Source organism: Lysinibacillus sp. EB271-A1-10B (assembly GCF_058791335.1).
The window spans coordinates 1-49,654 of record NZ_JBYTDL010000030.1 but is presented as its reverse complement, the minus strand read 5'-3'; the positions used below and the strand labels follow the sequence as shown (position 1 = coordinate 49,654).

General features: G+C 36.0%; 71 protein-coding genes. 56 read left to right on the top strand and 15 right to left on the bottom strand.

What is annotated here, in order from left to right; all coding sequences use genetic code 11:
• Positions 1-138: 138 nt before the first annotated feature.
• From AC3WSK_RS24020 to AC3WSK_RS24010, 3 genes are all read right to left on the bottom strand, one after another.
• Entirely contained in the window at positions 139-1,314 is a 1,176-nt protein-coding gene (locus tag AC3WSK_RS24020; RefSeq protein ID WP_492412955.1) for a tyrosine-type recombinase/integrase, read from the bottom strand.
• Positions 1,301-1,804, bottom strand: coding sequence for an ImmA/IrrE family metallo-endopeptidase (locus tag AC3WSK_RS24015; RefSeq protein ID WP_492412957.1), 504 nt, complete (start codon positions 1,802-1,804; stop codon positions 1,301-1,303). Before AC3WSK_RS24015 ends, AC3WSK_RS24020 begins: the two co-directional genes overlap by 14 nt.
• A 106-nt stretch (positions 1,805-1,910) precedes the next feature.
• Positions 1,911-2,312, bottom strand: coding sequence for a helix-turn-helix domain-containing protein (locus tag AC3WSK_RS24010; protein ID WP_492412959.1), 402 nt, complete (start codon positions 2,310-2,312; stop codon positions 1,911-1,913).
• Between the two features lie 160 nt (positions 2,313-2,472).
• Between AC3WSK_RS24010 and AC3WSK_RS24005 the strand changes: the two genes are divergently transcribed.
• Positions 2,473-2,697, top strand: a complete 225-nt coding sequence (locus AC3WSK_RS24005) for a helix-turn-helix transcriptional regulator (protein WP_492412961.1) — start codon at positions 2,473-2,475, stop codon at positions 2,695-2,697.
• Positions 2,698-2,871: 174 nt separating this feature from the next.
• Here the strand turns inward: AC3WSK_RS24005 and AC3WSK_RS24000 are convergent, their stop codons facing one another.
• The gene (locus AC3WSK_RS24000) at positions 2,872-3,222 is read right to left on the bottom strand and encodes a hypothetical protein (protein WP_492412963.1); all 351 of its coding nucleotides are present in this window, start codon (positions 3,220-3,222) and stop codon (positions 2,872-2,874) included.
• 66 nt (positions 3,223-3,288) lie between these two features.
• Between AC3WSK_RS24000 and AC3WSK_RS23995 the strand changes: the two genes are divergently transcribed.
• The 16 genes from AC3WSK_RS23995 to AC3WSK_RS23920 all read left to right on the top strand — a co-directional run bounded on the left by AC3WSK_RS23995 (position 3,289) and on the right by AC3WSK_RS23920 (position 11,533).
• Positions 3,289-4,101, top strand: coding sequence for a BRO-N domain-containing protein (locus tag AC3WSK_RS23995; protein WP_492412964.1), 813 nt, complete (start codon positions 3,289-3,291; stop codon positions 4,099-4,101).
• Positions 4,101-4,337, top strand: a complete 237-nt coding sequence (locus AC3WSK_RS23990; RefSeq protein WP_492412965.1) for a hypothetical protein — start codon at positions 4,101-4,103, stop codon at positions 4,335-4,337. Before AC3WSK_RS23995 ends, AC3WSK_RS23990 begins: the two co-directional genes overlap by 1 nt.
• Positions 4,338-4,354: 17 nt before the next feature.
• On the top strand, positions 4,355-4,705 hold the full coding sequence (locus AC3WSK_RS23985; RefSeq protein ID WP_492412966.1) for a hypothetical protein: 351 nt from the start codon (positions 4,355-4,357) through the stop codon (positions 4,703-4,705).
• A 154-nt stretch (positions 4,706-4,859) separates the two neighbouring features.
• Positions 4,860-5,153 (top strand): helix-turn-helix domain-containing protein, encoded by a 294-nt coding sequence (locus AC3WSK_RS23980; protein ID WP_492412968.1) that lies wholly within the window; start codon positions 4,860-4,862, stop codon positions 5,151-5,153.
• Complete coding sequence (locus AC3WSK_RS23975; protein WP_492412970.1) at positions 5,141-5,398, top strand: hypothetical protein; 258 nt, start codon at positions 5,141-5,143, stop codon at positions 5,396-5,398. Before AC3WSK_RS23980 ends, AC3WSK_RS23975 begins: the two co-directional genes overlap by 13 nt.
• Positions 5,379-5,513 (top strand): hypothetical protein, encoded by a 135-nt coding sequence (locus AC3WSK_RS23970; RefSeq protein WP_492412972.1) that lies wholly within the window; start codon positions 5,379-5,381, stop codon positions 5,511-5,513. The genes AC3WSK_RS23975 and AC3WSK_RS23970 overlap by 20 nt, the downstream gene beginning before the upstream one ends.
• A gap of 195 nt (positions 5,514-5,708) precedes the next feature.
• Positions 5,709-5,987 (top strand): hypothetical protein, encoded by a 279-nt coding sequence (locus AC3WSK_RS23965; RefSeq protein WP_492412974.1) that lies wholly within the window; start codon positions 5,709-5,711, stop codon positions 5,985-5,987.
• Complete coding sequence (locus tag AC3WSK_RS23960; protein WP_492412976.1) at positions 5,984-6,220, top strand: YqaI family protein; 237 nt, start codon at positions 5,984-5,986, stop codon at positions 6,218-6,220. The genes AC3WSK_RS23965 and AC3WSK_RS23960 overlap by 4 nt, the downstream gene beginning before the upstream one ends.
• A 69-nt stretch (positions 6,221-6,289) precedes the next feature.
• A complete protein-coding gene (locus AC3WSK_RS23955; RefSeq protein WP_492412978.1) occupies positions 6,290-7,120 on the top strand; it encodes a hypothetical protein in 831 nt (276 codons plus the stop codon).
• A 22-nt stretch (positions 7,121-7,142) separates the two neighbouring features.
• Positions 7,143-7,946 (top strand): PD-(D/E)XK nuclease-like domain-containing protein, encoded by an 804-nt coding sequence (locus AC3WSK_RS23950; RefSeq protein ID WP_492412980.1) that lies wholly within the window; start codon positions 7,143-7,145, stop codon positions 7,944-7,946.
• A gap of 196 nt (positions 7,947-8,142) precedes the next feature.
• Positions 8,143-8,346, top strand: coding sequence for a helix-turn-helix domain-containing protein (locus tag AC3WSK_RS23945; protein ID WP_492412982.1), 204 nt, complete (start codon positions 8,143-8,145; stop codon positions 8,344-8,346).
• A gap of 33 nt (positions 8,347-8,379) precedes the next feature.
• Entirely contained in the window at positions 8,380-8,727 is a 348-nt protein-coding gene (locus tag AC3WSK_RS23940; protein ID WP_492412984.1) for a hypothetical protein, read from the top strand.
• Positions 8,728-8,790: 63 nt separating this feature from the next.
• Positions 8,791-9,873 (top strand): DnaD domain-containing protein, encoded by a 1,083-nt coding sequence (locus AC3WSK_RS23935; RefSeq protein WP_492412986.1) that lies wholly within the window; start codon positions 8,791-8,793, stop codon positions 9,871-9,873.
• On the top strand, positions 9,866-10,087 hold the full coding sequence (locus AC3WSK_RS23930) for a DUF6877 family protein (RefSeq protein ID WP_492412988.1): 222 nt from the start codon (positions 9,866-9,868) through the stop codon (positions 10,085-10,087). Before AC3WSK_RS23935 ends, AC3WSK_RS23930 begins: the two co-directional genes overlap by 8 nt.
• A gap of 197 nt (positions 10,088-10,284) precedes the next feature.
• Positions 10,285-11,100: a DNA adenine methylase gene (locus AC3WSK_RS23925; protein WP_492412990.1), complete on the top strand. Its 816-nt coding sequence runs from the start codon at positions 10,285-10,287 to the stop codon at positions 11,098-11,100.
• A 10-nt stretch (positions 11,101-11,110) separates the two neighbouring features.
• Complete coding sequence (locus AC3WSK_RS23920; RefSeq protein ID WP_492412992.1) at positions 11,111-11,533, top strand: RusA family crossover junction endodeoxyribonuclease; 423 nt, start codon at positions 11,111-11,113, stop codon at positions 11,531-11,533.
• Between the two features lie 341 nt (positions 11,534-11,874).
• On the opposite strand, the gene AC3WSK_RS23915 is transcribed toward AC3WSK_RS23920, so the two are convergent.
• The 6 genes from AC3WSK_RS23915 to AC3WSK_RS23890 all read right to left on the bottom strand — a co-directional run bounded on the left by AC3WSK_RS23915 (position 11,875) and on the right by AC3WSK_RS23890 (position 15,351).
• Positions 11,875-12,420 (bottom strand): collagen-like protein, encoded by a 546-nt coding sequence (locus AC3WSK_RS23915; RefSeq protein ID WP_492412994.1) that lies wholly within the window; start codon positions 12,418-12,420, stop codon positions 11,875-11,877.
• Positions 12,421-12,647: 227 nt separating this feature from the next.
• Positions 12,648-13,157, bottom strand: a complete 510-nt coding sequence (locus tag AC3WSK_RS23910; RefSeq protein ID WP_492412996.1) for a DUF3231 family protein — start codon at positions 13,155-13,157, stop codon at positions 12,648-12,650.
• A 573-nt stretch (positions 13,158-13,730) separates the two neighbouring features.
• Positions 13,731-13,967, bottom strand: coding sequence for a hypothetical protein (locus AC3WSK_RS23905; protein ID WP_400910305.1), 237 nt, complete (start codon positions 13,965-13,967; stop codon positions 13,731-13,733).
• Between the two features lie 136 nt (positions 13,968-14,103).
• Positions 14,104-14,403 (bottom strand): hydrolase, encoded by a 300-nt coding sequence (locus tag AC3WSK_RS23900; RefSeq protein WP_400910303.1) that lies wholly within the window; start codon positions 14,401-14,403, stop codon positions 14,104-14,106.
• Between the two features lie 216 nt (positions 14,404-14,619).
• The gene (locus AC3WSK_RS23895; RefSeq protein ID WP_400910301.1) at positions 14,620-14,898 is read right to left on the bottom strand and encodes a hydrolase; all 279 of its coding nucleotides are present in this window, start codon (positions 14,896-14,898) and stop codon (positions 14,620-14,622) included.
• A gap of 333 nt (positions 14,899-15,231) precedes the next feature.
• Entirely contained in the window at positions 15,232-15,351 is a 120-nt protein-coding gene (locus AC3WSK_RS23890; RefSeq protein ID WP_492412999.1) for a YjcZ family sporulation protein, read from the bottom strand.
• 142 nt (positions 15,352-15,493) lie between these two features.
• On the opposite strand from AC3WSK_RS23890, the gene AC3WSK_RS23885 reads away from it, so the two are divergent.
• The gene (locus AC3WSK_RS23885; RefSeq protein ID WP_049664984.1) at positions 15,494-15,673 is read left to right on the top strand and encodes a hypothetical protein; all 180 of its coding nucleotides are present in this window, start codon (positions 15,494-15,496) and stop codon (positions 15,671-15,673) included.
• 73 nt (positions 15,674-15,746) lie between these two features.
• On the opposite strand, the gene AC3WSK_RS23880 is transcribed toward AC3WSK_RS23885, so the two are convergent.
• The gene (locus tag AC3WSK_RS23880; RefSeq protein WP_082172660.1) at positions 15,747-15,887 is read right to left on the bottom strand and encodes a YjcZ family sporulation protein; all 141 of its coding nucleotides are present in this window, start codon (positions 15,885-15,887) and stop codon (positions 15,747-15,749) included.
• A 355-nt stretch (positions 15,888-16,242) separates the two neighbouring features.
• On the opposite strand from AC3WSK_RS23880, the gene AC3WSK_RS23875 reads away from it, so the two are divergent.
• Both AC3WSK_RS23875 and AC3WSK_RS23870 read left to right on the top strand, forming a co-directional pair.
• On the top strand, positions 16,243-16,725 hold the full coding sequence (locus AC3WSK_RS23875; RefSeq protein ID WP_492413002.1) for a LuxR C-terminal-related transcriptional regulator: 483 nt from the start codon (positions 16,243-16,245) through the stop codon (positions 16,723-16,725).
• 450 nt (positions 16,726-17,175) lie between these two features.
• Positions 17,176-17,604 (top strand): Gp49 family protein, encoded by a 429-nt coding sequence (locus AC3WSK_RS23870; RefSeq protein WP_492413004.1) that lies wholly within the window; start codon positions 17,176-17,178, stop codon positions 17,602-17,604.
• 148 nt (positions 17,605-17,752) lie between these two features.
• Here AC3WSK_RS23870 and AC3WSK_RS23865 read toward each other — a convergent pair whose 3' ends face one another.
• Positions 17,753-17,935 carry an LSm family protein gene (locus tag AC3WSK_RS23865; protein ID WP_492413006.1) on the bottom strand — a complete coding sequence of 61 codons (183 nt, stop codon included), beginning with the start codon at positions 17,933-17,935 and terminating at the stop codon, positions 17,753-17,755.
• Positions 17,936-18,456: 521 nt separating this feature from the next.
• Here AC3WSK_RS23865 and AC3WSK_RS23860 point away from each other — a divergent pair.
• The 17 genes from AC3WSK_RS23860 (at position 18,457) to AC3WSK_RS23780 (ending at position 29,795) form a co-directional block, all read left to right on the top strand.
• Positions 18,457-19,353, top strand: coding sequence for a terminase small subunit (locus tag AC3WSK_RS23860; protein WP_492413008.1), 897 nt, complete (start codon positions 18,457-18,459; stop codon positions 19,351-19,353).
• Positions 19,340-20,620 carry a PBSX family phage terminase large subunit gene (locus AC3WSK_RS23855; protein WP_492413010.1) on the top strand — a complete coding sequence of 427 codons (1,281 nt, stop codon included), beginning with the start codon at positions 19,340-19,342 and terminating at the stop codon, positions 20,618-20,620. Before AC3WSK_RS23860 ends, AC3WSK_RS23855 begins: the two co-directional genes overlap by 14 nt.
• Before the next feature lie 92 nt (positions 20,621-20,712).
• Positions 20,713-20,946: a hypothetical protein gene (locus AC3WSK_RS23850; protein WP_492413012.1), complete on the top strand. Its 234-nt coding sequence runs from the start codon at positions 20,713-20,715 to the stop codon at positions 20,944-20,946.
• Between the two features lie 59 nt (positions 20,947-21,005).
• Positions 21,006-22,502 carry a phage portal protein gene (locus AC3WSK_RS23845; RefSeq protein ID WP_492413014.1) on the top strand — a complete coding sequence of 499 codons (1,497 nt, stop codon included), beginning with the start codon at positions 21,006-21,008 and terminating at the stop codon, positions 22,500-22,502.
• A gap of 4 nt (positions 22,503-22,506) precedes the next feature.
• Positions 22,507-23,634: a phage minor capsid protein gene (locus tag AC3WSK_RS23840; protein WP_492413016.1), complete on the top strand. Its 1,128-nt coding sequence runs from the start codon at positions 22,507-22,509 to the stop codon at positions 23,632-23,634.
• An 82-nt stretch (positions 23,635-23,716) separates the two neighbouring features.
• Positions 23,717-24,376: a hypothetical protein gene (locus tag AC3WSK_RS23835; protein WP_492413018.1), complete on the top strand. Its 660-nt coding sequence runs from the start codon at positions 23,717-23,719 to the stop codon at positions 24,374-24,376.
• Between the two features lie 98 nt (positions 24,377-24,474).
• Positions 24,475-25,368 carry a capsid protein gene (locus AC3WSK_RS23830; protein WP_492413170.1) on the top strand — a complete coding sequence of 298 codons (894 nt, stop codon included), beginning with the start codon at positions 24,475-24,477 and terminating at the stop codon, positions 25,366-25,368.
• A gap of 110 nt (positions 25,369-25,478) precedes the next feature.
• On the top strand, positions 25,479-26,102 hold the full coding sequence (locus tag AC3WSK_RS23825) for a hypothetical protein (RefSeq protein WP_492413020.1): 624 nt from the start codon (positions 25,479-25,481) through the stop codon (positions 26,100-26,102).
• A gap of 41 nt (positions 26,103-26,143) precedes the next feature.
• Positions 26,144-26,461, top strand: coding sequence for a hypothetical protein (locus AC3WSK_RS23820; protein ID WP_492413022.1), 318 nt, complete (start codon positions 26,144-26,146; stop codon positions 26,459-26,461).
• Positions 26,462-26,469: 8 nt separating this feature from the next.
• Positions 26,470-26,853, top strand: a complete 384-nt coding sequence (locus tag AC3WSK_RS23815; RefSeq protein WP_492413024.1) for a head-tail connector protein — start codon at positions 26,470-26,472, stop codon at positions 26,851-26,853.
• A complete protein-coding gene (locus tag AC3WSK_RS23810; protein WP_492413026.1) occupies positions 26,853-27,197 on the top strand; it encodes a putative minor capsid protein in 345 nt (114 codons plus the stop codon). The genes AC3WSK_RS23815 and AC3WSK_RS23810 overlap by 1 nt, the downstream gene beginning before the upstream one ends.
• Positions 27,197-27,523, top strand: a complete 327-nt coding sequence (locus tag AC3WSK_RS23805) for a minor capsid protein (RefSeq protein ID WP_492413028.1) — start codon at positions 27,197-27,199, stop codon at positions 27,521-27,523. The genes AC3WSK_RS23810 and AC3WSK_RS23805 overlap by 1 nt, the downstream gene beginning before the upstream one ends.
• Positions 27,523-27,948 carry a phage tail terminator protein gene (locus AC3WSK_RS23800; protein ID WP_492413030.1) on the top strand — a complete coding sequence of 142 codons (426 nt, stop codon included), beginning with the start codon at positions 27,523-27,525 and terminating at the stop codon, positions 27,946-27,948. Before AC3WSK_RS23805 ends, AC3WSK_RS23800 begins: the two co-directional genes overlap by 1 nt.
• 2 nt (positions 27,949-27,950) lie before the next feature.
• Entirely contained in the window at positions 27,951-28,385 is a 435-nt protein-coding gene (locus AC3WSK_RS23795) for a phage tail tube protein (RefSeq protein ID WP_492413032.1), read from the top strand.
• A gap of 115 nt (positions 28,386-28,500) precedes the next feature.
• Positions 28,501-28,890, top strand: a complete 390-nt coding sequence (locus AC3WSK_RS23790; protein ID WP_492413034.1) for a hypothetical protein — start codon at positions 28,501-28,503, stop codon at positions 28,888-28,890.
• Positions 28,891-28,899: 9 nt separating this feature from the next.
• Positions 28,900-29,484 (top strand): bacteriophage Gp15 family protein, encoded by a 585-nt coding sequence (locus AC3WSK_RS23785; protein ID WP_492413036.1) that lies wholly within the window; start codon positions 28,900-28,902, stop codon positions 29,482-29,484.
• Between the two features lie 38 nt (positions 29,485-29,522).
• Positions 29,523-29,795, top strand: coding sequence for a hypothetical protein (locus AC3WSK_RS23780; protein ID WP_492413038.1), 273 nt, complete (start codon positions 29,523-29,525; stop codon positions 29,793-29,795).
• Here AC3WSK_RS23780 and AC3WSK_RS23775 read toward each other — a convergent pair.
• Both AC3WSK_RS23775 and AC3WSK_RS23770 read right to left on the bottom strand, forming a co-directional pair.
• On the bottom strand, positions 29,792-29,980 hold the full coding sequence (locus tag AC3WSK_RS23775) for a hypothetical protein (protein ID WP_492413040.1): 189 nt from the start codon (positions 29,978-29,980) through the stop codon (positions 29,792-29,794). The genes AC3WSK_RS23780 and AC3WSK_RS23775 overlap by 4 nt on opposite strands.
• Positions 29,981-30,710: 730 nt before the next feature.
• Complete coding sequence (locus AC3WSK_RS23770) at positions 30,711-31,250, bottom strand: helix-turn-helix domain-containing protein (RefSeq protein ID WP_492413042.1); 540 nt, start codon at positions 31,248-31,250, stop codon at positions 30,711-30,713.
• 205 nt (positions 31,251-31,455) lie between these two features.
• Here AC3WSK_RS23770 and AC3WSK_RS23765 point away from each other — a divergent pair, with 205 nt between their 5' ends.
• The 17 genes from AC3WSK_RS23765 (at position 31,456) to AC3WSK_RS23685 (ending at position 45,148) form a co-directional block, all read left to right on the top strand.
• A complete protein-coding gene (locus AC3WSK_RS23765) occupies positions 31,456-31,662 on the top strand; it encodes a helix-turn-helix domain-containing protein (RefSeq protein WP_492413043.1) in 207 nt (68 codons plus the stop codon).
• On the top strand, positions 31,663-32,499 hold the full coding sequence (locus tag AC3WSK_RS23760) for a phage antirepressor N-terminal domain-containing protein (protein ID WP_492413044.1): 837 nt from the start codon (positions 31,663-31,665) through the stop codon (positions 32,497-32,499). It abuts the gene before it with no gap.
• Positions 32,499-32,741 carry a hypothetical protein gene (locus AC3WSK_RS23755; protein ID WP_492413045.1) on the top strand — a complete coding sequence of 81 codons (243 nt, stop codon included), beginning with the start codon at positions 32,499-32,501 and terminating at the stop codon, positions 32,739-32,741. The genes AC3WSK_RS23760 and AC3WSK_RS23755 overlap by 1 nt, the downstream gene beginning before the upstream one ends.
• 129 nt (positions 32,742-32,870) lie before the next feature.
• Positions 32,871-33,056, top strand: a complete 186-nt coding sequence (locus AC3WSK_RS23750) for a hypothetical protein (RefSeq protein ID WP_492413046.1) — start codon at positions 32,871-32,873, stop codon at positions 33,054-33,056.
• Positions 33,053-33,238, top strand: a complete 186-nt coding sequence (locus tag AC3WSK_RS23745) for a hypothetical protein (RefSeq protein ID WP_492413047.1) — start codon at positions 33,053-33,055, stop codon at positions 33,236-33,238. Before AC3WSK_RS23750 ends, AC3WSK_RS23745 begins: the two co-directional genes overlap by 4 nt.
• Positions 33,239-33,345: 107 nt before the next feature.
• A complete protein-coding gene (locus tag AC3WSK_RS23740; protein WP_492413048.1) occupies positions 33,346-33,690 on the top strand; it encodes a hypothetical protein in 345 nt (114 codons plus the stop codon).
• A 121-nt stretch (positions 33,691-33,811) separates the two neighbouring features.
• Complete coding sequence (locus AC3WSK_RS23735) at positions 33,812-33,928, top strand: zinc finger domain-containing protein (RefSeq protein ID WP_492535145.1); 117 nt, start codon at positions 33,812-33,814, stop codon at positions 33,926-33,928.
• A gap of 56 nt (positions 33,929-33,984) precedes the next feature.
• The gene (locus AC3WSK_RS23730; RefSeq protein ID WP_492413049.1) at positions 33,985-38,466 is read left to right on the top strand and encodes a tape measure protein; all 4,482 of its coding nucleotides are present in this window, start codon (positions 33,985-33,987) and stop codon (positions 38,464-38,466) included.
• Between the two features lie 13 nt (positions 38,467-38,479).
• Positions 38,480-39,364, top strand: coding sequence for a phage distal tail protein (locus AC3WSK_RS23725; protein ID WP_492413050.1), 885 nt, complete (start codon positions 38,480-38,482; stop codon positions 39,362-39,364).
• A gap of 3 nt (positions 39,365-39,367) precedes the next feature.
• Positions 39,368-40,480 (top strand): siphovirus ReqiPepy6 Gp37-like family protein, encoded by a 1,113-nt coding sequence (locus AC3WSK_RS23720; protein ID WP_492413052.1) that lies wholly within the window; start codon positions 39,368-39,370, stop codon positions 40,478-40,480.
• Positions 40,480-42,525 (top strand): NHL repeat-containing protein, encoded by a 2,046-nt coding sequence (locus tag AC3WSK_RS23715; RefSeq protein ID WP_492413053.1) that lies wholly within the window; start codon positions 40,480-40,482, stop codon positions 42,523-42,525. Before AC3WSK_RS23720 ends, AC3WSK_RS23715 begins: the two co-directional genes overlap by 1 nt.
• Positions 42,526-42,538: 13 nt before the next feature.
• Positions 42,539-42,889, top strand: a complete 351-nt coding sequence (locus tag AC3WSK_RS23710) for a hypothetical protein (protein WP_492413055.1) — start codon at positions 42,539-42,541, stop codon at positions 42,887-42,889.
• A gap of 1 nt (position 42,890) precedes the next feature.
• Positions 42,891-43,040: a hypothetical protein gene (locus AC3WSK_RS23705; protein WP_492413056.1), complete on the top strand. Its 150-nt coding sequence runs from the start codon at positions 42,891-42,893 to the stop codon at positions 43,038-43,040.
• Positions 43,041-43,135: 95 nt separating this feature from the next.
• On the top strand, positions 43,136-43,696 hold the full coding sequence (locus tag AC3WSK_RS23700) for a hypothetical protein (protein ID WP_492413057.1): 561 nt from the start codon (positions 43,136-43,138) through the stop codon (positions 43,694-43,696).
• Between the two features lie 130 nt (positions 43,697-43,826).
• Positions 43,827-44,072: a hemolysin XhlA family protein gene (locus tag AC3WSK_RS23695; protein WP_492413058.1), complete on the top strand. Its 246-nt coding sequence runs from the start codon at positions 43,827-43,829 to the stop codon at positions 44,070-44,072.
• A 12-nt stretch (positions 44,073-44,084) separates the two neighbouring features.
• Entirely contained in the window at positions 44,085-44,351 is a 267-nt protein-coding gene (locus tag AC3WSK_RS23690; protein ID WP_492413060.1) for a phage holin family protein, read from the top strand.
• Positions 44,348-45,148 carry a GH25 family lysozyme gene (locus AC3WSK_RS23685; RefSeq protein ID WP_492413062.1) on the top strand — a complete coding sequence of 267 codons (801 nt, stop codon included), beginning with the start codon at positions 44,348-44,350 and terminating at the stop codon, positions 45,146-45,148. The genes AC3WSK_RS23690 and AC3WSK_RS23685 overlap by 4 nt, the downstream gene beginning before the upstream one ends.
• A gap of 59 nt (positions 45,149-45,207) precedes the next feature.
• Here the strand turns inward: AC3WSK_RS23685 and AC3WSK_RS23680 are convergent, their stop codons facing one another.
• Positions 45,208-46,440 carry a S8 family peptidase gene (locus AC3WSK_RS23680; RefSeq protein WP_492413064.1) on the bottom strand — a complete coding sequence of 411 codons (1,233 nt, stop codon included), beginning with the start codon at positions 46,438-46,440 and terminating at the stop codon, positions 45,208-45,210.
• A 452-nt stretch (positions 46,441-46,892) separates the two neighbouring features.
• Here AC3WSK_RS23680 and AC3WSK_RS23675 point away from each other — a divergent pair, with 452 nt between their 5' ends.
• Together AC3WSK_RS23675 and AC3WSK_RS23670 are read left to right on the top strand one after the other, a co-directional pair.
• Positions 46,893-48,311 (top strand): calcium-binding protein, encoded by a 1,419-nt coding sequence (locus tag AC3WSK_RS23675; RefSeq protein WP_492535143.1) that lies wholly within the window; start codon positions 46,893-46,895, stop codon positions 48,309-48,311.
• Positions 48,312-48,514: 203 nt separating this feature from the next.
• On the top strand, positions 48,515-49,342 hold the full coding sequence (locus AC3WSK_RS23670) for a M23 family metallopeptidase (protein ID WP_492413068.1): 828 nt from the start codon (positions 48,515-48,517) through the stop codon (positions 49,340-49,342).
• Positions 49,343-49,654: the final 312 nt, after the last annotated feature.

Below are 49,654 nucleotides of genomic sequence, written 5' to 3'. Positions count from 1 at the left end.
GCCTTCTAAGCCGTCGGTCGGGGGTTCGAATCCCTCCTGGGACGTCATTGCAAGCCTTACAGCCACAACGGTTGTAAGGCTTTTTATTTTTATGCATTAATGTATATTCTGTTATTTGGTGCCCAGAAGGTGCCCAAATCACTCTTTATCATCAAAAAGTTTATCAAAATGAGAACTTGCTCGTTGATCAGTTTCTTGTAAAAGATGGCCATAAGTATTCATTGTTGTTGTAATATTTGAATGACCTAATCTTGATTGAATAACTTTTGGGTGTTCTCCAGCATGAATTAATAAAGTCGCTGAAGTGTGACGTAGATCATGGAAACGTATTCTTGGTAAATCAGGATTCCTTTTCATAAATCGGTCCCACCATTGACTTATTGAATCAGGGCGATAAGGTTTACCAAATTCATTTGAGAAAAGAAAAAAATGTTCTTTCCATTCTCGCTCATCTCCAGCCTCAGCTAATTGATATTTTTTAACTGCAGCAAGTGTAACTAAATCATTCATTATATTCGACGGAATAGTTACTACACGTTTCCTTTTCCCTTTTGTCTCTTTTACAATGATTCCTTCTCCAGTTAAACTAACTAAAGCTTGTTCTATTAAAAGTGTATTGTTTTCGGTGTTTAAGTGTTTTTCTTCTATTGCTACTAATTCACCTTGACGTGCAGCGCTTACTACAGCAAGTTCAACCAATAACCTTTTTTCAGCAGTTTCGCGATTGTTTAATCGTTCAAACAACAATTTAACTTGTTCAGCATTATATGCTGTACCTTCTTCGTATTTAAGTTTTGGTAGCTTTATATTTTTACACGGACTTTCTTCAATTAGGTTCCATTGAACAGCGACATTCATAATACTAGCAAATGCCTTATAAATGTTATGGACGGTCGAAGGTGCCAACTCACTTTCTTGCTCATCTAACCTACGTTTTTTCTTTTGCAAATCTCCAACAAAAAACACCACATCAACTTTTTTAATATCCTTCAATTTCATATCACCAAAAATAGGGAGGATTCTTTTTTCTAAATGTGTACAGTTATCATGAAATGATCTTGCACTATAATGTTGTTTTGCATAATTTTCTTTCCAACGTGGATATAGATTGTTTAATGTTATCGAATCAATATCGCTAAAATAAACATCTTTATTTTGTTTCATCTCTTCTTCAAATAAAACTAATAGCCGCATTGCTTCTTTTTCATTCTTAGCTTCTACATTTTTAGTTTTTCGAATGCGACGATTACCTCGATAACCCAAATCAGCTATAAGTTTGAATTTATTTTTTCCTATATTCTTAACGTAACCCAATGTAATTACTCCTTTCAGGTAGATTGTAACCGTCAAAAAAATGGTTATTAAGGTAATGGTTTAGTCTCTTTTTAGCAAAGTCGTAATCTACATTAAATAGTAGTTGAATTTTATCAATAGCTCTTTCTTCGTTTATAGGTAGTTGAATTTGATTAAGCATGAAAGTAGGTACACACGCTTGAAAGGCAAAGTTGTTTGCTTTCCATTCCTGGTATTCTCTAAACAAAATGTAAGTTTTCGTTTGATTGCCAGAATGCGAAATCACATGACCTAATTCATGACAAAATTCTTGCCATTGTTCCTCCTCTGGTAATCGTGAATCTATATAAATTATGTTGTCATAACTTACAGAGTCAAAAGGTAAATAAACTACTGTAAAGCCAAGTTTAGGAGCAATTATCCGTGGATCTAATTGTTCCGGTTTAGTTACACCAATACTAGTGTATAGGTCCCTTATGTAATCTTCTAAATGAGTATAAACGAAAGTCATAGCATCCCTCTTTTGCAAACGTATGTTCTATTTATGTTAACAAAAAAATTCACCACTGAAAAGGCGAATTTTTAAATGTCTGGAAAGTCTACATAAGAATGTAAAATTACTTCTTATTTTCTTGTTGCTTTTTCCATACCTCGTAATACACTTCGAATTGCTCCAAGGCATCAAGAATATTCTCTGGTTGATTTTTGAAAAATAAATTCTCTCTAGTTAAAAAGAAGTCGATAACCTCTTTTTGGTATGCGCTTAGATTGTTATAATCATCGTCCGAGATACCAGCTAGTTTATAATCTGATGGTTTTTGATTATCAGTAGCACCGAGTAAATAATCAGTTGTTACATTGAAATAATTTGCGATCTTTTGTAATAATTCCAGTCCGGGCTCTCTTTTTCCAGTCTCATACTTAGATAATGCAGAATATGTAATACCTAATGAGTTAGCTAGATGTTCACGAGATATATTTTCATTTTCTCTTAACTTTTTTAATCTTTCATGAAACATAAGAGCTCTCCTTTTTATTTGATATATATTGAATTTTACACTTATTGTCCAATAAATAATTATTTTTGGACAAAATGTGTAATTTGCAGTTGACTTTGGACATTTTGTCCATTATAGTTAACTCAAGAGACAAATAGTCCAAGTGAAACGAGGTGGAAACATGAGAACTAATTTAAAAGACCTTCGAAAGAAGAAAAAATTAAGTGTGAAAAAAATATCTCATATGTTAGGGATCTCTACTTCACACTATTACAAAATCGAAAGTGGTATTAGAAACCCAAACTTCATTCTTGCAGGAAAAATAGCTGCAATATTTAACTGTAGTGTTGATGACATTTTTTTTAAAGATAAATTGGACAAAACGTCTAAAATGAAGGTTTCTTGATAGACGTAATGTCTAAATAAAACTAAATAGGAGGTTTTATCATGAATCAAAAATCAAATGAAATGCCACCTGAGACAATGCAATGTGAATGCAACGTGTGCAGAAAATGGTTGCATATTGAAGAAGCAAGGTACTGCACACGTTGTGGAACAAAATTAAACCTAGAGCAAGTTATCAGTAAAAAGGATCATCATCATTTCCATTAGGTTTATATGAACTCTGATGCACTATTTCAACCTTAGGATATTTATTTTCAATTAATCCTTTTTCGGCAAATAAAGAGATTGAAGAACATTTTGGGCAAAACACTACATTAGGCTCTAGTACGTATTCTTCATCATCTATGTCATGTTCGACAGGATCATTGAAGTTCCCATTATGAAATTTAGATGTGCCAGTACATTCATTACGAATAGGAAATCCACATTGAGTGCAATAAACATGTTCTGGATTCAAATCTGAAACTTCATTATTGCAATTAAGGCAATGTTTTAAATACTTATTTTCATGTGTTGCAAAAGACATTATCTCACCACCAATCTACCAACATTTTAGCAGATTGGGAAATTTTAAAAAACAGGAGGTTTTATCATGAATCAGTTAAAAGTTTTCAAAAATGATTTATTCGAAATTGCAGCAAAAGTTGAAGGTGAAACAATTTTATTTGATGTTGAGCAAGTAGCAAGGTGTCTAGGAATTACTACGACTGTTCAAGGTAAAGAATACGTTAGATGGGGACGTGTAAATGAGTATCTTCCAAGTAATTTGCCAGATGTGGCAAAAGGTGATTTAATCCCTGAACCATTGGTGTACAAACTTGCCTTTAAAGCCTCTAATGAAGTTGCGGAACAGTTCCAAGATTGGTTAGCAATTGAGGTTATCCCATCTATTCGTAAAACAGGTAGTTACTCAATTGACACTGCTCAACTAAGTCCTGAACTCCAAATGTTCAATCATCTATATAAGGCGATTGCTTCAACAGAATTGAAACAGCGTGAACAGGATGAAAGACTTGAAAAAATTGAACATCAGCAAAATCAACTTGAACGAGAACAAGAAAATATTACTCAAATTGTTTCTCTTAATCCTAATGAATGGAAGGACAAGGTTAATGTCATTCTAAATAAAATTGCCTTAGCTCGTGGAGGCGGTGAACAATATCGCCTAGTGAGAAAAGAAAGCTATGAGTTGTTAGAAAGACGTGGCCATTGTCGTTTAAATATTCGCCTGGAAAATCGAAAGAAAGAAGCTCTATCAAACGGAATCATTTCTAAAGCAAAAATTGAAAAGTTTAATAAGATTGATGTAATTGCTGATGATCCTAAACTAGTTGAAATCTACTTAGCTATCGTGAAAGAAATGGCTATAACACACAAAATTAAAGTAGAAGGGTTGGGAGCCTAATGTTAGAACTAATCAGAAAAAACACTTTACTCACAGATCAATTTGCGATTGAAACTGATACAAATGTTGACAGTGCTTTATCTGTTGTTTCCATAAATACAGTAGATGGAAATGAAGCTGATGGCTTCACAGAAAACACAGGTATTACTTTAAGTCTTGATTATGAAGAATTAGATGAAATTATCTTCATTTTACAAGAAGCCAGTAACGCTCTTAAACGATCAGAAAATCGATAGAATAGGAAGTTTATAAAATGAATCTAACTATAGACGAATTAAAAGATGCATTACTCAATGCAGAATTAGTTGACTTTCTTCAAAAAGCTTACAAGCAAGGAGTTGAAGATTGTAGAGAGAGTATGAAATTTGAGTTATCTCTACCTTCAAACTTAAGAAAAGAGCATGTAGCTCAAATATTCCAATGTGAATTACCAACTGTAGAAAAGATAATTCGCATGGATGGTTTTCCTAAATGTCATGCATTAAGCGCTCGTTATCCGCGAGATAAAGTACTGGAATGGCGTGATAAAAACACCATGTATATGAACTCACGATTAGGCATTTATGTGAGCGAAAATGAAAGTCTCAGATTATTGAGAGCATAGGAGAGGCCAGGGCAAATGGCCTCAAATCAAACTACCAATCTAGTAAGAGGTTGGGGCAAATCAACCTCTTATCTTTATATTAAGTTAACTCGGTAGAAATAGCTAATCCATCATGGACTAAGTCCATTATCGACTATCGGAAGGAATGAGAGTTTTGGGAGTATTATCACTAGACTTTACAAAAGTATTAAAGAAGTTTCGTGAAGAAGCGAATATTTCGCAAGAAGAAATGGCAGAAGAGCTTAATATAACGCAATCACATGTTAGTAAGTACGAATGTGGACGCAAAGTTATAGATTTAGAAACATTTATGCGATGGGTGCAAATAACAAACTGTGAGGTACAAGCAGCAGCAATTTTATTTGGAACAGAGGTATGTGCTCAAGCAATTAATCTTTTACAAACAGTACCAATGTTTATTGGAGGTATGTTCAGATGGATACTTTAAAGAAAATTAACAACCAAATTACAAAAGAGAAAGCATGTATCGATGACTTGGTAAAAGAAGTGGCAATGCATACACAAGATGGTCGTTATCGACTAGCAGCTGAACGTGGTCGTGATATGCAAAATTCAATCATTAGAATACAACAACTGGAACGACAAAAAGAATTGTATTTAACAGCACTTAAGTTTGTAGGTAACGGAATTAATGTAGAGGTGGTGAAGAAGGTTGTGGAAATGGCTAGATAACTATTTTTACTTACCTGAGGATGATGTGCAGGAATCACACAGAAAATTTTGTATCGGTGCCGTGTTAACGATGTTAGTTATCGGATTACCAGTGATTATCACATGTTGGCAATAAAAAAGCTGCTTAATCAGTGGAGTGATTAAACAGCAGTACGGTTTAGTATGTACCTATTATATCACAAAATAAGACGTTTGCGAGTGTTATCTCGCTCTCGTCAAGCAGCTTACAGAACCGTCTCCCTACGGTATAGCTTTGCCACTGTGAGTTGCTTGATGGGATGCCATCAAAAAACCGAAAGGATTGATATGTATGAAATTAAATCAAGCAATATCTAGGATTGTCGATTTACCGAACATTCTAGATCAATACGGAATACCGTCAGAAAACGTAATTAGTGTACAGTACAGTGATAGTGCAATGATTAACGCTGATATTCTGGTGCATTTACATCGCAAAGAAACTATCGAAAAACTAGGTAACTGCAATGTCGAAAAGTTTATAGGTTACGATGACGCAAGCTGGACACAGTATAGATTTGATAAAGACGGCATTTCATTTGTTTGCTGTGAACGTGAGGCGATAGCGTGAGTGTTCTATTAGAAGTAGAAAATCCAATGGTCTTAGGAGCAATCGAGCATGTTAATAAGGTACCAACATTTCGATATGTAGAGTCTATTGTAGATTCTCGTGATATTTACGGCAGTTTAATCGTATTCAACGACGATTACATGGAGTTTTCAAACGGAGATATTGTCCACATGGATAACATCCACACTTATCTTGAGGATCATTACAATGCGGCATTTTGCACAAAAAAATAAACCACTTGGCAGAGTGGCTTACAAAACAAATATTTAGCGCAATTATAACGCACTACAGGAGGAATTTCAATGAGTAACTTAGCTGAACAATTTCATAGTCCTCAAATGGGACAACCTCAATTTCAAGGTGGAGGAGCATTAGCGCAAGCTAGTGCTTCCCGTGAAATGGAAGAAGTTAAAGGGCAAATTTTCATGGCCAAACAATTTCCGCGCAATGTATTCCAAGCTGAGCAACGTGTATTGGATACATGTAAACGTCCAGCGTTAGCACAAGTTGCTATGTATCAATATCCTCGTGGTGGTCAACGAGTAACAGGTCCATCGATTCGATTAGCTGAAGCAATCGCGCAAAACTGGGGTAATTTATCATACGGCATTCAGGAACTAGAGCAACGTGAAGGCGAATCAGTTGCTAAAGCATTCTGTTGGGACCTTGAAACAAATGTCCGTCAAGAAAAGGTATTTACCGTCAAGCACTCTATGAAAGCTAAAGGAACTATCAAAAAATTAGAAGATCCTCGTGATATTTATGAAAAAGTAGCAAATGACGGCGCTCGCCGTTTACGTTCATGCATCTTAGGTGTTATTCCAGGTGACATCATTGATAAAGCTATTTTTCAATGTCATGAAACACTAGCTGGTAATAGTCAAGGTCCATTAAAAGATCGTATCGCAAATGCATTACGGAGTTACAAAGAACAGCATCGTGTTACGCAAGAAATGGTAGAAGCAAAGTTTGGTTACAACGCTGATTCATTTACTGAGTATGACTATGTAGATTTAATCAACATATTTAACAGCTTAAAAGACGGCTTGAGTAAGGTTGAGGATTGGTTTAATAAAGAGGATGCTAAAAAGCAATACAGTGGATTAGGTGATGATTTCAAAGCTCAAGCATAACCAAAAGCAGAGGTGAAACCAGATGCACCAAACGACATTTCAGTTGAACAGCGAGAATTATCACTCGAATGAGGCCAACCAACACTATATGTCAGTGTCACAGTTTAAAAGCGCTATGGGGTGCGAGGCCAAAGCGTTTGCAGAGGTAAGAGGCGAGTTCACTCGTCCTCCCTCTACAGCTCTAATGGTTGGTTCATATTTACACGCTGCCTTTGAGAGTAACGAGGCATTTGCTGAATTTAAAGAACTAAATCACCACAGCATTTATAACAGTCGTGGCAATAAGTATAAGGACTATGAAAAAGCTGATGACATGATTGGGACCATTAAAAATGACGAGTTTTGTATGTTCGCTTTACAAGGTGAGAAAGAGGTCATTTATACAGGTGAGTTATTCGGAGTAGAGTGGAAAATCAAAGTCGATAACATCAATCATGAACGTGGATTCTTTAGCGATTTAAAGAGCACTCAGGAGCTTAGGAAACGTTACTGGAGCGAGAAATATAATACTTGGGTTTCGTTTGTACAAGCCTTTGATTATGTGCTGCAGATGTGGGTGTATCGAGAAATTATCTTTCAAAATACAGGTCGTTACTATGATCCATACATTGTGGCAGTTACAAAAGAATCGCCACCTGATAAAGCAGTTTTACACTTCGATTCAGGACGTTTCGACTTTGAGAATGAATATGTCCAAACAATGATACCAAGCATGATAGAGGCGAAGCTAGGACGTAGAAAACCTCATCGATGTGATAAGTGCGAATACTGTAGGGCTACAAAGAAGTTAGAAGGGACATTTGAGATTGAATATCTACTAGATTAGGTGGTGCAAATGGATGAATAACGTTCCCCACAAAGTCCTTCTGCCTGCTTGGATATTTGAGCAGGCAAAGGATAACGATGAAATCAGACGCTTGGTGCTGGATTATATGAGACGTTATCCAAACTATAGGGTACTCAAGGTTAGTGGTAGTTTCGCAGAATGTGAGAGACAGGACGGACTGTTATAGGAGGTAGTAATGATTAAAATTCGACTAGCTATTTTAATGGCTGAACGTAGCTTAAAGATACGTGACGTTCATAGTAGGACAGGCATACCGATGACAACACTTAGAACCCTGTATTATGGCCGTTCAAACAGTGTAAAAATAAAAGATTTAGAGGCAATTTGCAAGGTGCTGAATTGTAGTGTGGGAGATATTTTAGATTACCAGGCAAGATGATTTTTATACCTTAAATGAAAAGGAGACATTTTGATGGGTAAAATTTTGAGATTCAAGGAAGAACCAACATTAGTGGATTTACAAGGTTTGAGTGTTAACGGAGCTACTTTTGAACGCGGAAAAGGATTTTTCCAAAAGGCTGAAACGATAATCATGTATATACCAAACACATTTCGATTCACGACTAATTTAGAGGTTTACAAAGGCGACAAACATTACGATTTGATATTAACGCAATTTTTATCGCGTGGCCCTGAATATTGGGAAATGGAGGATTCATTCCGTCGAATCGGATTTAGAAATCCGGAGATTGAAACACAGTTTCGAGCGTTATGTGAAACGTTAATAAACAAAGATTTGGCTTATTGGGCAGAAGAATAAATGTTATGAATAAGTCCATTATTAAAAATTTGAATATTGCGACATAAAGAGAGGTCAGGGCAAATGGCTAAATTTAGATTAGTACACACATCATTTTGGAATGATCCGCGCGTTGTAGAAGAAATGACAGCGGAGGACAAATACTTCTTTCTATATTTGCTAACGAATGAAAGTACAACGCAAATCGGTATTTATCAAATTACAAAAAAACAAATAGCTTTTGATTTAGGTTACTCACCGGAGAGTGCAAATGCATTGTTACAACGCTTCATAGAACACCACAAACTTATTAGATACAATGCTGAAACACGTGAAATGGCTATTAAGAATTGGGGCAAATACAACCTAGTTAGAGGTGGTAAACCGATACTTGATTGTGTGAAATCAGAGTTAAAAAATGTGAAAGATGCAAAGTTGATTGAATGGGTTGGTGAAAGTATACCAAACGATTCGATACGTAACGTCTACGAGTCGTACTACGATACGTGTCACGATACGTCAACGATACGTGATGAAAACGAAGAATCCAGTAATACCAACGGTTCTTACGTAACGTCACACGATACGTCAACGATAAGTGGGCAAGAACAACAACAACAACAAGATAAACAACAAGAAAAAGAAGAAGAAAAAGAACAACAAGAACAACAAGAGAAAAAAGTTGGTCAGTCGGTTAGTAGTTCTTCTGATTTTGCTAGATTAGTTGAATTTACAAATCAAAACATTACACCAGTTCTTCCAACGATAGCAGAACACCTTGGTTACATCTTGGATGACTACAAAGATGTAGATTTAATCCTAGCAGCTTTACAAAACGCTGTATTAAACAATGCTCGTAACAAAATTAAATATGCAGAAGGTACTTTAATCAACTGGCGTAAGGAAATGATCACAACTTACCAGCAGTTACAGGCTAAAGAAGAAAGAGAGAAAAACAACAAGCGACAACAATCTCACCAATCCTATCAAAAATCTAAAGGTCGTACAGAGGTAGTTCCAGAGTGGTTCGCTGATCGTAATAACAAAGAAGAGCAGCCAACACCAGCTACTGAGCCTGATAACAACACAATTGATTTTGAGGCTGAGAGACAAAAGGCCTTAGAAAATATTGAAAGAATGAGAAAAAGGAGTGAAGCTAATGGCTGAGAATGTGGATGTTACTCGAGATAACATGATAGAGGAGGTAGCAGACCGTATAAACCAAATTATACAAGAGTATGAGTTTCCACTCCCCGTCCTTCAAGATGTCCAAAAGCGATTAAGTGATAGTCATTGCCCACAATATGCTTTGCAACAACTTAGATACTTAGAGAACAACGTACAAGCAGGAATTGCTAAAAGAAAAGAGGCTTTAAATTGAGGCTAGAACACAAAGAGAATTAGAACGATTGATTGCTGATGATACGGAGAGAGGTTGGAACGTTGCGAGTAGAATGAACTACATTTCTCACGATCCACGACCATATCAAATGCTATTGAAATTCAATACAGAAAACGAACGAGTGAGTTTATAACAAATACACACGGAAGGTAGAACGACATTAAGGGTGTGAAAGAATGAAAAGGATTTTAAACTACGTGGGTAGTAAGTGGAACTTGGCTGATTGGATTGTTAGTCAAATGCCCGAACACAATGTATATCTCGAAACACACTTTGGTAGTGGTGCAGTGTTTTTCAATAAACAACCATCCAAAATTGAGACAGTAAATGATATTGATGGCAACATCGTGAATTTATTTAAGGTAATTCGAGAGAAACCTGAACAGCTGGCCAAACATATACAACTAACACCATATTCAAGACAAGAGTACAACGAGTCCTTTGAGGCATTACAAGGCCAATTAAGTGATTTGGAGAGAGCTAGAGTTTTTCTTGTACGTTGTTGGATGGCTCGTGGAGGTAAAACAAGTGATCGTACAGGTTGGCGACATAATATAGACTCAACAACATTCAGCGCTTTACCTGATTGGCGCAAGCTACCAGCTGTCGTTTTAGAAGCTACGGAGCGATTACAGAATGTTCAAATTGAAAATCAAGATGCTACAACATTGATAGGCCGTTACAACAAAGAAGATTGTTTGATTTATAGTGATCCACCGTATCTTTTAAGCACTCGTACAAAAAGGCATTATGCACATGAAATGACAGACGGACAGCATGAAACATTATTAAATGCATTAGTGAATCACAAGGGTTATGCCATGATTAGTGGCTATAACAACGATATGTATAACGACATTTTGCAAGGATGGACAAGGATTTCGAAGATGGCCACTACTGAGGCAGCACAGGAAAAATGCGAAAGCCTTTGGTTAAACCCACAAATTATCGATATAGGATATATACAAGGTTCACTTTTTGAAATTGTTTAGGAGGGCAAACATGAACGTACTCACATTTGAAATACCAGGGGTCATACAACCGCAAGAGAGACCTCGATTTAGTAGACGCGGTAAGAATGTTGTTACACATGACGCGCCAAAGAGCAAGGACTTCAAAGACTTTGTAAAGCTCGTAGCATGGCAAAATAAGCCGTCAGAATTGATTACAGGACCGATTAAGCTACAAACTGATATTTATCTCATGCCACCAAAGAAGTACCATACAGGACCCAAAAGAGCACTGATAGCTAGCGGTGAATTACGACCCACTACGAAACCTGATGCGGATAACTTGATTAAGGGCATAAAGGATGGGTGTAACAAAATCATTTGGCATGATGACTCTCAAATTGTTGATATGACCGTGAGAAAGTTTTATTCAGATCAACCTAGAGCTGAGGTGACGATTGAATGGGGTGCTTAACGGTACGCAAGGAAGTTAAACAGCGCAGAGCAAGGTTAATCAATCAGCAGGACCACATAGCCTTTCGCCAGTGCAAAGGATGTCCGAAACGAAAAGCTTATGATCCAAGCAAGAAATGTAGAAGATGTAAGACTTATAGGCAACTACGGAGCATTGGGAAGGAGCTTGAGCAGATTAGTCGTTTGCGTAGGTGGAGTAAGTGATGATTGGAAAGATATCGTTCAGTAAAGGAAGAGTTCATAAATATGAAAAGAAAAAAGGAGTAATACCTGCACAAAAGGTTAATCACTCCTAACTATGAAATCTATTGAAGTTTTGAAATGAAGAGAGTTTTTATATCTCTAGACAATTGGACTTAACATTTTAAGGATAATAGAAGCATTTACGTTTGTTTGTGTGCCTCCTGCTAAAGTTTGAAGGATTACTGCTGCGGCAGAAGAATGATTCCTAAGTGTAAGAAACCCGCCAGACGGTATTGCAATTATTGCCTGACCGTTGTTTTGTTGAGTACCAGCTCCTGAACCATAGACTGTTTCTGGAATCGGTACACCATTTAAAAATAATGTGAATTGGTTAGGTTCAACACCTGATACGCTGAAAGTAACCTCGTAGATTCCTGGTCTAGTAACAAAAATTTGAGAGGTTCCTGGAGCATGCGTAATTCCTGGAGTAACTATCCCTGTTGAATCAAAAATAACATCAGCCTCTACAGCGACAGTTTCAGGGCTTAGATTATATATATATCCGTATTCGCATAGACCACTACATGCTGTTGGTGTTACAGGAGGAATAGGACCAGTAATTCCACAGAGATCGACAGCTGTGAACGGCCCTATTTGACTTCCGCATAGGCAGGAACGTTTATTACAGTTACTACAGTTATCCATTTTTTTCACCTCCATTTCTAGTATTTTATTCGTGTGAAATATGGGATAAAGGGCAATAGGCTAACAATCGACTAAATTTAATCGTTCATTTATTGATGTTTTATTTAAAAGGAATTTGATTACAAGGTTTAAACCAAATTTTATAAATTTTAAGTTACTGCACATATTGAGGAAAATGAAAAACCCCAGTTTATACTGGGGAGACGGTTTGTCAGATTTAATAGATATTATTTTTCGGGATAATCCACATGCATTGGCGGTGGAACTAACCAACCTTTTGTCTTATTAAGACGTAACAGTTTAGCTCCAATTTGAGCTTTTGCAGCATGGAATTGGCCATACATTAAGGCAATATCTTCTCGAGTAGAAATTCCCATTGCTTGACTGCATGCAACTAATCCAGCAGCTAGGTCTGCACTTAGTGCAGCGCTAATTTCTGGATCATTAAACTTAGCACCTGCAGGGATATCTTCCATTCTTGCTACCGGCCTTTCAGGTGAAGCAGGAGGTAAACCAATACCATTTGTTTTAAGGATTTTTTCTAATTGTTTTACTTCTTCCCTGCAAAGTTCAACTATATCTTCAATAATTTTTTTTAGATCTTCATCACCAGCGTGATTATAAAATGTTTGATAGCCAGAAATCATACCATAATCTGCAATTAAATTTGACCATACACTAAAAACTTCGCCGTAATGCAATGGCTCGTCTTTTGGATTTCCACCAAGAATACCCATACTTTCACTTCCTTTTCTTATTTTATCTAAAGCAAGGATAGTATGGGTGAAAAAAGAAATATTATCCGTTGAAATTAAAAAGGGTCACCGAAATGACCCTAGTCGAGGGAGACTGTGACGGTCAACCAACGCCACAGCAAGTGCGTGCGATACACTCGATATTAGAGTGCGCAGATTGATATTATCTATACATTAAAAAATTTGCAGCTTCGTCGGTTAAATTATGTATTGGCGGGATAGCGTAGTGCAATAACAGCTTGGGGCAATGCTATGCAATAGGTTGCTATCCCAAAACTAATGTATGTAATGGGATTTTAAAATATTTATAACACTATAAATATGTGAGAAAAGGACGGAAAAAAGAGCCATCTCCTTAAAAAGAAATGACTAAATAGTAATTATGGTGTGATCGCTAAGCAAATTTGCTTAACACTACTATAACTATGTTGTAATTGCGGGTTTTGTATAGTTGATGGCCTTGAAAATCGAATTAAAAAATAAAAAAAGCCGCAGCGTCGTCACACGCTACAGCAAACTAACGAACAATATGATGATTAAACGAAAATAGAGCGATTAAAATATCGCTCTAAAAAACTCATAAAATCCCATATTCATCGGGATAGCCCAAATAAAGAACCCGAGCAGGGCAATTGGGCCAAGTAATAAATTATAAATCTTGGTTGGCAAAATATTGCCTAATAGGACTTTATAAATCGCTGCACATACTACCATAACAACAGGGAGTAATAGCATTGGTGGAATGAAATATAAAAGACTTCCACCTAGCGATATTCCTGAAAATATGTCCATTGAATTACCTCGTTATGTTTTTATGTGAATTGTAACATAAAAAGCCGCAGCGTCGTCATACGCTACAGCTCAGAAAGATTTGGTGCAATAAATATAATATAGGGTCACTTCCATAAAAAAGTAACCCTATTATAACTTAACCTGGTATCCGAATAGCCTGAATTTCTTGACAATCGATAATAAGTGTTGAGCCTGGTTCTGTTGTTGGATCGTTGAAGAATGCACAGCAATTGTTTGGGTCAAAGGAAATAAAAATAACGTCTTCTATATCTTGACCACCACGTAAGAAAAGATCAACTACAGTTGAAGTTTGTAAGGTTCTTAATTGATTACAAACACAACCTTCACAGTGATTCATGGAGTGTTTTTCTTTTTTCTTTTTATCACAAGAATCACAATCAGAGTTCATAATTTTAATATTTATAATATCGCTCATTATCAATACCTCCTTTTCAATTTTATTAAGGTAAAGTTAACCTTACTTTATTAATATATGATTAAAAAAGTAGTTCGCTTGGCGATTTGTCTATTAAACAATGATTGGGTTATACAAAAAAGAAAATGGATAATAGACCCTTATTAGTTTTATGAGGATTTTGTGCAGTAAATATAATAACAGGTCACTTCTATAAAGAAAGTGACCTGTTATAACTTATCCAGGTATCCGGATAGCCTGAATATCTTGACAATCGACGATTATTGTTGAACCTGGTTCGGTTGTTGGATCGTTGAAGAATGCACAGCAATTGTTTGGGTCAAAGGAAATAAAAATAACGTCTTCTATATTCCGACCAAATATGAAAAGATCAACTACAGTTGAAGTTTGTAAGGTTCTTAATTGATTACAAACACAACCTTTACAGTGATTCATGGATTTCCTTTCCTTCTTACCACAAGAATCACAATTAGATTTAGTTCTAATATCGCTCATTAGCAATACCTCCTTTTCAATTTTATTAAGGTAAAGTTAACCTTACTTTATTAATTTATGATTAGAAAAAGAAAATTGATTGGCGATTTGTCTATTAACTAATGATTTAATCTTATAAAAATCGAACATGGTTAATAGACCATTTTAAGATTTCATTAATGTACGTTAGAAAGAAAATGTGCAGTAAGTGAGGTGTGAACTAAATATGTATATGAGGAAAGAAACTATAAAAAAGGCCACTCGGTGGAAAGTGACCCTAAACCCAAAAATTAGAAGGGAGGTGCCTAGCTATTATTATTTATTGACCATCATAGCTATCAACAGATGTTTTTGTTAATACGATCTATTCATGAAACTAGCACCGACAATAATTAGAAGAATGAACAGTACAACGATAAAAGCGAATGGGTTTCGTTCGCGACGCTCTTCGCGAAATTCTCCGCAGTCTTCCATAAAATATCCCTCCTTTCTATAATCTATAATATGTAGAGTTATAAAAATGAGAGGTGGCATTAATCTAATTAATATTTTCTTTTAAAAAAATATTAATGTTACGTATTTTGAGAAAGATTTTGAGAAGGGAGGAGATTGAAATATGAAAGCTATAGAAGATTTAGAAAAAAGACTTAGAGGTGAAATGGCTTCCAGAATGGATGATAGGGATATTGTAGACATCCTTGAAGTTCTTCAGGGTGCTAGACAGGAAATCGAACGTTTAAATCAAGTAATTACCAAACTTAGGGTAGAGCCATGTCCAATTTGTGATGAACAATAATTACTGCACACTTTGAGGAAAGAAACTATTAAAGGGTCACCAGGCTGGGATGGCGACCCTTAAATCGGAAAAGTTAATATCCAGTCATGAATGTAGCGCCGACAATAATTAGAAGAATAAATAGAACAACAATTAAGGCAAATGTAGAACCATTACCGCCGCCGTAATAGCCGCAGTTATTAATGCCACCAACATTTCCACCATAGTATCCCATAAAGCACACCTCCTTTTTACAATATATAATATGTTAGCTGTAGAGAAGGAGTATGGTTGATAAACCATTTAGCTATAGGCATTAAAAAATATATTTTTGTTAGATAAGATCATAAAAAAAGGGCCACTTGGGATGGAGTGACCCTTAGTAAAATAGATTAGGAGGTGTAAGGCTAAATTAGCTTTATCTTACTATTATTATGATGTGATAGCTATGTTTGTATAGTGAATTGCCTGTGAAATAGATTTAAAAATAAAAAAGCCGCAGCGTTTGCAGACGCTACAGCTCGAATTGGTTTATGCCCTTTTAGGCTAGTCAGATAAGTCATTATACCACACCGTAGGAGGGCAAACCTATGAAACAAGGACAAAAAACAGAAGTGAAAAAGTATATGTTAGATCAATGGTTGAAAGATTATCACTGGATGGTTGAACAAATAAGATTGGGTAAAACACAAAATGAACTTATTAAAGACATTGGATACGAAGGTGCTAAAGTTGCTGCGTATGGAATTGAAGCAACCTTACCAAAAGCTAGTGGAGGAACTAGTGATCCAGTGAGTTACGAGGCAACAAGACGTTCAAAATTTTATGTGAAAAGAGTACTGCGTTATGAATGGAAAGTTAGAGAAATCCAAAGACGTGCAAGCAATGTTGCTGGGGAACGCGAGATTTTTGTACTTAATTGCATTATGGATGGGTTTTCAATGCGTAAAATTGGCCAAACGATGAGATTATCTGAAACAACGATTCGACGACTAAAAGAAAACGTTTTAGAGATGATGTTAGAAGAGGAAATGACGCATATGACGCAAAAAACGCATATGACGAATTGTTGAAACCACTTATATTTATAAATTAAACTTGGAGGTAGGTCGGTGCGGAATTGTTTTCCTCCCTTGGTATTTATAAAATCCTAAATATTAGGGAAAGACAGACCGACGACCGACCTGCGCCTCATAAGCGTGTTCGAGGCAAGACATACACGGCCGGCCTATATTTTTAAAAGATTAGGTATCTTAATTAATATAAAAGGCTAAAAAAGCTAAATGGGTGGTTTATATGTGAACTTCGTCCACTTTCCTTTTAGTCAAACTTACTGAGCAACAAGTGCACGGAAATGCACTATAAATAAAAACACAATTTGCTTTACAAATATAACGTGGGGCAGCTCTACCACGAGTCGCAAGTGAGCTAACTCGACAAAACTAAATATTTTACCGCATTAGACGAGCCTTATCCCTAGCACGGTAAGACTTTTTATTATGCATTAAAGGAGATTGATACAATTGGCAAACGTAGTAACTCAAGAACAAATCGATAGTATCATCGAACAATCATCATTCGAGGTATTTCATCGAGTACATGAAAAACAATGTTTAGTAGTAGCTAAATTACCGAATGGTTTTACAGTGGTGGGAGAATCAGCTTGCGTTGATTCAGCTAATTACGATGAGCAGATTGGATATGATTTAGCAGTGAAGCACATTAAAAACCGCCTTTGGGAGCTCGAAGGATATTCATTGCAGAATAAGTTACACTCCAATCAATCTTTGAGTGAAGTAACTATAGATGTTCAAACTGTAGGGCTAGAAGTTTTCAGTTTATTAGGTAATTTCATTGAACAGGTTGAAAAGTGCAATTTCAAAGATGACCATGGACATGTCTTGAAAATGAATCAAGCATATATAAATCTGGTAAGTTCATTACAGCCGTAGTCATACGGCTTTTCTTTTGCTTTGAAAACTGCATCAAACAGCCAAAACGCTATAAGTTGAGAGGGCAGGGTTTGGTGTGGTTTTGAGAGTAAGATATAAGTTATGAAAACCAAAAGCCTTTCCAGAATATATCCAGAAAGGCTAACTTTTAATAATGTTCGGTAATTGATTTTACGTTAAAAAGTGGAATAAAGATATCACTATTATTGTGGTAAACATGTAGGTGGATCATATTAGTTTGAGAATCAAAATTCTCTAATTTACCAACACGTTGCTCGTCGTCCATGTATGTAACGCTTATATCTTTACCAACTAAATCATGCAAAGTCATATTTTCAGCTCCTTTCTTTTTTAAAATTATACAGATTTATGATAGTAAATTAAACCATTTCTGGAGGTGGTGTTTATGAGAAATGGATAGACTGAGGAATCCGAAATAGCAACCAACAAGTTTACTCTACAAATTTATTATAAATTCAAATAAAAAAAGCCACTATAAAGTGGCTAATAATTAAACATTAAATATATTATTTTTATCTAATTAGGAATCGCATATCCATACAGAACCAACCCAGCGACATTCAGCGGCAGAGGCAGTAGAAACAGATGTTACGCCTAAAAGTGATACAACAAAAAGAAGAATGCCTAATTTCTTCTTCATACTATTCACCTCCTTACTAAATAATATATTAAGTTAATTGGAAAATTATAACCAAATAAAATACAAATATTCTATTTTAATTATTTTAAGTGAAGTTTATTACATTCTTATGAAAGTATATTTAAAAGCCATTAGCATAATGGGGTGATTACAAAACAAACAAATGATGTTGGAGGTGGTGTTTATGAGATATGGCTAATTGGGATGAGATTAAACAAGAGTGGGAAACCACAAAGATTACACTTGCTGATCTAGCTGAAAAGTATGAGATAAAGCTCGGTACACTGAAGAGCCGGAAGAGCCGTGAGAAATGGTCGAGGGATGCAACTGAAAAGGATGCAACCAAAACGGCAAAGGTTGCAACCATAAAAGAGGGTGCACCCAAGGAAGATGTAGTCTATTTTTCTGATGATGACGAAAGTGGTTTGAATGATAAGCAACGGCTATTTATTGCTTATTACGTGAAGTGTTGGAATGCTACTAAGGCATATCAGAAAGCTTATGGGTGTGCTTATACAACAGCAAGAACAGAAGGTTCAAGGTTACTTGCAAATCCTAACATTCGCGAGGAAATCATAAACGTTCGTGATGGATTGACTGAGGATGCACTACTCGACAAACGGACACTCATTCAGAAGTGGATAGACATAGCTTTTGCCGACATAACGGACTATTTAAAGTTTGGTAGGCAAGAAGAAGTCATATATGGTGAAGATGGTCAACCAGAGCTTGATATGAATGGCAACGTTAAGACATACGCATTCAACTATGTGCATCTGAATGAATCAGCTGAACTTGACGGAACGCTTATTACTGAGGTTAAGCAAGGTAAGGATGGCATTAGCGTCAAGCTTGCTGACAAGATGAAAGCACTTGAGTTCTTATCCAAACATATGGACCTGTTGAACGAACGTGAGTTGAAGCAATTCCAAGTTGAGAAGCTTAAAGCAGAAACAGACTTTGCAGAAATGCGAGCTGCTAAATTACGTGGCGATAAGAAAGATACTTCGATGTTGGATGCATTGGTGGAAGGGCGTAAGCAGTTTGAACAAATGATGAAAGAACGTGAACAACATGGCGAAGATTGATATTAGATTCAGTCCTAAACAGCTTGAAGCCATTTATCGTGATTATAACTACACATTCGATGTTCTAGAAGGTACACCACGGTCTGGTAAAACAACAGCTGGGCATTTCCGTTATGCTGATTACTTAACATGGACGAGGGACACAAACCATCTAATTGTTGCTTTTAACCAGGAACAAGCGTATCGCTTATTCATCGATGGTGACGGCACAGGCCTTAAACACATCTTCGGCGACCTAGCTGAAATAAAACACGATGAACATGGCTCACACCTTGAAATTCATACTCCAAACGGTGTTAAAAAGGTTTATTACAAAGGTGGAGGCAAATCCAACAGTGTTGGTGCAATCACTGGTATGTCGCTTGGTAGCGTGGTATTTTGCGAGATTAACTTATTGAACATGAAAATGATTCAAGAATGTTTCCGTCGTACCTTTGCTGCACAAGATCGATATCACTTAGCAGATTTAAACCCACCAGCGCCACACCATCCAGTTATTAGCGAGGTATTCGATGTTCAAAACACTCGCTGGATGCATTGGACAATACAAGATAACCCGATTATCACCGAGGAACGCAAGCAAGAAATTTACGAAATCCTATCCAAGAACCCTTACTTATTTGAACGTGACTGGGAAGGTAAACGTGTAATGCCTCAAGGTGTTATTTACAGTATGTTCAATATGAAAGCTAATGTACTACCAAAGATACGAGGACAGATTTACGAAATGTTCTTTGTGGCTGATGGTGGACAATCGGATGCTACTTCATGTAGCTGCAACATGGTAGTTAAATATGAGGATAAATTCAGGCTATTACGTGTAGCTAACTACTATCATAGTGGTGCTGAGACAGGGCAAGTCAAAGCAATGTCAACTTATGCTAAAGAGTTAGTTAAATTCAAAGAATGGTGTGTTAAAACGTTTGAAATGCGTTATACAGAGTTCTTTGTTGACCCGGCGTGTAAATCACTTCGAGAGGAATTGCACTTGTTGGGTGTACAGACAAAGGCAGCAGACAACAATAACAAAGATATTACAGGAAGCTCAAAAGGAATTGAGGTAGGTATTGAACGCCTACAAAACTCAATGACTGACGAGCATTTTTTAATTGTTGAGACAGATAGCGAATACGATCACTACGATTTCTTAAAAGAAATTGGAATGTATGTTCGTCTAGATAATGGTGAGCCAATTGATGATTTTAACCACGCACTAGACGAGTGTCGCTATGCTAATAACTACTTCTTCAAACGATATGTGAGGTAAGAATAAAATTTCATACTTTCATAGTTAAAAAGTTTAAAAGAGTAAATGGATGGATATAATGTACTGTAGTCTAAAACCAAGGAGTGATAGTTATGGAATATACAATTAAAGTAGATTGTATTTGTGGTAATAGTTACAGTGCTGATGTCAAAACAAATCGTGGAGGGAAAATATTCGATTATACAAAGTCAACTAATAGCAATTGGGTTATACCACATCTTGTTGATCATAGAGTAATAGAAACACAAGATGGTAATACAGTTGAAAGAATAAATTCTTATACTCTTTGTCCTAAGTGTGAGACGGAAAATATAGATATTAAATAACCTTGTAAAGCCGATGATTTTCAATCGGCTTTTTATTATGGTCGAAGCGTGGTGATGACATGTTCAATAAAACAATTAACTGGATGAAAGGGGTGATGGTTAAATTGGGGTTAGTGCAAAAAATAAAGGATGTCTCGGATATTAAAAAGATACCGATAACAGACCAGACCTACAAAGAAATTGAGAAATGGCAACAGATATACAAGGGTTATTTCAGTGAATGGCACGACGTATTTTATCACACGGTCGCCAGTGGTCAACAAAAGCGCCGTAGGGCTTCATTAAATATGGCTAAAGTGCTCAGTGAGGAAATGGCCAAGATAATCTTTAATGAGAAATGCGAGATTAACATTTCTGACGACGCTACATCTGACTTCGTTCATGAGGCGCTTGATGATAATAATTTCTACAAGCAATTCCAACGTTACTTAGAATATAGTTTTGCCATGGGTGGCATGGTCGTAAAACCGTATGTTGATGATGACAAGATTATATTGTCATACGTAAAAGCAGACTCTTTTATTCCAATCTCTTGGAATAGTCAGGGTATTTACGAAGGTGTATTCACTAACGTTACAGTTGAAGGAAAGAAAACTTACACACATCTTGAATGGCATCTTTGGGAAGATGATAAATATGTCATTAGAAACGAGCTTTATGTAAGTGAAAATGTAAATGAACTCGGCAAAAAGATACCGTTATCGACTTTATATGATGACTTAGACGATGAAGTACCGATTGAAAATGCACGAAGAAGCCTATTTGTCTACATTCACCCGAACATTGCAAACAACATTGATTTAACCAGTCCTCTAGGTGTGCCAATCTATGCAAACGCACTAGATACATTAAAGAGCCTTGATATTGCATTTGATAGCTTCCAACGTGAATTTGTACTTGGTAAGCGCCGAATTATCGTTCCTGAAAGTATGGTAAACACAGTTTTGGACAGGAAAAATAACACGATGCGACGTTTCTTTGATGAAAACGATGAAGTTTACGAAGCTATGGGTGGTGACATGGATGATAACAAAATTCATGACAGCACTGTAGGTTTACGAGTAACAGAGCATGTCGATGGCATTAATGCTTTGTTAAATCTATTATCAATGCAAACAGGATTTTCTAGTGGAACATTCACGTTTAATGGTCAATCAGTGAAAACGGCCACAGAAGTTATTAGTCAGGATAGTAAGACATTCAGAACAAAGCAAACGCATGAAGTCGTGGTCGGTGAGGCACTAAAACAACTGGTCGAAATCATCATTGATTTAGGTGAGATGTACGAATTATTTGATCGTCCAGCATGTGGCTATGATGTAACAATTGGCTTTGATGACAGTATCGCAGAAGATGCTGCAAGTGAAATGAATAAGCAAATCCAATTGGTTGGTGCTGAATTAACATCAAAAGTAAGAGCGATTATGAAGGTGCATAAAGTACCTGAAAAAGAAGCTATTAAGATATTACAAGAAATTAGAGAGGAGAATAATAGATCTTCTCCGGAACATGATGAAATTGTGAAAGAAGTTAGTCTCTTTGGACAAAAGGAGTGATTAGATGCCAAGACCTATCATCACTCCATATCAATTTAACCTGTACACATCACAGATTACAGACATCTATGTGGCTTTAGAGGACGAATTATTCAAACAGATAGCAAATCGCCTTAAGTCTAATCCTGAGCATGATAAAGACTATGTATTACAGTGGCAAGTAGAAAAGATGCAACAATTGCGTATGTTCAATCTTGAGACTATTCGAGAGTTGTCTATAGCTACAGGTATTGCAACTAGTACAATCAGACAAATTATTGAGGATGTTGGAAACAAGACAATTCAAAGCGTAGATGATGAGGTAAGTGGAAAGTATAAGCCTTTACCACCACCTACAGAGTTGGATTTAGTTCTAGAAAGCTATGTTAAACAAGCGTTCTTGGAGCTAGACAATTATGTTAATCAAACACTTATCACAACAACATTCGGTCAAGGTACTGTGGCTATTATGTATCGTAAAATCGTTGAACAGACCACAGCACAGGTTTTAGCTGGCAATAAGACAATAAATCAAGCTGTTGCTGATACAGTCATTAAATGGGCTGATAAAGGCATTAAAACAGGTTTCGTTGATAAGGCGGGTCGTACTTGGCACTTAGAACAGTACGCTGACACAGTAATCCGTAATGCCGTTAACAACACGTACAACGAATTGCGACTATCTCGAATGGATGAATACGACATTGATCTAGTGCTCGTTAACAGCTATGCAGACCCAAGACCAGCATGTGCAGAAATACAAGGTAATGTTTGTTCGATGAGCAATCCTTCGAGTGATCCTAAATATCCATCAATCTATGAATTTGGATATAGTGAGCCGTGGGGAATCAGAGGTATAAATTGTCGTCACATCTTATATCCGTTTATTGATGGCTTAAATACTAATAATCAAATTCAATACTATGAAGATGAAATACGAGAACAATATAAGTTATCACAACAGCAACGGTATTATGAGCGTCAAGTCCGAAAGGCAAAACGTTCTCTTAATCTTGCTAATGAGCTTGGTGACGAAAAAGTGATACAAAAGTACAAACAGTTGGTCCGTAATCGACAAACTAAAGTACGTGATTTTGTAAATGAGTATGATCTTGCTCGCAGATACGATAAAGAGCGAGTGATTAAGTCGTAGAGATACGACTTTTTATTTTTGTCTTTATCCGTAGACGCTATAAAGAATGGAAGGAAAACTATCCATATTGGAGGGCTTTATTATGACGAAAGAAATGTCAAAAACGGTATACCAGCTACCGACACCAAATGCTGGATGGAGACCTTTGGATATTCAGATGTTTGGCGGAGAAGTTGAAGAACCACCTGTTGACCCAACACCTCCAGCGGATCCACCACCTGTAGATAATGGCGGAGGTAAGGGTTCAACATCACCTGAAAAGACATTTACACAAGATGATGTCAACAACCTAGTTAAACGTGAATCAAGTAAACAACAGGAAAAAATGTTGAAAGAGCTAGGCATTAGCGATTTTAAAGATGCTAAAGAAGGTCTAGCTAAATTCAAAGAGTGGCAAGATTCACAGAAAACAGAGCAAGAAAAGCAAGCTGAGCGTTTAAAGGAGCTAGAAACAAATCATGGTACTTTAATAGATGAAAACTCAGTACTCAAAGCACAAATCAGTGCAATGAAAGCTGGCGTTAATGCTGATTATGTCACTGATGTTGTGACGCTTGCTAAAACGATGGTGAGTGAGGATGTAGATATGGATACAGCTATTTCAAAAGTGGTTGAAAAGTATCCTCATTTCGCACAGGTTGAAGTTGAAAAAGAAGAAACACCTAAACCTAAATTTTCAATAGGGCAACATCAAAAACAATCTACTACCGAAGCAGAAGCTTGGGCAGCTGCATTTAAATAACAAATAAGATATTCCAGGAGGAAATGAATATGAAAAACGTAATTGCATCATTACCAAATTATAATGGCATGAAAATGCTGATGAATTTAAATATTCAAATGTTTGCTCAAGCAAACTATGCAACCCTTTACTCACAAGCATTGCAACAAAAATTTTCCGAAGGATTGTATTTCGCAGAGCTTTATAACACGCCAAATAACCAAAATTTAAAATGGACGAGTGCTAAAACAATCCAAATCCCACGTATTACAGTAGGTGGATTTGTTGACGTTGACCGTGACGTTGTTGGGTCATTCACTCGACGAGCAGATAACGATTGGGAGCCAAAAACTATCGAACATGACCGTGAATTTCGTACATTAGTTGACCCGATGGACATTGACGAAACAAACATTGCGTTATCAATTGCGAACATTACTAATGTGTTTAATAATGAACAAAAAATGCCGGAAATGGATAAGTACATGTCTTCTAAATTGTTAGCGGAATATCAATCATATGGTGGCACTCCTGACAATACAGCTTTAACTCAAGAAAATATTCTTTCAGTATTCGATGATTTTATGGCTGAGATGGATGACGCAGAAGTGCCGCAAATGGGTCGTATCTTATATGTAACAGCAACAGTAAACAAGTTGCTTAAGGCGGCACAAGGGTTACAACGCTCATTAGATGTCATTGCTAATAACGGTGCTGTAAAACGTAGTATTTATTCATTAGATGATGTGACAATTAAGGTTGTACCATCATCACGTATGAAAACTGCTTACAACTTTACTGATGGCGCAGTTGTTGACCCAACTGCAAAACAAATCAATATGATTTTAGTTCATCCGTTATCGGTTATCTCACCACAGAAATATGAGTTCGTATCACTTGATCAACCATCTGCTACAACTGGTGGCAAGTACTTGTACTATGAACGTAAATACTTTGATGTATTTGTGATTGAGGAAAAAGTTCCTGGTATCCGTATTAATACAACAGAGTAATACTATCAATCGTGATATAATTTAAAATATGAGCTAGGGTCGCTCCCGAAAAGAAGGTACCCACCTTCCTGCTCACTATAATACGGGGATAATCTGGGGAGGTTATCGATATGGCTATTAGAGTTAACTTAGAAGGAAAGCGTTTCGGTAGGTTAACTGTAATTGGTTATTCGCATTTAGTTGGCAGTAAAGTGTATTGGAAATGCCTATGCGAGTGTGGAAATGAGAAACTTGTTAGAGGTGACCATTTAAGAGGTTGTAAAATAGAGAGTTGTGGGTGTCTTCATAAAGATACTGTCTCAAAACAATTTACAACACATGGCAAATCGGATACAAGGTTGTTCTCTATATGGAGTGGTATTAAGAATAGATGCTTTAATAATAACGAACCTGCTTATAAAGATTATGGTGCTCGCGGTATTATAGTTTGCGATGAATGGCTAGAGTTCGAAGTGTTCCATGAATGGGCTGCTAACAATGGTTATTCAGATGATTTAACAATTGACAGAATCGACAATGATGGTAATTACGAGCCATCTAATTGCAAATGGTCTACTATGACAGAACAATCGAGAAACCGTCGGAGCAATGTAAAAGTTACTATCGATGGTGAAACAAAGACTTTTACTGAGTGGGCAGAAGTTTCAGGTCTAACGTTCCGAACTATGAGAAAGCGCTATGCAAAAGGTTTAAGAGGGAAAGATTTAATAAATCCAAAAAGAATGAGGGCTTAAAGCTCGCATTCTTTTTTTATTTTGATCGGGAGGGAACATACATGAGTAATGTAGTGAAAATTCGAAAAGGAAATCGAATTTTAAATGTAGAAGAAAGTCGCCTATCATCATTTTTAAACCAAGGCTATGATCAAATCGATGATAACGGCACAATCATTAAACGTGCTACTGGTGGTCGTAATGTAACAGTGGTTGAGTTAAACGAAGTGATTGCAGAAAAAGAGGCACTTGAAAAACAATTAGCGAACTCAGATTCTGCAGAACTTCTTAAGGAAAACAAAGCGCTTAAAACGAAGGTAACAAAGCTTGAAAAAGAACTAGATGAATTAAAACAGCATTCAATCGCAGATGGTAAGTAGGTGTTAATATGCCATACCTGACTTTTGAAGAATACCAAGACATTGGTTTTTCTGATGTAACGGTAGACGACTTTCCAAAACTAGAACGAAAAGCGAGTGATGTATTAGATAGCGTCACTCGTGATTTTTATCAGCATCATGATCTAGAAACAGATGTACCATTACGTCGTGATAAATTTAAGTCTGCTGTAGCTGCTCAAATTGAGTATTTTAATGACATGGGTGGTACAAGTGCTCATGAATTAAATAATCCATTATCCGTTTCTATAGGACGTACATCTATTTCGAGTGGTGCGAAAAACCAAGCAAAACTCAATACCATTGTTGCTGATGATGTCTATATGTATTTGCGTAACACAGGCTTACTGTATAGCGGAATCGGGGTGATTTGATGTACGTTAAGCCATTGCCTAAGAGTTGGCTTATACACACCATTGCCTACAAAGAAATCCTTGATGAAAAAGATGATTACGGCAATCCAAAGTATGAGGAACCTATCGATATTGAGTTTGTTCGTTATGATCCTACTACAGTATTCAGTCGTGATAACACTCAAACAAAAATCGTAGCTGAAGGTGTAATCTTTGTAGATTCGGTTAATAGCTCACCAATCCCTGATTTTAAAGAGGAATCTATTATTGTTTTTGAAGGTAGAGAGTTAACTTTAAAGAAAATCGTACCATGCTATCATCCTAACAAGAACAAAATTCACCACTACGAACTGGAAGTGATATAGTGGCTCGAATACGTGTTAAAACAGAGCTTGATGGTGTACCAGTAAAATTAAAAGAGATGACAAAACGTGGGCAACGAGCATTTGTTAATCAAGTGTGGGCTGACTCCAACATTTACGCACCAAAGCTTTCAAGTGATCTTCGTAATCAATCGACAATCGCTATCGATGGCAAGTCAATTATTTGGCATGGTCCATATGCACGTAAACAGTATTTCAATTACGGCGCTAAATTCTCGACTCCTGGTACTGGTCCTAAATGGGATGTGAAAGCACAAGCTATACACGGTGCTAGCTGGGTGAAAATCACAAAGGCGGCGATGAAATAATGAGTATTGAGATTTTAGAAAAGCCATTTGAACTAGATTTTTTAGTCCAATTAAATCGATATATAAATAAACAAAATTTTTTCGCTAAAAGCGTTATAGGTGTCCTTGGGAAAGATGAAAGTGTTTCTATCATGGCAATGCCAGGTGGTGCTGAAAAAGTATTTTTCGATGGTACTAGGGATAAAGATTATCAAGTTCAAATCAATGCAAAGAGTAAGAAACAAGATGATTGTATCAACACTTTGAGCACTCTATTTCAAAAGCTTGAAAACTTAACTGATTTACCATCTGATAACGGTAGCTACGACTATCAAGAAATAAAAATAACTTCATTGCCCTCACTCATCATGATTGATGAGCAGGGCTTTTTTATTTACGAATTATCAATTAGCGCAACAATAACAATTCATAAAGGAGTGGTATAACTATGTCACGTCAAAAGAATGCCTTAACAAAATACTTCGTTGGTCCTTGGACTGACGATGCAAGTGAAGCAAAACTACGATTAGCAAAATGGATTTCGTCGGTATCTGATGACTCAGATGAATCAACTGAGGACACAGCTTTTTATGATGGCGACGGAACACCTGAAAGTGACGTTGTTTCCGTTAAAAAGTCATACTCGTTCGAAGGAATGTATGACGAAACAGACGAAGCAATGAAATTCGTCGCATCCTTAGAGCTCGAAGTGGGGGAAGGTCGTAAAATTGCCTTTAAACAAGAACGTACTAATGGTGATGTTTTAGAAGGTCGTGCAACTGTAACAGATATTAAAGTTACTGGTGGAGAGGCGTCAGAATACGCTACATTCAGCTGTAAAATCTCTTGGGATGCTAAACCTAAAGTGACACCTGCACCCTAGTGAGCCCCCGGTGAATGGGGGAGAACCTGACATAGAGGAATCAGAAGAAAAAGAAAATCCAATAGAAACAGAGGGCGAGTAATCGTCCTCTTTTAATTTTAAAGGAGTGGTATAAATGGCAATTAAGATTCAAACACGTGAAGTCGGTATTCCTGTAGAACTTGGAGAACTTAAATTTACTTTCGACACATCTGACGAATCAATTAAAAATTTTTATGAAATCGGGCAGAAAACTTTATCAGAAATGAAGAATGTGGAAGATGACGATATGGACGCTGCTAAAGAAATTCTTGAAAAAGGCTACGACCTAATGTTGGGTAAAGGTGCATTTAAAAAAGTATACAAACAAACGCCGTCATTAATTGAAGTAACACGGTATTTCGTGCAACTTGCCGAAGGTATTAAAGAGGAATTATCAAGTTTAGGTAAAGGGCTATCTCAACAAGACAAAGCGCAGGAATATCTCCGTCGTAAAAACAAACCTAAAAACAAAAATAAAAAGTAGGTCGTTATTATGTTTAAATTGACCGACACATTAGTAAATGAGGTTGAAATAAACGGTCGCATGTACAGTTTAGATATGTCATTTGACAACATCTTAAGCCTTATCGATATGTTAAACGATAAAGAGCTCGGTGATGCGATGCAGATAATTACGGGCCTTGAGATGCTAATAGTCGAACCTTTAGAATGCTCGATTGATGAAAAAGCCAAAATCTTTTTTGAACTTTACGAGAGTTTAATTGATGTAGCTAAAGAAGATGATGTTGAGTATGACATCGAAGGTAATCCAATGCCCGTACAATCAAAAGAAAATAGAGTGGACATATACGACATTGCACAGGATGCAGAGTATATCTATGCTTCTTTTATGCAAGATTACGGCATGGATCTATTCGAGCAACAAGGCATTTTACATTGGGATAAATTCAGAGCGCTTTTAGGTGGTTTGCGAGAAGATACTAAATTCAAAAAAGTGCTTGAGATTCGTCAAATGGAGTTACCTACGGGAAAAGGTAGTGAAAAGCAACGTAGACAGGTAGATGAATTGAAGAAAGCATATGCGTTGAAACCGTGTGGGCAGCAAGCAAATGACTAAATAATATTCTTATAACCTAATTGAAAGGTGGTGTGGATATGACTCAAAAATCAATCTCAGAACTATCAAACGAAAAGATACTCCGCCAACAGCTGGAACTGTTAGCAGAGCGTTCTGAAAAAGCTAGTAATAGTGATTTACCGATGTTGACTATCGCGATGATGGATATCAACAAAGTGTTGGAAAACAATCACCATAAAAGTTTTGATGTAGAAATTAATATTCCAGATGGGATGCGACCATCTGAAGTTGTTAATTCGATAAAAAAACAACTTTCTGAATACGTATCTAAATTGCCTTTAGATTTTTAAAGTTTAATTTCACCTTTTTCTACACCATCAATTAATGTTTCAAACATTTCTACACCTTCTAGATATTGTCTATAAACAGTGCCGGCATCTTTTAATTGTGTAGAGTCTAATCGATTAAGTCTTACTAAAGATAAATCATGAACAATTTGTTCTTTAGTAATTGCTTTAGATTTTAATTCAGTCATTTTTATCACCTCCAATCAACTAATAGTTTAGCAGATGTTGGAAGATTGAAGAATAGGAGAATTGTGATTTAGATGGGTGGATGGACCATCCAGTCATAACAGTTATGACGAGACACTTAAAAAGAAGTATCTTACATCATCCAGATTGGATGATATGAATCAATAGTTTCTTGTCGTAAAGCTGCCCTGTTTTTTAAAAAATAATAGCATTACAATAATATTGTAAAGAATCTAGTGATCATATAGTAGGACGTCATATTAATGTAGAGTGTTTTTCGGGTGCTGGTGGATTGCAAGTAGGTAAGATAATAACGTTCAGGACGAAATTTCGTCCCTTTCGAGTATGCCAAAAGTGGCAGAAAAGAGTTTCGCAACAAATTACGAAAGAAGAACGACTGCTAATGCAGGTTTGTTTGCATTTTTTGTTTTTAAAATTAGACCACAATTCAAATTTGATTTGTGCTATAAGTGGAAAATAAACCGTTTCGTCACAAGTGGCGAAAGGAGCATTAAATTTCATACACATGCCAAATTTGCATGTGTAAGAAAATAGGAGGTATGTAAAGGTACTCATTTTTTGTGGGTACCTTATTCAAAAAATATTGATAATCAAATTATTGTTTGTTATAGTTAAACCAACTATAAACAGCATAAGCAAATTCTAAGGGAAAAACCCAAGAATGTATTTGATTATCTTTAATTAATCATGCATTTTTGGGTTTTTTTGTTTCTAAAATTTAAAGTCATCAACATAATGTACTTCTCTCGGAAGGTGATTTTGTAAATTTAAAGTTAGTATATAATCTTCCAGTATTTTATTTTCAAATTTTTGTCGTTCAAAAAAAGTTATTTGAGAAAAAATATTTTGTTTAAATTCCTTATCAAAAATAAAATTCAAATAAAGCTCATAAGAAGAAAGGGTAGTCGCTAGCTCATTTTTAATATAATCAAGGTTATTAAGATTTACTCTAATGGTATATACAAACTCTTTGGTATCAAATTTAATTAATATTCGATAGTCAATTGTTCCGGTTTTGTCGTCAATATTTTTTTCTAAGAGCTCATAAGAGAAATGTATTTTCTTTATTACATCTTCTGGTTCTACATTTAGATAGTTGCAAATAGTCTCTAGAGTTTCGAATTGAATACCTTTAGATTCGTTATAGTATAGCCCTCTAACAGCAGTTTTTGAGAGAGAGGTATCATTAATAACATCAGCCATTTTTAAACCTCTCTCAGCAAGTAATACGGCTAAGTTGCATTTAATCATTTTGTTAACTCCTTATTTATTTTATGTATTTTATTAATTATAACTCAATATTCACAGATCAGTAATGTTTTAAACGCCTTTAGATTTATGAAAAATACAAAAAGTATTGACAATAAGACCTTTTATAAGTAACATACAAATTAACAAAAGTATTGTATAACATACCTTTGTGTATGCATGAATACTTTTTGGGAGGTGGGAGGTAGTGCGAAATAATTTCCGTGTTATTTTAGCAAAAAAAAAGTTGAAAATGTCTGATGTTGTCAATGGGACAGGTTTATCAAAATCTACGGTTAGAGCTTTGTTTTACGAGACGGCAAAAGGCGTTCAATTTCACACGCTAGAGGTTTTATGTATTTTTTTAAATTGTGAAGTTGGTGAACTATTTGAAATTGAAAAGGAGGCGGTTTAGATGTACGAATTACAAGTAGTTGAACAAAAAATGGTTCCATTCGGAAATATTGAATTGCTTGCTGTAAAAATGTCAGACGGAAAAATTTACGCAGCAGTTAAATGGGTTTGCCAAGGCATCGGACTAACTAGGGGGCAAATCAATAATGAATATACAAAAGTTCGTGAAGAATTAGTGCTTAAACAAGGTGCACGAAATTTAATGCTCCTTACAAACGGTGGTAAACAAGAGGTTTTATGTATCCAATTGGATTTCTTGCCTTTATGGTTAGCGAAGATTTCTATAACACCTAAGATGCAAGAAGAAGTTCCTTGGACAGTAAAAAATTTGGTCGAATTCCAATTAAAAGCTAAGGATATTTTAGCAGAAGCTTTTATAAATAAACCAAAATCACAGTTAGAAATTATGCATATGCAAATTGAGCAAATGATCAAACAAGAAAAAGAAATAATTGAATTAAAAGCAACTACTGCTCGTATTGAAGCTAAACAAGATAACATCAATGAAATTATAGCGTTAAATCCAAATGAATGGCGTAAGAAAACTACAACATTATTAAATAAAGTTGCAGTTGCTAGAGGTGGATTTGAAGAATATCGTAAAGTGCGTAATGAAAGCTATGAAAAGCTAGAAGATCGAGCGCATTGTAGACTAGAAAGACGTTTAACAAATAGACAAAGAGAAATGTCTTTGAATGGTGTCTCTAGATCAAAGATAGACAAGCTCTCAAAGTTAGATGTCATTGCAGAAGATGCTAAATTGGTAGAGATATACTTATCTGTGGTCAAAGATATGGCTATTGCACATCAAGTTAATACGGAAGGATTAGGGGCATAGTGATTTATTTAAAAACAGAATTACCTGATGGCACAAAGATAGATGTCGAAATTTATGAAGATGAATTTTATACAATGTGTCCTAAATGTACAAAAGAATCACGAGTTGAATTTGATGAACTAATAAAAATGTTAAATGAAGGGTTAGATTTCAGCTCTACTTCTCATTATTGTTCAGATTGTAGTAAGGGAATATTGAGAGAGCAGGGTAGAAAATTCAACCACTTAAAACTAATAAAATAAAAAACCACATCTCAAGCGGCAACTTGAAATGCGGTAACAATCGAGTGACATCCACCCTATAACTATTGAATATTGTATCACAATCTTATAATGATACATAGTGGATGTTACTCCCAATAGGAGGAGCATATGAATAAAACACAAGAAAAACCACGTTCTTTAGCATCATTTACATCGATGTTTGAGGAAATTAAGGATAATTATAATATTGATATTTTAAAATACGACTCATTTGAAAGTTTTGTTATTGATTTCTTTTCACTTTCAAACAAAGAAGAAGTAGATGTCCTCAATTTAAAGAGGGCAATGGTATGAAACAAGTTATAGATATAGCAATTCGTTGGAGACAAGAGTTAGAGGAACTAAAGTTATCACAACTATATTATCTTTTAGGTGGATTTGAGCTAAGTGACGATATGTATATTCAAAAAATCACAAAAATGATTGTAGAACGTATTGAAGAATTAGAAAAGCATGAATATGTATGTAACTTTTAAACACTCTCGTATGAGGGTGTTTTTCTATTGAAAGGGGTGATAGTTATGTAAAAGGTATAGTTAAATCTCTCCACATTATGTATATTTGTGTATGAGGAGTGATTATAATGGCAAAAAATAAAGTTATAGCTGGCGATTATGAAGGTAAAATTATTGCCCAATCGTTAGGAAAAGTAGCAATCAATACAGGATTTCTAAAAGCTGTTTTACTAGATAAAACAACAGTAAAAGAATATGAGGTACTTGATGAAGAGTCTCGCAAAAGTGCAACTAGTGCTGTAGGGCGTGCTTTTGTTGGTGGAGTTATCTTAGGTCCAGTTGGTTGGCTTGCGGGTCTTTCGGCTAAATCTAAAAGCACTCACGTTATAGCGATTGAGTTTATGGATGGCAAAAAAAGTTTAATCGAAATTGAACAAAAAATTTATAAAGCATTCATACAAAAAATGTTTTAAGCACTCAATTTGAGTGCTTTTTCTTTTGCCAGGAAAGGTGGTGAACTGGATTAAAAAATTGAAGGAAAGCACGTAATTGAAGCCGTGTAGTGGGCTCCTTTTTTATGCGAGGTGATTAAAATTGAAAGAATTGAAGGTAGTACGTTGTAAAAAATGCAATAGGCTACTAGGGAAAGTGAAGGGTGAGGCAGAGATAAAATGTAGTCGCTGTCACACTACTAATACCTTTAAACAATAAGAGAGCCACCGAGCCCCGAATATGTTTGGAAATTTAAAACATAAAGGGGTGGGGTAATGGCTAGTGATGGCCGTGTAGTTATTGATGTCATATTGGATGACGGAAAAGTTGTAAAAGGTGTAGCAGATGTCAAAGGGCAAATAGGCGGTATCGGCCAAGCCAGTGAAAAGAGCGCTTTAGGTGTTGGTAAAATAGTAACAGCACTTGGTCTAGTAGCAGCAGCGAGAAAAGGAATCGACATGGTGACTAGTGCTATTGGTGGCGCTATCTCTCGTGTCGATACATTGAGTGGTTTTCCAGTTGTTATGGAGCGCATGGGCTTTAGTAGCGATCAAGCTAAATCAAGTATCGACAAGCTTTCTGAAGGTATTTCAGGTCTACCGACAACGTTAGATGGCATTGTTAAGAGTACGCAAGGTATCGCACTTATGACAGGTGACTTAGATGTTGCCACAGACACTGCGCTTGCACTTAACAATGCTTTCTTAGCATCTGGATCAAGTTCTTATGACGCTGAGCGTGGACTTGACCAGTATGTGAAAATGTTGTCAAAAGGTAAAGTCGAGGCAGATAGTTGGAGTACTTTACAAGAAACGATGGGCTTTGCACTTAATAAGACGGCCGAGGCGTTTGGTTTTACTGGTAAGGCAGCGCAACGGGATTTATATGATGCCCTTCAAAAAGGTAAAATTACATTTGAGGATTTTAACTTAAAATTAATAGAATTAAACGATGGTGTAGGCGGCTTTGCCGACGTTGCGAAAGCTGGTAGTGCTGGTATTGCAACATCGTTCACAAATATGAAAACTGCTGTTGTACGTGGTGTGGCAAATATCATACAAGCGTTTCAAGATGTTCTTGCTAAAACACCGTTACAATCAATTGAGAACATTTTAGGTTCAATAGGTAAGTCTTTTGGTAATTTATTAAATTCAATTGCCGCTGGGATACCGAAAGCTGCAGACGCGATAATAAACCTATACAATACGCTCGAACCATTGATGCCACTAATAAAATCAATTATTGGCGCTATAGCGATAATGGCTCTATCTTTTGCTGTATTTAATTCATCGGTGTTTATAATCGGCAAAGTAAGAGAGGCTATAGCCGCATTAAATACAGCACTCCTATTTAATCCTTGGATATTAGCTGCAACAGCAGCGATTGCAGCAGTATTACTCATTATCCAATATTGGGAGCCCTTAACTCAGTTTTTCAGTAATTTATGGTCGAATATTTTAGACATTTTTAATAATGCATCAACGGCTATTCAAGCGTTTGCAACAACACTTAGTACTACCTTTGCTACCGCATGGTCTAATGTAACAAATGCATTTAGCGGAGCAATAAGCACGTTGTTAACTGGCTTTTCCAGCCTAAAAGAAAAGCTAAGTATTGTTACAGATATTATTAATGTTGAACAAGCTTTTAATTTACTTAAAACAGCAGCAGAGGCAATTTTATCGTCATTATTAATGTTGATAGGTCCATGGGGCTTGTTAGCTAACATACTGTTAAAAGTATTTACTCACACGACGCTACTACAAGATGTTTTTGCAATGCTTAAAGGTGAGATGACATTTGATGAGGTTGCCAATAATTTCTCGCAATCTATAAGTGGCATTATGGAGAATATTTCACAACTAGCATCTAGTTTTGGAGAGGCGTTACCTGGAATTATCAACTCATTTGCGATGATCATTCCACAAATAATAACTTTAGCAGCTGATATTATAACGAATTTAGCTAATGGTATAACGGCCAATTTACCATTGATGGTAAATACTATAGTCAGTTTAATAGAATTTATCACAACAACAATAGGAACGCTATTACCTCAACTTATTGAAGTTGGAGTGTCCTTGCTGACAACAATTATAAACGGTATCGTTACAGCGCTACCTATGATAATAGAAGTAGTCGTGCAATTAATAGAAATGTATATAAATACTATGACGACGATGTTACCTTTGTTAATAGAAATTGGATTAACAATCGTCGAAACATTGTTAAATGGCATAGTAACGGCATTACCACTAATTGTTGAAAGTGCTTTAAATATCATTTTGATGCTTGTAGATGCCTTAATTACAGCATTACCTCAATTGATTCAAGTTGGTCTTTTAGTACTCAATACATTGATTGAGGGAATTATAGGAGCATTACCAACGATAATTGAGGCTGCGCTAACTGTTATTATGGCCCTGGTAGGAGCATTAATTTTACTTTTACCTCAAATTATCGATGCTGGTATTCAAATTATCACCGCACTAGTTAATGGCTTAGTTAATGCATTACCAGCAATTATAGAGGCAGCGCTAACGCTAATTATGGCTTTAGTTAATGCGTTCATTCAGTTATTGCCTCAATTGATTGACGCCGGTATAAAAATTATTACGGCTTTAGTACAAGGACTTATACAAGTATTACCTCAATTAATACAAGCTGGTATCACATTAATCATGGCTTTGCTAAAAGCTATTATTGGCTTATTACCTCAACTACTAAGCGCTGGTGTACAACTGATTGTTGCTTTAGTGAAAGGTGTATTGTCAGTTTTAGGTCAACTTTTATCAGCAGGAGCTAGTCTAATACTTGGATTGTTGGGTAAGGTTCTTAGCTTTGTTGGTCAATTACTTGCTGCAGGTGTAACTCTAATTGGTAATTTAATATCCGGAATATTGTCTTTAATCGGAAAAGTTATAAGTGCAGGAGCAGAACTTATCACAGGTCTTATCGATAAAATTTTAAGTTTTATAGGTAAAATATTAACGGCTGGTAAGGACCTGGTAGGCAATTTAATAGATGGCGTACTCAGCAAAGTCAATGACATGATTAATGTCGGTAAAGACTTGGTGAGTGGTCTTATCAATGGTATAACAAACATGGCCGGAGAGGCTATAAATGCAATCACAGGTGTTGTAGATGGCGTTGTCAATAAGGCTAAATCATTGCTTGGCATCCATTCTCCTTCTCGAGTATTTCGACAAATCGGGTTGTGGACAGGGGAAGGTATGGTGATTGGTTTAGATCAATCTAGTCCAAGGGTTAACAAGGCAATGGAGAATATCTGTGATGGTATCCTTGATGTTTCTGAAAAATATCAAAAAGAATATACAAATTTGATTGATGAATATAACAAGAAAAACGAGGATAAAAACGAAAAGACTCTAGAAAAAATCTACAAAATCCGAAGCAATGCAGCTAAAAAGAAACGTGCATTAACTAAAAAAGAGCTGCAAGACATTGCTTTGTTAGAAGCTGAGTATAAGGATAATAAGATGAAATCAGAAATTGATTTCCAAAAGAAATACAAGTCCTTAGTGGAGAAATCGGAAAAAGAGTATCTGGAAGTTATCAAAAACTTTGTTGCTGATAAAAAATCTTTAGACGAATTATCTTTGGTAGAAGAAGCTGCTATTTGGGAGCAATCAATCGAACTGTTCGCAGAAGGTTCAAAAGAACGTATCCTAGCTCAAAAAGAATATAAAAAAGCAGTTGATGCTGTAAATAAAGAAATCCTAGCTATTAATAAAGATTACCAATCTCAAATGCAAAAAATTAATGATGACTTAATTAAAGCTGAAAATGATTTAAATAAAGCTTATGATGATGCTTATAACAAGCGTGTTTCTACACTTATGGGGTTTGCAGGTACATTTGACGCCTTTAAAGTTGAGTTGAATCGCACAGGACAAGAATTATTGGATAATCTTCAAGGTCAAGTTGATGGCTTTAAAAAGTGGCAAGAGGAATTTGCTAAGCTATCAGAGCGTGGTATTGACGCTGATCTATTGGATGAATTGTCAGGTCTAGGTGTTAAAGCTTTACCAGAGTTAGTTGCACTTAATAGCATGACAGATGAACAATTAACGCAATACAGTGATCTATACCGTGAAAAATCGCAATTAGCACGTCAACAAGCTGAGAAAGAGCTTGCAGGTATAAAAGAAGATACGGACAAGCAAATCCTAGCATTACGTGAGACAGCAGCAAAACAACTTAATAAATTAAAAGCTGAATGGACTTATAAAATCAGAGAGCTTACAACCACTACAGCAAATGAACTGGACTCACTTCAACAAATCGGTGTAGACGCTGGCCAAGGATTGTTAAATGGTTTGGCTTCTATGGAAGGTCCGTTGGTTTCAAAGGCCCAACAAATAGCAAATTCAATTAAATCGACAATTCAAGAAGCTTTAGACATACATTCACCTTCTCGATGGATGCGAGATTTTGTTGCTGGCAATATGGCGAAAGGTTTCGATGTCGGTGTAGATAAACATAAAAACCTTATCACAAAAGCCTCTGAACGTTTTGGTGAAATGGTTAAGCCGGATGTGGTTAATAAATTACGAGGTGTTAAAGCTAATTTAGGAATGTTAGGAACGTCATTACAAAGTATTGCGAACACAAATAACACAACAACATACGACCATTCTCGCAAGATGTACAATACTATCACGACGCAATCAACAGGTAATGATCGAGCTGATTTAGAACGTCAATTACGTAAACTAGAATTTGAATTCGGGTGATTGGAATGATGGCATGATTACAAAATTAAAAATAACAAACAGCAGAGGCGGCGAATTTGAATTCGGTCGTCTCTTTCGCTTGACCAAAGGTCTTGATTTAAGTGGATTAGTGGCACAGGTAAACTTTTCGAATAATTCTAAGGCTGGATCAAAATATCAAAATACAAGGTTGGAAAATAGAGAGTTTGACATCGAACTTAAAATGATGCGCCAAGGCGATGACGAAGCGCAAATGGATAGTAAACGCGCAAACATGTACAGAGTTTTTAATCCAGAATTGAACCCGATGCGTGTAGATTTAGAACTTAGCGACGGTAAAAAATACTATTTAATGGCTAATCTACAAAGCACTCCTGTAATGCCACCAGACCACGCTAACAACAACGTAGCGTGGCAAAAAGCGTTACTGCAATTTGTTGCCACAGATCCTTACATCTACGAAAAAGATGCACGACAGGTTGATATAGCAAAATGGGTTGGTGCCTTTAAATTTCCACTTAAAATACCACAGGGAGTTGGTATTAAAATGGGGCAACGGTCAAATAGTTTATTTGTGAATGTATTTAATAAAGGGCAAAACAAAACAGGTATGTTAATACGTTTTAAAGCATTAGCAACGGTAGTAAGACCAGCGATTATTAATATAGACACTTATGAGGAATTGAGAATTAACTTTGCGATGACACAAGGTGATGTTATCGAAGTAACAACTTTCGGTAAGAAAACTATCACTCTAATTAAAGATAACGTAAAAACCGATATCTTTAATGCTATCGATTTAAACAGTCATTTCTTAGAAATTGAACCAGGCGACAATCTTTTCAGATATGAGGCTGACGCCGGAGTAGGTAATTTAGAAATATCTATAACATATAACGCTAAATCAGTGGGGGTATGATTTATGTATTTAAATATTTTTGACACTAATTTCAATCGACTAAATATTATTGATGAAGATAATGATATTGAGTTCACATTAAAATATCAAAACCATAGCATCTTAATGGCGACCATAGATGCAAATAAAGATAATGTAGCTCTCTTTTTCACAGATGAACTCAGAATTCTTACAAAATCAACAGATTTAAGACGTGGCTATATTGTTGAAAGCGCAGAGTTTAAAGATGATGATAAAACAGAAATATTAATTATGGCTAAATCACTGAGCATCATGATGAGTTGGAGGATTATCGAAGGTCAACAATTGTACAAAGGAAATATAGAAGATATATTAAAAAGCTTTGTAAATGCCAATGCTATCAATCCTGTCATAGCAAATAGGAAGATACCTAACCTTGTTTTAGGAGCGAATACAGGTATCAATATTGTTACAGAGGAAGTTTATAACAACAAACCACTTGATGAGTCATTATGGGAAATGTGTATTAAACATGATATTTCATACGAAATACTCATGAATCACACAACTAAAAAGTTTGAATTCGTTGTTTATCAAGGTGCTGACCGAACGACTGAACAAGATATTAACCATCACATTATCTTTTCTAAGGCATTTGACAACGTTAATACACAGTCTTATGTCGATGATACAAGTAATTACAAAAGTACTGCTTATGTTGCTGGCGAAGGTGAAATGGATGATAGAACTATATTGAGGTTAAACGATTATTTCTCTGGCTTTGAGCGTAGAGAAATCTTTTTTGATGCTCGTGACTTGCAGTCGAATTATAAAAATGAAAATGACGAAGAAATTACTTTATCGCCTAAAGAGTATGAAAATGTCTTAACAGAGCGTGGTTTTAATAGATTATCTGAATATCCTCGTATTCAAACTTTCAAGAGTGATAATGATTCAGATTCACAGTTTGTTTTTGGTAAAGATTACTTTTTAGGTGATAAAACAACATCACGTAATGATGAGGTAGGTCTAATAATGCATTCTCGAGTAGTGGTTGTAAATGAAATCTACAATGAAAATGGCTACTCGTCAAAAACTGAATTCGGTACAGCTGTACCTAATATTATAGATAAAATTAAGAAGGTGATTAAATAATGGCTGTACGTAGTGGATTTTTTAATGCTGTAAATGACGATAGAGTTTATGATGCAAGTAACTTCGCTGAGTACTTTGCAACATTTATTGGGAACGGAGTTTTCCCTAACCCTTCAAATGGTTTACAAGTGTATGCAAATAACAATATGACTACGGTTGTTAAGGCTGGTAAAGGGTGGATTAATGGATATTTCGTAGCAAATGATAGCGACTTTATCATTGCTCATGACAGAGCTGACGGCGTTTTAAAGCGTATCGATAGAATTGTTTTGCGAAAAAGTATTGCTGATCGTGATATTCAAATTGTGCTCAAAAAAGGTACTTATGTAAGTAACCCTGCTGCTCCTGCAATTGTTCGTGATGCTGATTATTACGAGTTAGCCCTTGCTGATGTATTAATCACAAATGGTGCTATTCAAATCACACAAGCAAACATTACTGACCAACGCTTTAACAAAACGTTGTGCGGTATCGTTAAAGGAACAATCGATGAAATTGATACGACAGGTTTATTTGCTCAATATGGCAAAGCATTTGAAGAATGGTTTGAGCAAATACAAACGGAATTACAAGGTGATGTGGCTGCTAATTTACAATTACAGATTGATAGATTGGTAAGGAGGATGAATTCAACAGCCATCCAGTATGGGAATGACACAGGTACAGCTAATGCAAAAATAGTTACACTTGATAACCCGCCAACTTCTTATTTTGACGGCATGGCAATTGCTTTTAAAAACAAGGTCGAGAACACTGGATCAGTCACGATAAACGTTGATGGGTTAGGTGTCAAGACTGTTAAAAACGGCAATGGTAGAACATTATCAAAAGGCAACCTTAAGGCGAATGTTCCTTACACAGTTCGTTACAACGGTATGGATTTTTTCTTACAGGGTGAAGGGAGTGAATTCGATGTAGGCGATAAAATACCATCGTCTAAAGTAACCGCTGGCTACAGGTCGCAATGGACTGCAACGCCAGTGAATTACGGTGGTGCTGCTCCTACAGGAGTCGACAAAGACGGAAATATTTATATGATAACTAATCCAGACACGCGTGACGGTAGCGTTTCCACTTTGGCAAAATATTCACCAACTGGTTCGTTAATAAAAAAAATAACAGTATCTGACCCTAATAGGTCTAATCCTAGTGGTGTAACTGTTAATGGTAGTTATCTTGCTTTTTATTCATATAGTAACGTTTTTATATATGACTTGGATTTAACGCTACTTACAACTATACCACTAGGAACTAACCAAAGTGGTAAAGGTAACAAAGTGGCTATTACAACTTCAGGAGACGTATATGTTGGCGTTCTTAGATACAATAGCAGTGGTCCAGACGCATATGAAGTACGAAGATATAATCGATTCGGCGGACTAATATGGACAAAACCTGTGGATAATAACGCGGAAATTGCAGATATACGACTGTTATCAGATGGTAATATCGTGATTGCCACTGCTTATGGTGGCTATACCGTACAGAAACTACTAGGGAGCGATGGTGCGAGTGTATGGACTGTAGCATTATATTCACTTCATACACCGGGAGGGTTATATGTATCAAATATGAAGAACGTCGTAGAGACATCCGATGGAAATATAATGGTGTCTTATGGCGCAAGAAATGGCAATTATACTCCTAGTAGAACTGAAAGTATTGTACGCACTATCTCTCCTTCTGGTACACCAGGCGGTTATATAGTTATTAATAACACGATAGGCCCACAATATGAATACCCAGTGTATTTATGTACTGATGGAAACGGTGGCGTATATTTTGGAGTAAGTGGCGATTTTTATTGGCGTGAAACAACGAATGATGACATGGCGAATATCAACTATAATATATTTGGTAGACTTAATAAAAATTTACAGCTGATATGGAATCATATTTTCTCGCAAGGTCGAACTGCATGGGGTGATGGTATTTGGGCATTAACATATGATCCACTATTCGACAGTGTGATCGCATCGCAGTCGCAAGGGGCATGGTCATATGGGGTTATCAGAAAATGGGATTGGTATGTATCCCTAAAATAAGGAGGATTTTTAAATGATTTTATTATGGACACGAGAAGTATCAACAGGAAAAGCGTTGGTTGTAGGTAAACATTACCTACCATTTGACCCCGTATACGGCGTAAAGCATGATAACGGCAACTCTATGACGAAAGAAGAAATGGAAGCTATGGGCGGCGTATTCGTTGAGACAGAACTACAACCGGAGGCTAACGGTTTAACGGGTACACACTATGTTAATCCAGAGACGAAAGAGCAGTTTTACGAATACGAAGAAATGCCGAAATCAGATATTGAGATTTTACGAGAAGAAAATGCAGCATTAAAAAAATCACAAGCAGACCAAGACGAGTTACTTATGCAATTAATGCTAGGAGGTAATTAATATGAACGCTGTATATACTCTATTTTTACGCAACTGGTGTAACTGCAGAGCGACAGAAGAACAAATTGATTTAGCGGTAACGAAAAAGTTAATTACCAAAAAAGAAGCTACGGAAATTAAAGCCACTGAACAACATAACGAAAACAAGTAAACGCGGCATAAGCTAGCGTTATTTTTATTGTCTAAGTAAGGAGGAAATACTTTCCTTTTGTCGAAATAAAGCAGATGAAAGGATGGAGAAGTCAATTGAAACTTTATCATGGAACATCATATAGTAGAGGAATTCAAATATTGGATGACAAAAAAATAAAAGGTAGTAATGTAGATAGAATCTATAAAAAAGAGGAGATAGGATCACCAACTACAGATGGCTATGTATACTTTGGCGATTTAGCAGTTTCCACGGACTATGCCAATAAAACCTGCGTTATATATGATAAGGACCCTTATCTAATGATTTTTGAAGTTGAGGTAAATGACGACATAATAGAAGCAGACATTGATGAAATAAATTATACATTGAAGAGGTACAATAAAACTCAAGGGTTTACAGATATAGAAAATCAGAGACCTGATGAGTGTTGGGCATCATGTAGAGCTTTGAGAGTAAAAGGTGATGTGGAATTGATACCTGGAAAATTTAGATTTGCAAAACTTAAATCCAATTTATTTAGTCTAGATGATAATAGTGATGATAAAATTAGCGCAGCTTTTACAATGAAAATTGTTAAATTGAGAAAGAATTTAAGTGATTTAGGAGAAGAAAAAAAGCTAAACTTATATACACAAATACAATGGGAACAGTAATGCATTCCAATTGAAAAAAATATTATGAGCTATGAGAGCAATCGAGATGGGCAACAGTACATGTTACTGATTCTCGATGCGTCTCATGGCTTTTTATTTTAACTAAATAGGGCAAAGGATTGGTGATGGCATGGGTGATGAATTGGTTAGAAATATATATGAACGGTTGGGTGGAATTGAGGCAAAGATTGATGATATAAGAGACATTCGTCAAACTGCCGATAATGCTAAAGATATTGCAGAGGAAGCATTAGCAAGTACGAAAAGCGCTCATAAGCGATTAGATAAAATCGACAAAATAATTTGGTGGGTATCAACAACAATCATCGGATCAGTGATTTTAGCTTTATTAGCTTTAATCATTAAAACCAAATAGGAGGATTTTAATATGGAATTTTTATATGATTACATCATTGAACAGGCGCTAATGGTAGTGCCTGTTTTATTAGTTATCGGACAAGTTTTAAAGAACACGCCTAAAATGCAAGACTGGCTGATTCCATATATTTTATTGATATTAGGAGTTTTATTTACAATTGGCATTATGGGTATCAATATACAAGCAATTATACAAGGTGTACTAGTAAGTGGGGCTGCTGTATTCACTAATCAATTATATAAACAATACTCAAGTAAAGAAGGTGAAACGAAGTGAGCAAAATTATCGATATATCTCATCATCAAGGAGATATTGATTGGTCTAAAGCAAGCAAAGAAGTCGATTTAGCCATTATTCGCACCCAATATGGTACAAGTACTATTGATCGTAAATACGTTCGAAACATTAACGAATGTAAAAAGTACAAGGTGCCATTTGGTGTATACATTTATGTTACATTCACCAATAAAGATACTGCACTGGCGCAGGCTAAAGAATTCTATGAAAGAGCGCAAGCACATAATCCGTTATTTTACGTTGTGGACGTTGAGGAGAGTTTCGGAGCAAGTGTTCAAAATATCGTACAAGGCACACAAGCATTCATCGATTATTTAAAAGGTGAAGGCGTCAAGGTTGGACTGTACACAGGACATCATTTTTACAAGCCTTACAAAATGGATACAGTCAAAAATTATGATTTTTTATGGATACCGCGATACAGCGGTACAACTGCTTTAGGTAAAAAACCCGATTTTGCTTGTGATTTATGGCAATACACTGATAAAGGCATAGCACAAGGAATTAAAGGGCCAGTTGATCTAAACGTATTAAACGGATATAAGCCGTTATCTTGGTTTACTAATAAGACTGAGGAAGAAAATAAGCCGACAGAAAAGGATGATGATAAAATGCAATTCACAAACGAGACAACTAAAATAGCAGTACGTGATTACATCAAACAATCTGTAGATAAAAAACTGATTGAGAAGTCGTGGTTAGATAAATTTGATAATGGAAGTATGACAAATGGTGATTATGAAGGTTTGAAACTTATCATTGCGCAGCGTAGTTAGTAAAAAGCAAAGACCAAGATAGCTATATGCCATCTTGGTCATTTTCTTTTGCTTTATTATCATTTATAAACGAAAGGTCTGTATTTCCAATGACGTTGTCCGTTATTAAAGTCAACAATTACTTTAATAAAATAAAGTTTACCTGCTTCCATCTGTGAATTAAATGGATTTCCTATAGTAATTGACTCACCTGCATTCGCAGCAATTAATCCAATGTAGTTAAGTCCGGATGTTAAACTTACTTGTCCCATTCCATTATAATTCGCTGAATACAATTCATAACGTGCAGATTTTACTGTAGAAATTGAGTTATCATCATAGACACCTAGTTGGATATTATGATATTTACCTAGACCAACTCTACTAGCGTTTAATATAATTTGACCACTTAAATCAATTGGAACGTATTTTAAAATCCCAGCACCAGCTGCATTACCACCAGATGTTGTAATCGCAGTTTTTTTCATATGGTTAAGGATTTGTTTAGGCTCAGCATTAGGATATTTCTGTTTGTATAAAGCATAGAGACCAGCTGCAGTAGGTGCAGCAAAGGATGTTCCTTGTGCTGTAGTAAAAGTTCCCTCATTAGTTTGAACTGGGCTCGCTACACCCTGAGTTGATCCAAATAGGGTATTACCATAAGCTGAAAATGTAGCTAGACTATTTGTACTTGGATTTATAGCTCCTATACAAGCACCGCTATAAGTTGCCAAATCAGCGCATTTAGTATTTGAATCTTTATTTTGAGTTTCATTCCCTGCCCCTTGGAAGATAGCGATATCGGATTTCTCTAATGTTTGATTCATCGTGCTGTCAGTTAACCAAAAGATTTCTTTAGAAACATTGATTCCTTGAGAGACATTAATGATTTGTGCTCCATTATAAAGCGCAGCTTCTGCTCCTATTGGAGCACTTCTAGGTGAATAGATGACAGATGCTCCAGGTGCAACACCTATACCTGAACCAGCTAATAAAGAAGCTACTTTTGTTCCATGATCGCTATCCGAACCTTGGTTTGAAATGTCTAATGTTTTAGTTATAAAATCCCATCCCCCTAGATGGCGACTACCAAGGGAAGAAACTCTATCTATACCTCCCTCAACAACGACTGCCTTAACTCCAGCCCCTGTATACCCAGCATTATGAGCCGCATTAAGATTTAGGTATTGGTACATTGTTTGTGAAGCAGGAGTTTGATTAGCACTTGCTGAACCAACTGAACCCCAAATTAAACTAGCTGATAAAGTTGCACCTAACACTAGTTTTGAAAATCTTTTAAAAGACTTATTCATTAAATTTTTCTCCTCCGATTCTTTGGTAAAAAATATATATTACAACTAAATGGTAACATTGGAGGATGTTTGAAACAATACTGCATTGGTAAAATTAGCAAATTTGCGTCAATTCAACTAATTAAAAGTTGAAGTTATACTATTTTTTTAGTGAAAGTGAAAATCGGATTTTATTATTTTGTGTAATGAATTTTTTGTATTTAAAAGGTGATATATTTGTTTGGGACTTTTCAAGTGAGGGTAATTATATCGGTAACATAATAAAAAACAGATAACTGTAACTTGTTATCTGTTAGATAAACCCAGGTACTCAATTATTTTGAGCCTGGGCTTTTTTTCTTCTTAAAACATTAAAAACCAAAACTTTATTGACAAAAAGGAACGCTTGTTCTATAATAAAGAGGAACGTATGTTCTATTTCGGTTCAAAAAATAAAAAAGGAGATGATTTCTTTGGCATTTACAGTCAAAACAGAAGCAGAAAAAATCTTTACAAATTTAATGGGAACAGGAGCTAGTCGATTACCAGCAGACCCTGTTGGCTCTGATAATCGTGCTGACTTTCATGGGATCTTTTCGATGGATCCAACAGTTGAATTGTCAATTCAACGAGCAGGAAGCCAGTTACTTTTTTTAACTGCTCTTTACCCAAATGCTTCTACTTCTACGGTGCGAACAAACATATTGGCTCGTATTCATCGAATCTTAAATAAGTATGCATCTAATATTGCAACTTTTACTGGTCCTGGACCAGGACTTGGGTTAGGCGCTATGGGTCTTTATTCAGCTTATGCTTTAGCAAAAGCTGGTGGATTTGACTACACTCAAGTTACTGGTACAACAGCAGTAACAAGAGCACAATTACTATCCTATTTGGAAACATACTTAACTAAAAACCTTCCCGATTTAGATAAAGCTGAGCCTAATCGTTTAAGTAACGGAACAACTAATGATTATTGGACTGTTAGCTCAACTCACCCTTATTTTAATGGTACAAAGCATGCTAGAATTTCGTTAAATGGAATAATTGTTCGTTTCGGAGCTATGTTCTTTATTCATACAGCTCTTAAAGGTGCAGGGAATACTACCTACACTAAATTTAATAATTACTTCAATAAATTAGCGACTAACTTACGTACTAAATTTGGTAATACCCGAGAGAATAATGGTCTAACTGAATTATGTTTGCCTATTGGTTCAGGTACTTTCCGAGACGGAAATAATGCGAATGCAAACCAAGTAAGGGGGTATTTCCCAGCTGCTGGATATAACTCACTTATTGTAATGGGTCTTAATTTTGCAGCAAGAGCCTATCGTTGTGCAGAGCTAGGTTTATCTGCCACAACTCCACAGCTAAAGAATGTTGTTGCTTTACCTACTCATGTATGTTCATCAGTTGCTACGGAATTAGCCAATTATTATAAAACGTTCACCGCTTATTCTAATCAAGCTTTTGAAATAGGTGGACCTAATTTTGTTGCATTAGGAGCAAGTGAAGCGAATGGTTGGTTAGCAGAAGCGAAAAAATGGTATGACTATCAAAAACCTTCGCAAGAAGCATCGAACTATTTAGAAGGTGTATTTGGTAAAGATACTAAAACAAGTTCAGGTCTCTTTTTAAATCTTGCTTATCAAGACGCTTACGATCCAATCTCTGTCACATCTTATCTCTATACAATGACTTGGAATGGAGATCATACTTTGGTTAATGCCACTATCGGGAATGCAATTAAAGCAAAATCAGGAACATCTTTAGCTAGTCCGTATTATATTGCGTCAGCACATGTTGGTTTCAAAGCAAATGCTGGAGCATCACGAGTACTTCAAGGCTTAGCTGGTGCCATGAACAGTGGTATAACAACACTTAATTAATACAGAAAGAATCACTAAGTTATAGAGGAAAGAAATTAAAAAATTTAAGCCCATTAGCTTAATTGGTAATGGGCTTATTCTATTAACTCGGTCAGTATATATCTTTGGTTATTACTTAATTATTACTTAAAAAATATCAATATATTATTCAATCTAATACTACAAAAATAAAAATAATTTAAATGTTAAAAGGAGAATGTTTGATGACACAGGTATTTATAAAACCAGCTGAAGGTATTTATACAAGTCTTTATGGCATGAGAAGTGGTTCAATGCATTATGGAGTTGACATTGCAAATAGTAGCTCCAATGTACCGGTACACGCTTCCGCTGCGGGTGTGATTAACAAAGCCGTTGGTGGTTGTTCTAATAATGGTTCTATCGGTAATACATGTAATGGTGGTTATGGAAACTATGTAATAGTTCGACACAGTATTAATGGGAAAACATATGATACTCTTTATGCTCATCTAAAATCAATTAGCGTCTCTGTAGGTCAAACTGTAAGTCAAGGTGCTAAAATTGGTGTTATGGGGAACAGTGGGAGTTCAACTGGTCAACACGTACACTTTGAAATATATGAAAAAGCACGAGTGTCTCAATCAGAGGCAGTAGACCCTATGCCTTATTTAAATGGGGACAAGCCAACAGCTAACTACCATACTTATGATGGAACTTGGGCAACTATTACAATTACTCAGAAAGCAAATGTGTTCAAAAATGTTGGATATGAAATTATCGGTCAACTTGAAGCTGGTGGAAAATACAAAGTGTATGGTCAAAGAGAATATTCAGCTGATGGTACTCTATTCTACAATGTAGGGTCTGGTTATGTTCACCATGCTTACGGTACTATTGCTAATCACCATGCAACTGTTACATCTACTATCAATACGTATAGCACTCCTAATGGAGCAATTAAACGTCAATTAGCACCAGGAACTTATAAAGTACATGCAGCTAAAGACGGTTGGTACAATTTGGGCACAGAATGGGTTAAATCTGATCAAGTATTAGTAACTAAAAACTAGAATTAAAAGATAAAAGACTAGCAAAGCAATTATGCCATGCTAGTCTTTTTTGAGTATGAAATAAGGATAAATGAATATATCATTTAAGTAGAATAACTAAGTGTTGTTAGTATAGTTTTTAAAGGTGCCCATGAGGTGCCCAAATAAATATAAAACTAGATAAAAAGGTAAAAGCATTCTATTAAATTATTGTTTAACTGTAGATAAATGTGCAGTATATCAAGCTTTTATAAAAGTGTATAAAAGTAAGGAATAATATAACCACAGCCTTCTAAGCCGTCGGTCGGGGGTTCGAATCCCTCCTGGGACGTC

Bases quoted from the DNA above. Each gene is read 5' to 3' on its own strand.
- AC3WSK_RS23790 (WP_492413034.1), top strand. From the start codon at position 28,501: ATGGCAATTAAGATTCAAACACGTGAAGTCGGTATTCCTGTAGAACTT.
- AC3WSK_RS23855 (WP_492413010.1), top strand. From the start codon at position 19,340: ATGGCGAAGATTGATATTAGATTCAGTCCTAAACAGCTTGAAGCCATT.
- AC3WSK_RS23865 (WP_492413006.1), bottom strand. From the start codon at position 17,935: ATGACTTTGCATGATTTAGTTGGTAAAGATATAAGCGTTACATACATG.
- AC3WSK_RS23815 (WP_492413024.1), top strand. From the start codon at position 26,470: ATGCCATACCTGACTTTTGAAGAATACCAAGACATTGGTTTTTCTGAT.
- AC3WSK_RS23820 (WP_492413022.1), top strand. From the start codon at position 26,144: ATGAGTAATGTAGTGAAAATTCGAAAAGGAAATCGAATTTTAAATGTA.
- AC3WSK_RS23955 (WP_492412978.1), top strand. From the start codon at position 6,290: ATGAGTAACTTAGCTGAACAATTTCATAGTCCTCAAATGGGACAACCT.
- AC3WSK_RS23845 (WP_492413014.1), top strand. From the start codon at position 21,006: ATGTTCAATAAAACAATTAACTGGATGAAAGGGGTGATGGTTAAATTG.
- AC3WSK_RS24015 (WP_492412957.1), bottom strand. From the start codon at position 1,804: ATGACTTTCGTTTATACTCATTTAGAAGATTACATAAGGGACCTATAC.
- AC3WSK_RS24000 (WP_492412963.1), bottom strand. From the start codon at position 3,222: ATGTCTTTTGCAACACATGAAAATAAGTATTTAAAACATTGCCTTAAT.
- AC3WSK_RS23965 (WP_492412974.1), top strand. From the start codon at position 5,709: ATGAAATTAAATCAAGCAATATCTAGGATTGTCGATTTACCGAACATT.
- AC3WSK_RS23945 (WP_492412982.1), top strand. From the start codon at position 8,143: ATGATTAAAATTCGACTAGCTATTTTAATGGCTGAACGTAGCTTAAAG.
- AC3WSK_RS23705 (WP_492413056.1), top strand. From the start codon at position 42,891: ATGAACGCTGTATATACTCTATTTTTACGCAACTGGTGTAACTGCAGA.
- AC3WSK_RS23880 (WP_082172660.1), bottom strand. From the start codon at position 15,887: ATGGGATACTATGGTGGAAATGTTGGTGGCATTAATAACTGCGGCTAT.
- AC3WSK_RS23695 (WP_492413058.1), top strand. From the start codon at position 43,827: ATGGGTGATGAATTGGTTAGAAATATATATGAACGGTTGGGTGGAATT.
- AC3WSK_RS23940 (WP_492412984.1), top strand. From the start codon at position 8,380: ATGGGTAAAATTTTGAGATTCAAGGAAGAACCAACATTAGTGGATTTA.
- AC3WSK_RS23810 (WP_492413026.1), top strand. From the start codon at position 26,853: ATGTACGTTAAGCCATTGCCTAAGAGTTGGCTTATACACACCATTGCC.
- AC3WSK_RS23825 (WP_492413020.1), top strand. From the start codon at position 25,479: ATGGCTATTAGAGTTAACTTAGAAGGAAAGCGTTTCGGTAGGTTAACT.
- AC3WSK_RS23775 (WP_492413040.1), bottom strand. From the start codon at position 29,980: ATGACTGAATTAAAATCTAAAGCAATTACTAAAGAACAAATTGTTCAT.
- AC3WSK_RS23890 (WP_492412999.1), bottom strand. From the start codon at position 15,351: ATGGAAGACTGCGGAGAATTTCGCGAAGAGCGTCGCGAACGAAACCCA.
- AC3WSK_RS23830 (WP_492413170.1), top strand. From the start codon at position 24,475: ATGTTTGCTCAAGCAAACTATGCAACCCTTTACTCACAAGCATTGCAA.
- AC3WSK_RS23840 (WP_492413016.1), top strand. From the start codon at position 22,507: ATGCCAAGACCTATCATCACTCCATATCAATTTAACCTGTACACATCA.
- AC3WSK_RS23920 (WP_492412992.1), top strand. From the start codon at position 11,111: ATGAACGTACTCACATTTGAAATACCAGGGGTCATACAACCGCAAGAG.
- AC3WSK_RS23780 (WP_492413038.1), top strand. From the start codon at position 29,523: ATGACTCAAAAATCAATCTCAGAACTATCAAACGAAAAGATACTCCGC.
- AC3WSK_RS23905 (WP_400910305.1), bottom strand. From the start codon at position 13,967: ATGGACATATTTTCAGGAATATCGCTAGGTGGAAGTCTTTTATATTTC.
- AC3WSK_RS23795 (WP_492413032.1), top strand. From the start codon at position 27,951: ATGTCACGTCAAAAGAATGCCTTAACAAAATACTTCGTTGGTCCTTGG.
- AC3WSK_RS23885 (WP_049664984.1), top strand. From the start codon at position 15,494: ATGAAAGCTATAGAAGATTTAGAAAAAAGACTTAGAGGTGAAATGGCT.
- AC3WSK_RS23785 (WP_492413036.1), top strand. From the start codon at position 28,900: ATGTTTAAATTGACCGACACATTAGTAAATGAGGTTGAAATAAACGGT.
- AC3WSK_RS23935 (WP_492412986.1), top strand. From the start codon at position 8,791: ATGGCTAAATTTAGATTAGTACACACATCATTTTGGAATGATCCGCGC.
- AC3WSK_RS23985 (WP_492412966.1), top strand. From the start codon at position 4,355: ATGAATCTAACTATAGACGAATTAAAAGATGCATTACTCAATGCAGAA.
- AC3WSK_RS23930 (WP_492412988.1), top strand. From the start codon at position 9,866: ATGGCTGAGAATGTGGATGTTACTCGAGATAACATGATAGAGGAGGTA.
- AC3WSK_RS23710 (WP_492413055.1), top strand. From the start codon at position 42,539: ATGATTTTATTATGGACACGAGAAGTATCAACAGGAAAAGCGTTGGTT.
- AC3WSK_RS23835 (WP_492413018.1), top strand. From the start codon at position 23,717: ATGACGAAAGAAATGTCAAAAACGGTATACCAGCTACCGACACCAAAT.
- AC3WSK_RS23690 (WP_492413060.1), top strand. From the start codon at position 44,085: ATGGAATTTTTATATGATTACATCATTGAACAGGCGCTAATGGTAGTG.
- AC3WSK_RS23875 (WP_492413002.1), top strand. From the start codon at position 16,243: ATGAAACAAGGACAAAAAACAGAAGTGAAAAAGTATATGTTAGATCAA.
- AC3WSK_RS23680 (WP_492413064.1), bottom strand. From the start codon at position 46,440: ATGAATAAGTCTTTTAAAAGATTTTCAAAACTAGTGTTAGGTGCAACT.
- AC3WSK_RS23925 (WP_492412990.1), top strand. From the start codon at position 10,285: ATGAAAAGGATTTTAAACTACGTGGGTAGTAAGTGGAACTTGGCTGAT.
- AC3WSK_RS23760 (WP_492413044.1), top strand. From the start codon at position 31,663: ATGTACGAATTACAAGTAGTTGAACAAAAAATGGTTCCATTCGGAAAT.
- AC3WSK_RS23745 (WP_492413047.1), top strand. From the start codon at position 33,053: ATGAAACAAGTTATAGATATAGCAATTCGTTGGAGACAAGAGTTAGAG.
- AC3WSK_RS23850 (WP_492413012.1), top strand. From the start codon at position 20,713: ATGGAATATACAATTAAAGTAGATTGTATTTGTGGTAATAGTTACAGT.
- AC3WSK_RS23860 (WP_492413008.1), top strand. From the start codon at position 18,457: ATGGCTAATTGGGATGAGATTAAACAAGAGTGGGAAACCACAAAGATT.
- AC3WSK_RS23770 (WP_492413042.1), bottom strand. From the start codon at position 31,250: ATGATTAAATGCAACTTAGCCGTATTACTTGCTGAGAGAGGTTTAAAA.
- AC3WSK_RS23800 (WP_492413030.1), top strand. From the start codon at position 27,523: ATGAGTATTGAGATTTTAGAAAAGCCATTTGAACTAGATTTTTTAGTC.
- AC3WSK_RS23900 (WP_400910303.1), bottom strand. From the start codon at position 14,403: ATGAGCGATATTATAAATATTAAAATTATGAACTCTGATTGTGATTCT.
- AC3WSK_RS23995 (WP_492412964.1), top strand. From the start codon at position 3,289: ATGAATCAGTTAAAAGTTTTCAAAAATGATTTATTCGAAATTGCAGCA.
- AC3WSK_RS23975 (WP_492412970.1), top strand. From the start codon at position 5,141: ATGGATACTTTAAAGAAAATTAACAACCAAATTACAAAAGAGAAAGCA.
- AC3WSK_RS24005 (WP_492412961.1), top strand. From the start codon at position 2,473: ATGAGAACTAATTTAAAAGACCTTCGAAAGAAGAAAAAATTAAGTGTG.
- AC3WSK_RS23725 (WP_492413050.1), top strand. From the start codon at position 38,480: ATGATTACAAAATTAAAAATAACAAACAGCAGAGGCGGCGAATTTGAA.
- AC3WSK_RS23720 (WP_492413052.1), top strand. From the start codon at position 39,368: ATGTATTTAAATATTTTTGACACTAATTTCAATCGACTAAATATTATT.
- AC3WSK_RS23915 (WP_492412994.1), bottom strand. From the start codon at position 12,420: ATGGATAACTGTAGTAACTGTAATAAACGTTCCTGCCTATGCGGAAGT.
- AC3WSK_RS23950 (WP_492412980.1), top strand. From the start codon at position 7,143: ATGCACCAAACGACATTTCAGTTGAACAGCGAGAATTATCACTCGAAT.
- AC3WSK_RS23740 (WP_492413048.1), top strand. From the start codon at position 33,346: ATGGCAAAAAATAAAGTTATAGCTGGCGATTATGAAGGTAAAATTATT.
- AC3WSK_RS23670 (WP_492413068.1), top strand. From the start codon at position 48,515: ATGACACAGGTATTTATAAAACCAGCTGAAGGTATTTATACAAGTCTT.
- AC3WSK_RS23990 (WP_492412965.1), top strand. From the start codon at position 4,101: ATGTTAGAACTAATCAGAAAAAACACTTTACTCACAGATCAATTTGCG.
- AC3WSK_RS24010 (WP_492412959.1), bottom strand. From the start codon at position 2,312: ATGTTTCATGAAAGATTAAAAAAGTTAAGAGAAAATGAAAATATATCT.
- AC3WSK_RS23730 (WP_492413049.1), top strand. From the start codon at position 33,985: ATGGCTAGTGATGGCCGTGTAGTTATTGATGTCATATTGGATGACGGA.
- AC3WSK_RS23910 (WP_492412996.1), bottom strand. From the start codon at position 13,157: ATGGGTATTCTTGGTGGAAATCCAAAAGACGAGCCATTGCATTACGGC.
- AC3WSK_RS23715 (WP_492413053.1), top strand. From the start codon at position 40,480: ATGGCTGTACGTAGTGGATTTTTTAATGCTGTAAATGACGATAGAGTT.
- AC3WSK_RS23750 (WP_492413046.1), top strand. From the start codon at position 32,871: ATGAATAAAACACAAGAAAAACCACGTTCTTTAGCATCATTTACATCG.
- AC3WSK_RS23895 (WP_400910301.1), bottom strand. From the start codon at position 14,898: ATGAGCGATATTAGAACTAAATCTAATTGTGATTCTTGTGGTAAGAAG.